The sequence below is a fragment of the Burkholderia sp. BCC1988 genome (assembly GCF_905339895.1).
In the GTDB taxonomy this organism is placed as follows: domain Bacteria; phylum Pseudomonadota; class Gammaproteobacteria; order Burkholderiales; family Burkholderiaceae; genus Burkholderia.
Genome location: NZ_CAJPHA010000014.1, coordinates 115,344 through 171,585 on the forward strand (window position 1 = coordinate 115,344; position 56,242 = coordinate 171,585).

The following is a 56,242-nucleotide window of genomic DNA, read 5'->3' on the forward strand; positions in this document are numbered from 1 at the left end:
ACCGTCATCCGCATCGCACGAGGCTGATCGCGCTGGTCGGCGCACTCGCGGGGCTGGCCGCCGTCGTGCCGCTCGTCACCGGTTTCGATTCGCACTCGGCCGCGATGCAGTTCGCCGAAACCCGCAACTGGCTGGCGGCCTTCAACGCCGGCTGGCGTGTCGGGATCGACGGCGCGTCGCTGTGGCTTGTCGTGCTGACCGCCTTCACGACGCTCGTCGTCGTGATCGCGTCGTGGGAAGCGGTGACGGTGCGGGTCGCGCAGTACTACGCGTCGTTCCTGATCCTGTCGGGGCTGATGGTCGGCGTGTTCGTCGCGCAGGACGGGCTGCTGTTCTTCATCTTCTTCGAGGCGACGCTGATTCCGCTGTACCTGCTGATCGGCACGTGGGGCAGGGAGCATCGCGTCTACGCGGCCGTGAAGTTCTTCTTCATCTCGTTCGCGGGTTCGCTGCTGCTGCTGATGGCGATGCTGTACCTGTATGCGAAGTCGCATACGTTCGACATGAACGCATGGCGCACGCTGCAGCTCGGCTTCGCGCCGCAGCTGCTGGTGTTCCTCGGCTTCTTCGCCGCGTTCGCGGTCAAGGTGCCGATGTGGCCGGTTCATACGTGGCTGCGCGCCGTCTACACCGACGGCCCGACGGGTGCTGCACTGATGCTCGCGATGCTCAAGCTCGGCGGCTACGGTTTCCTGCGCTTCGCGCTGCCGATCACGCCGGACGCGAGCCACTTCTTCGCGCCGGCCGTGATCGCGCTGTCGCTGTTCGCGATCGTCTACGCGAGCCTGATCGCGCTCGCGCAGACCGATCTCGGCAAGTTGCTCGCGTATTCGACGGTCGCGCACATGGGGATCGTCACGCTCGGGCTGTTCCTGTTCAACCAGATCGGCGTCGAAGGCGCGATCGTGCAGCTCGTGTCGTACGGCTTCGTCGCGGGCGCGATGCTGCTGTGCGTGAGCGTGCTGGTCGATCGCACGAAGCAGCGCGAGATCGCCGCGTACGGCGGCGTGGCGGGCGTGATGCCGCGCTTCGCGACGTTCGCGCTGCTGTTCGCGATGGCCAACGTCGGCCTGCCGGGCACGTCGGGCTTCGTCGGCGAGTTCATGGTCATCATGGGCGCGATCCGCGTCAACTTCTGGATCGGCGCGATCGCGGCGCTCACGCTGATCCTCAGCGCGTCGTACACGCTGTGGATGGTCAAGCGCGTCGTGTTCGGCAAGATCGCGGGTCCGCGTATCGCGAAGCTCGCCGACCTGAGTCGTCGCGAGATCGTGATGTTCGCGTCGCTCGCGCTGATCGTGTTGATGGTGGGCGTCGATCCGAAGCCGTTCACCGACGCGATCGATCCGACCGTCGCACGGCTGATCGAGGAAGCGAGCCGTTCGAAGCTGCCGGCCGGGGACGGCGGCGCACCGGCGCAGCCGGCGTACATGGCCGCGGCGCACGGCTGAGCGCGTGACGCCGCGCACGATGTCCGCATCGCGTGCCGATGCGGACATCGTTGCGCGCGCATTCATCGGGGCAGGGCGGACACGAGCCCGCGGCTTCCGCCGATTTCGGCCGTCTCAAGGCCCTCGGCGTGAGGCCCGCGGCCGCCTCCCGGCTGCGTGAAATTGCCCCGCGACAATCTGTCTCACTGCGGATTCTGCAATGATGATTTGTCGCACCCACCGGTTTTTCACCGCGCCCGCGCGACGTATGATTCGGCCACTTTCGTGGATCGAATGCGCATCGGGCAAACGCAACGGATTCAATGACCCTCGGGCTGTGTGATGAAAAGAAGAGCTTCAAAAGGCTGGACGGCGCTGATATCGATCGGCGCGGCGCTGAGCCTGTCAGGCTGTAATTTAGATGTACTAAATCCGAAAGGAAGCGTCGGGGCCGCCGAAAAGGCGCTGATCGCGACCTCGACATGGGCGATGCTGATCGTCGTCGTGCCGGTGATCCTGCTCACGCTGTGGTTCGCGTGGCGTTACCGCGCATCGAACCGCAACGCCGCCTATGCGCCGAACTGGTCGCACTCGACCGCGATCGAGGTCGTGATCTGGACGGTGCCGACGCTGATCATCCTGTTCCTCGGCGTGCTCACGTGGAAAACCACGCACGAGCTCGATCCGTACAAGCCGCTTGAGTCGTCGGTGAAGCCGATCGACGTCGAGGTCGTCGCGCTCGACTGGAAGTGGCTGTTCATCTATCCGGAACTCGGCATCGCGTCGGTGAACCAGCTCGCGATTCCGGTCGGCACGCCGGTGAATTTCCGCATCACGTCGGATTCGGTGATGAACTCGTTCTTCATTCCGCAGCTCGGCGGCCAGGTCTACGCGATGGCCGGCATGCAGACGCGCCTGCACCTGATCGCCGACGAAGCCGGCGACTACGCGGGCACGTCCGCCAACTTCAGCGGCCGCGGCTTCTCCGACATGAAGTTCCGCACGCTCGCCGAGCCGCGCGAACAGTTCGACGCGTGGGTGCAGAAGGTCAAGGCGTCGCCCGACCGGCTCGACGCGACCGTGTACGGCACCGTCGCGCAGCCGAGCGAGAAGGCGCCCGTGCGCTACTTCTCGTCGGTCGATCCGCGGCTCTTCCACAACATCATCGCGAAATACAACGATGGCCACGTCCTCGATCTGAAGGACGCCGCCTGCGGCACGAAGGGGTAACGCATGTTCGGCAAACTCACACTGGCGGCGATCCCGTTCGATCAGCCCATCATCATGGTGGCAGGCGCCTTCATGGGGCTGGTCGTGCTGGGCATTCTCGCCGCACTGACGATCACCGGCCGCTGGAAGTGGCTGTGGACGGAATGGCTGACGACGGTCGACCACAAGAAACTCGGCGTGATGTACATCATCGTCGCGCTGATCATGCTGCTGCGCGGCTTCGCCGACGCGATCATGATGCGCATGCAGCTTGCGCTCGCGTACAACGCGCCCGGCTACCTGCCGCCGCACCACTATGACCAGATCTTCACGGCACACGGCGTGATCATGATCTTCTTCATGGCGATGGTGTTCATGGTCGGCCTGATGAACCTCGTCGTGCCGCTGCAGATCGGCGCGCGCGACGTCGCGTTCCCGTTCATCAACTCGCTGTCGTTCTGGATGACGGCGGTCAGCGCGATCCTGATCAACATCTCGCTCGTGATCGGCGAGTTCGCGCAGACCGGCTGGCTCGCGTATCCGCCGCTGTCGGAGCTGCAGTTCAGCCCGGGGGTAGGGGTCGACTATTACCTGTGGGCGCTGCAGATTTCGGGTGTCGGCACGCTGCTGACCGGCGTGAACTTCTTCGTGACGATCATCAAGATGCGCGCGCCGGGCATGACGCTGATGAAGATGCCGGTGTTCACGTGGACGGCCCTCTGCACGAACGTGCTGATCATGGCGTCGTTCCCGATCCTGACCGCGACGCTCGCGCTGCTCGGCCTCGACCGCTACCTCGGCATGCACTTCTTCACGAACGAAGCCGGCGGCAACGCGATGCTGTACCTGAACCTGATCTGGGCGTGGGGCCATCCGGAGGTGTACATCCTGATCCTGCCGGCGTTCGGCATCTTCTCGGAAGTCATCGCGACGTTCTCGAAGAAGCCGCTGTTCGGCTACAAGACGATGGTGTACGCGACCTGCGCGATCATGGTGCTGTCGTTCCTCGTGTGGCTGCATCACTTCTTCACGATGGGCTCCGGTGCGAACGTGAACGCGTTCTTCGGCATCATGACGATGATCATCGCGATCCCGACCGGCGTGAAGGTGTTCAACTGGCTGTTTACGATGTACCGCGGCCGGATCGAATTCACGACGCCGGTGCTGTGGACGATCGGCTTCATGGTCACGTTCACGCTCGGCGGCATGACCGGCGTGATGATGGCGATCCCGGGCGCGGACTTCGTGCTGCACAACAGCCTGTTCCTGATCGCGCACTTCCACAACGTGATCATCGGCGGCGTGCTGTTCGGCTATCTCGCGGGCTTCAACTACTGGTTCCCGAAGGCGTTCGGCTTCAAGCTGAACGAGAAGCTCGGCAAGGCCGCGTTCTGGTTCTGGCAGGTCGGCTTCTACGTCGCGTTCGTGCCGCTCTACGTGCTCGGCTTCATGGGCATGACGCGGCGCCTGAACCACTACGACAATCCGGCGTGGCATCCGTGGCTGCTGGTCGCCGCGTTCGGCGCCGTGCTGATCGCGATCGGCATCGCGTGCCAGCTGCTGCAGCTGGTGGTCAGCATCCGCAACCGCAACCTGCCGGCATATCGCGACACCACGGGCGACCCGTGGGGCGGCCGCACGCTGGAATGGGCGACCTCGTCGCCGCCGGCCGAGTACAACTTCGCGGTGATCCCGCAGGTCCGCACGCTCGACGCGTACGCCGACATGAAGGCACGCGGCGACGGCCGGCCGAACCCGGCGGCGATCCGCGACATCCACATGCCGTCGAATACGTGCGCGGGTCTCGTGGTCGCGGTCTTCAGCCTGGTGTTGGGCTTCGCGCTGGTGTGGCACATCTGGTGGATGGCGATCGGCGGCCTGGTCGGCATCGTCGCGACGCTCGTGGTCTACAGCTCGCGTGACAACGACGGCTACTACATCCCGGCGTCGAAGGTGCGCAGGATCGAAGAGAAGCAACCGGCGGCGCGCGTGGCCACGCGTGTCGACGACGTGGAACTGGAGACCAACTGATGTTGCAGAAAACCCTGAGCGCAACCCTGCTCGAGCACGACGACCATCCGCCGTCGCACTCGGTGTTCGGCTTCTGGCTGTACCTGATGACCGACTGCGTGATCTTCGCGGCGCTGTTCGCGACGTTTGCGGTGCTCGGCAACCAGTACGCGGGCGGTCCGACCGCGAAGGACCTGTTCGACATTCCGGGCGTCGCGGTGGAAACCGCCGCGCTGCTGCTGTCGAGCATTACCTACGGCTTCGCGATGCTGGCCGCGTACAAGCAGCGGCGCGGCGCGCTGCTCGCGTGGCTCGCGGTGACGTTCGTGCTCGGCGCGGCGTTCCTCGCGATGGAGCTGCGCGAGTTCTCGCACCTGATCGCGGAAGGCGCGGGCCCGCAGCGCAGCGCGTTCCTGTCGGCGTTCTTCACGCTGGTCGGCACGCACGGGCTGCACGTGACGGCCGGCCTCGTGTGGATGATCGTGCTCGCCGGGCAGATCGTGCTGCGCGGCGGCGACCTGACCGATCGCGACCTGCGGCGTCTGACGTGCCTGAGCCTCTTCTGGCACTTCCTCGACATCGTGTGGATCTGCGTGTTTTCCTTTGTCTATCTCGCGAGCGTGATCTAAATGGCCCATTCGCATTCGTCGCAACTCGAAGAAGGGCACGGCAGCGTCGGCGGCTATGTCGCCGGTTTCATCCTGTCGGTGCTGCTCACGGCCGCGTCGTTCGGCCTCGTGATGGGCGGCGTGCTGTCGCCGCACGCATCGCTGATCGCGCTCGCCGTGCTCGCATTCGTGCAGATCGTCGTGCACCTCGTGTACTTCCTGCACATGAACGGTTCGTCCGGCCAACGCTGGAACGTGATGGCGTTCAGCTACACCGTGCTGACGGCGGCGATCCTGATCGTCGGCACGCTGTGGGTGATGCACAACGTCAGCATGAACATGATGTCGCGCTGAGCCCGTGAGCGGCTGAGCGGCATCGCGGCGCAGCGGACGATCTCCATGCGCATTCATGCATCAAAGGCGGCACGCGAGTGCCGCCTTTGTCATTATGGCTGCGCGGTGTGCGTGGGCGTCGCTCGACGCCGGACGCGGGCCAGGATGAAAGATGTTTCAGGAAACGGCGGAACGGACGTCGCGGCAGCGCGTCAATTGTTACAAGACGTTAGCGGACGCTTCCACGTGCGATGCAGCGCATCAGTTCTTACAAACTTGAAATATGCGCAGACTGTGCGTGCCGTTATAGTCGAATCACACATGAAACAACTCGAAGAGGAATCCATGAAGACTTTGCGTATTGCCTCGCTCTTGACCGGTATGACGGCCTTGCTCGTGTCGGGCGCAGCAATGGCGGGAGTCAATGTCGGGATCAACGTCGGCGTGCCGGCGCCGGTCTACGTCGCACCCGCGCCCGTGTATGCGCCGCCGCCTCCGCCGGTCGTCTACCAGCCGGCGCCCGTATATGCGCCGGCGCCCGTCTACGCGCCGGCCCCGGCGATCGTGATCGGCTGGCACGGCGATCGCTACTGGGACGGCCGCCGCTACTGGGGCCGCGACGAGTGGTATCGCCATCATGGCCGCGGCTGGCACGGCGATCGCGGTCACTGGGACAACGGCCGTCACAACGGCTGGCGCTGATCGATCTGCGGTGCACGCGCGATGCGTGCGCGCCTCGAAGGAAAACCGCCCGTGTGAACTGAACACCGGGCGGTTTTTCTTTGCCGGTGCGAGTCGCACGCGGTAGCCGCAACGCGCCGGTGCCGCGCGCGAAAACCCGCAAGTTGGCTCGACGTCGAATTGAATGGGTAGAATCGACCCACGTTCCATCCCTCAATCGACCGACAGGGCCTCTATGACGAAGGGTTCGCCCCGGACCGCCGCCACCCGCATCCGCTTCGGCGCCGCGCATGCGGTACGGGCCGCCGGCCGCACGGCGGCAGCATGGGCACTACAGGCGGTACTGGCTGCAACCGCCGCGCACGCGGCCTATGCGATCGCGCAGTACGGCGAGCCGAAATATCCGCCGGGCTTCAGGCATTTCGACTACGTGAACCCCGACGCGCCGAAGGGCGGCACGCTCGTGCTCGCGAACCCGAGCCGGCTCACGTCGTTCGACAAGTTCAATCCGTTCACGATGCGCGGCAACCCCGCGCCGGGCATCGACCTGCTGTTCGAGAGCCTCGCGACCGGCAGCATGGACGAACCGGCATCCGCCTACGGGCTGCTCGCCGACGACATCGCGATCGCGCCGGACCGCCGCTCGGTCACGTTTCACCTGAACCCGCGCGCGCGCTTTTCGAACGGCGATCCGGTCACGGCCGACGACGTCAGGTTTTCGTTCGACACGCTGAAGAGCAAGCAGGCCGCACCGCAGTTCGGCGCGTATTTCGCCGAGATCGCGAAGGCGGTGGTGGTCGATTCTGCGACCGTGCGTTTCGAGTTCCGCAGCACGAACCGCGAGCTGCCGCTGATCGCCGGCGGCGTGCCGGTGTTCTCGCGCAAGTGGGGGCTGCGCGCGGACGGTTCGCGGATTCCGTTCGACCAGCTCGCGTTCGAGCAGCCGATCGGCAGCGGCCCGTACCTGATCGAGCGCTACGACAACGGCCGCACGATTACCTATCGGCGCAATCCCGCGTACTGGGGCGCCGACCTGCCGGTGCGGGTCGGCACCGACAACTTCGAGCGGATCGTCTACAAGCTCTACGGCGACGGCGTCGCGCGGCTCGAGGCGTTCAAGGCCGGCGAGTACGACGTGCTGGTCGAATACATCGCGCGCAACTGGACGCGGCGCGACGTCGGCAAGCGCTTCGACAGCGGCGAGCTCGTCAAGCGCGAGTTCCGCCAGCACAATGGCGCGGGCATGCAGGGCTTCTTCATGAACCTGCGCCGGCCGCTGTTTCGCGACGTGCGCGTGCGCCAGGCGCTCGATCTCGCGTTCGACTTCGAATGGCTGAACCGCCAGTTGTTCTATAGCGCGTACACGCGCCTCGACAGCTATTTCGCCGATACCGACCTGCAGGCGACCGGTACGCCGGGCCCGGGTGAACTGAAGCTGCTGGAGCCGTTGCGCACGCAACTCGACCCGGCCGTGTTCGGCCCGATGGTCACGCAGCCGAACACGAACCCGCCGGGCTCGCTGCGCGCGAACCTGCTGAAGGCGCGCGCGCTGCTCGCGCAGGCCGGCTGGACCTACCGCGACGGCGCGCTGCGCAACGCGCAGGGCGAGCCGTTCACGTTCGAGATCCTCGACGATTCGGGCGCGGCGATGGAAGGCGTCGTGACCGCCTACCAGCGCAATCTCGCGAAGCTCGGCATCGACGCGCGTTTTCGCACGGCCGATTACGCGCTGCTGCAGAAGCGCCTCGACGCGTTCGACTACGACATGACGACGGTTCGCCTGCCGGGTGTGCAGGTGCCGGGCGCCGAGCAGTTCTCGCGCTACGGCAGCAAGTTCGCGGACGAACCGGGCTCCGACAACATCATCGGCCTGAAGTCGCCGGCCGTCGACGCGCTGCTGCATGCGCTCGGCGCCGCGCAGACGCGCGAGGACCTGCTCGACGCGACGCATGCGCTCGACCGCGTGCTGATGCACGGCTATTACGCCGTTCCGCAGTGGTACAGCACCACGCACCGGATCGCATACAAGCGCACGCTCGGCTATCCGCAAACGCTGCCGCTGTACTATTCGGCCGAGGGCTGGGTCGTATCGACCTGGTGGGCCAAGCCCGATCACTGAAGCCTGCCGGCCCTTCGTTCAACCCAGCCTATCGATCGCGAGTCGACGCCCTATGTGGAGCTACATCCTCAAACGCCTGCTGCTGATGATCCCGACGCTCGTCGGCGTGCTCACGCTCACGTTCGCGGTGATCCAGTTCGTGCCGGGCGGCCCGGTCGAACAGGCCGTGCAGGAACTGCGCAAGGGCGCGACGGAGCAGGGCGCGGCGCCGTTCGGAATGCGCGCGCACACCGGCGTCGACGCGCAGCAGCTCGCGCAGCTCAAGGCGCTGTACGGCTTCGACAAGCCGCCGCTCGAGCGTTACTGGCTGATGCTGAAGCGTTTCGCGCGCTTCGATCTTGGCGACAGCTACTTCCGCCACCAGAGCGTGTGGTCGCTGGTCGTGCAGAAGCTGCCGGTGTCGATCAGCATCGGGCTGTGGACGTTCTTCGTCACCTACCTGATCTCCGTGCCGCTCGGCATCGCGAAGGCCGTGCGCAACGGCTCGCCGTTCGATGTCGCGACGAGCCTCGTCGTGCTGGTCGGCTATGCGATTCCGGGCTTCGTGCTCGGCGTGCTGCTGCTCGTGCTGTTCGGCGGCGGCTCGTTCTGGCAGCTGTTCCCGCTGCGCGGGCTCACGTCGGACAACTTCGCCCAGCTGTCGCTCGCCGGCAAGGTGCTCGATTATCTGTGGCACATCGCGCTGCCGATCACGGCGTCGGTCGTCGGCAGCTTCGCGGTCGTCACGATGCTCACGAAGAACGCGTTCCTCGACGAAATCCGCAAGCAATACGTGCTGACCGCGCGCGCGAAAGGGCTCGCCGAGCGCACCGTGCTGTGGAAGCACGTGTTCCGCAACGCGATGCTGCCGCTGATCGTCGGGTTTCCTGCCGCGTTCATCGGCGCGTTCTTCACGGGCAGCCTGCTGATCGAGACGCTGTTCTCGCTCGACGGCCTCGGGCTGCTGTCGTACGAGTCGGTCGTGCGGCGCGACTATCCGGTCGTGCTCGGCACGCTGTACCTGTTCACGCTGATCGGGCTCGCGACCAAGCTGATCTCGGACCTCTGCTATGTGTGGGTCGACCCGCGCATTCAATTCGACAACCTGGAGCGCTGACATGAAACCGTCCGCCAGCACGCCGCTCGCCGGCGCGCCCGTCCGCCTGCCCGCGCTCGCCGGGCGAGGTGCGCGATGAACCGGGCCGTCGTGTCGTCCCGCATCGACGCGGCCCGTGCGCGCGTGTCGCCGTCGCCCGCGCGCCGCGTCTGGCAGCGCTTTCGCCAGCAGCGCCTCGGCTACTGGAGCTTCGTGATCTTCGTCGTCGCGTTCGCCGCGAGCCTCGCGGCGCCGCTGTGGTCGAACGACAAGCCGCTCGTCGTGCGCTACGACGGCCAGACCTATTTCCCGATGTTCCATGCGTATCCGGAGACGACCTTCGGCGGCGACTTCCCGACGCCGGCCGACTATCTCGATCCGTACGTCCGCAAGCGGCTCGAGGCGCCGGGCAACTTCGTCGTGTATCCGCCGAACCGCTATTACTACGACACGCTGAACTATTTCTCGAGCGTGCCGAATCCGGCGCCGCCGTCGCGTGCGAACTGGCTCGGCACCGACGCGCAGGGGCGCGACCTGCTCGCGCGGCTCGTGTACGGGTTCCGCGTGTCGGTCGAGTTCGGGCTGGTCCTGACCGCGATCGGCACGCTGCTCGGGATCGCAGCGGGCGCCGTGCAGGGCTTTTTCGGCGGGCGCATCGACATCGTCGGGCAGCGGCTGATCGAGATCTGGAGTTCGCTGCCCGAGCTGTACCTGCTGATCATCTTCGCGTCGATCTTCGAGCCGAGCTTCCTGCTGCTGATCGTGCTGCTGTCGCTGTTCGGCTGGATCGGCCTGGCCGACTACGTGCGCGCGGAATTCCTGCGCAACCGCACGCAGGACTACGTGCGCGCGGCCCGCGCGATGGGGCTCACGAACTGGCAGATCATCTGGCGCCACGTGCTGCCGAACAGCATGACGCCCGTGATCACGTTCCTGCCGTTCCGGATGAGCGGCGCGATCCTCGCGCTCACGAGCCTCGACTTCCTCGGGCTCGGCGTGCCGCCGCCGACGCCGAGCCTCGGCGAGCTGCTCGCGCAGGGCAAGGGCAACCTCGATGCGTGGTGGATCTCGCTGTCGACGTTCGGCGTGCTGGTCGCGACGCTGCTGCTGCTGACCTTCATGGGCGACGCGCTGCGCAACGCGCTCGACACGCGGATCGCCGATTCGGTGCGCGCGGCAGGAGGCCAGCGATGAGCGACACGGCCGTATCGAACGCGGGCGAGCCGCTGCTGTCGCTCGAGCATCTGCAGGTGCGCTTCGGCGACACGGTGGCCGTCGACGACGTGACGCTCGCGATCGGCCGCGGCGAGCGCGTCGCGCTCGTCGGGGAGTCGGGATCGGGCAAGAGCGTGACCGCGCTGTCGATCCTGCGACTGCTGCGCGACGCCGACGTGAGCGGCACGATCCGCTTCGCCGGCCATGACCTCGCCGGCAAGAGCGAACGCGAGATGCGCGGGCTGCGCGGCTCGGACATCGCGATGATCTTCCAGGAGCCGATGACGGCGCTCAACCCGCTGTACACGATCGGCACGCAGATCGGCGAGACGATCGTGCTGCACGACGGCGTGACGGCGGTGGAGGCGCGCAAGCGCGCGATCGCGCTGCTTGCGCGTACCGGCATCGCGGAGCCGGAGCGGCGCGTCGACAGCTACCCGCACCAGTTGTCGGGCGGCCAGCGGCAGCGCGCGATGATCGCGATGGCGCTCGCCTGCCGGCCGCGCCTCCTGCTCGCGGACGAACCGACCACGGCGCTCGACGTGACGATCCGCGCGCAGATCGTCGACCTGCTGCTCGAGCTGCAGCGCGAGGAGGCGGAAAAGCGCGGGATGGCGATCCTGCTGATCACGCACGACCTGAACCTCGTACGGCACTTCGCCGAGCGGGTCGCGGTGATGGAGCGCGGCAAGCTGGTCGAAAGCGGGCCGGTCGAGCGGATCTTCGCGGAGCCGGAGCATCCGTATACGCAGCGGCTGCTGAACAGCCGGCCGCAGCGCGCGGTCGCGCCGGTGATGCCGATCGCGCCCGTCGTGCTCGATGCGCGCCACGTCAGCGTGCAGTTCGCGCGCAAGCGGCCGGGCTTCGCAGGCTGGTTCGGCACGACGCCCGTGACGGCGGTCGCGGACGTGTCCGTGTCAGTGCGGCAGGGCGAGACGCTCGGGATCGTCGGCGAATCCGGCTCCGGGAAGTCGACGCTCGCGATGGCGCTGCTCGGGCTGCAAAGGACGGCGCACGGCGAGATCGAATTCCAGGGGCGCGCGCTGTCGACCTATCGCGGCCGTGAACAGACCGCGCTTCGCTCGAACATGCAGGTCGTCTTTCAGGATCCCTTCAGTTCACTGTCGCCGCGTCACACGATCGAGCGGATCGTCGGCGAGGGGCTCGAACTGCATCGCCCGGAACTCACGCCGGACGCGCGCCGCGCGAAGTCGCTGGCCGTGCTGCGCGAAGTCGGCCTCGACCGCACGGTGCTGCATCGCTATCCGCACGAATTCTCGGGCGGGCAGCGCCAGCGGATCGCGATCGCGCGCGCTCTCGTGCTGGAGCCGCGCATCCTGATCCTCGACGAACCGACGTCCGCGCTCGACGTGTCGATCCAGCAGCAGGTGCTGAAGCTGCTCGCGAATTTGCAACAGAAATACAACCTCGGCTATGTATTCATCAGCCACGACCTGGAGGTGATCGGCGCGATGGCGCACCGGGTCGCGGTGATGCAGGACGGGGCGATCGTCGAGTCCGGCGACGTGGCCGATATCTTCACGAAACCGTCACATCCTTACACACAAAAGCTGTTGAAAGCGGTCTGGAAAGCGTGATAGGCGTCCAATGGTCTGACTATCTCGATTGTATTTTTTAATTTGTTTTGACAAACGATTACGCGCTGGCTAGTATCGACCGAAATTTTCCGCCAATCAGCTGATTTTTAAGCACATTCCATCGACCAATGCAGCATCGATCCCTGACCCAGGCATGCGCGCGCACCCTCGCCGGGCTGTTCATCGGCGCCCTGTTCGCAGCAGCTCCCGGCGCGTTCGCCGACGAAGTCAGCAGTTTTAACCAGAATGTCACGAATTCGACTCAAATCGGGTCGAGCTCCTCCCCCCAGCAGACCAATGCCCAGTCGTCGAGCGGCGGCGCGAAGTCGTTTCTTGCCGGCATGGCGGGCAAGGCAGGCGACGTCGTCGTCGGTGCGCTGAACATGATCGGCGTGCGTTACCGCTGGGGCGGCAACTCGCCGGATTCCGGTCTCGACTGCAGCGGCTTCGTGCGCTACGTGTTCCAGGACACGCTCGGCATGTCGCTGCCGCGTCGCGCCGAAGAGATGAGCCGCGTCGGCGAGAAGGTCAGCATGAGCAACCTGAAGCCGGGCGACCTCGTGTTCTTCAACACGATGCGCCGTACGTTCTCGCACGTCGGCATCTATATCGGCGACAACAAGTTCGTGCATTCGCCGTCGACGGGCAGCACGATTCGCGTCGACGATCTCGACAGCGGCTACTGGGAAAAGCGTTTCACCGGTGCGCGCCGGCTCGAGTCGGAGTTCCCGATGAAGGCCGACGACCTGCGCCAGCGCGTGCGTGCCACGATCGGCGACGACGCGGCGAACGGCAGCAACTGACCGACGCTCGCCGGCGAACCGCCGGATCCAAAAAACCCTGTCACCGGAAGGCGGCAGGGTTTTTTGTTTTGGGGCGTGCGCAAGCGGCTGGTGGCGGGGCCATCGTCGGTGGCGCGCTCGCTGTCGCGCGCCGCGCGCCGCGATGCGCCGCTTATGCCGCCGCGACGCCGCGGGCCGCCGCGAGCTTGCGCTGCAGCTCGGGCATGACGCGCGCGACGGCTTCCTCGCCCGCGAGGATCGCCGCGTTGCGCTGGTTGAAGTCGCTGCCGCCCATTGCCGCGAGGTTCGGGCGGATCACGACGTCCGCGTATTTGTCGAGCTCGTAGGTCTTGATCGTCTGGCCCATGATCGTGAAGGTCTGCAGCAGCATCTCGATCGGGTTGTTGGTCGCCGCGCCGTCCGGCCGCGACGAGATGTCGACCGCGATCACGAAGCTCGCGCCCATCTTGCGCGCGAACGACGCGGGCACCGGGCTCACGAGGCCCCCGTCGACGTATTCGCGGTTGCCGATCTTCACGGGCTCGAACACCGACGGCACGCTGCACGACGCGCGCACCGCGAGCCCCGTATTGCCCTGCTGGAACAGGATCGGCTGGCCGTTCTGCAGGTCCGTCGCGACGATGCCGAGCGGCTTCGCCATCTTTTCGATCGGCCGGTTGTTGAGCGTCTTGTTCAGGAAGTTCTGCAGCGCCACGCCCTGCAGCAGCCCGCGCGAGCGGAACGGCAGCGCCCAGTCGCTGATCGCTGCCTGATCCATGTCGAGTGCGATCTTGTTGATCTGCAGCCCGCTCATCCCGGCGGCATAGAGCGCCCCGACCACCGAGCCCGCGCTCGTGCCCGCGACGATCTCGACCGGGATGCCGCGCGCCTCGAGCGCCTTCAGCACGCCGATGTGCGAGAAGCCGCGGGCGGCGCCGCCGCCGAGCGCGATGCCGATCTTCACGGGCTTCTCGCGCGACTGCGCGGGATTCGCGGCGTTGTCGGGGCGGGACTTGTCGCCGAACGACGTGCAGGCGGCGAGGCTGGCGGATGCGCAAGCGATCGTGAAGTGACGGCGCGACAGGCGAGGGGACGACATCGAATGGTTCTCCGGCGGCTTGGCGGCGGGCCGTGCGGCCCGCGGCGGCGATAGGTTCCGAGCGGCCGCGCGGAACAAACCGCGCGGCCGGCGCGGCGCCGGCTGGCGGCCGCGGCGCGCACATCATAAAGCAAGCGGCGCGCTTGGCGCGAAGGGCGGCGCGAGTATAATTCCGGCTTCTTTCCCGTTCCGGGCGCGGCCGGCCCCAGTGCTGTCCGGGCTGTCGCCGTCGATCCCGCGTCGAATCATTCATGCGCCCCAGGCGTTCGAGTTACCGTTTATGACCCGTCCTGTCCGTACCCGCTTCGCGCCGAGTCCCACCGGCTTCATCCACCTCGGCAACATCCGCTCCGCGCTCTATCCGTGGGCGTTCGCGCGCAAGATGAAAGGCACGTTCGTGCTGCGTATCGAGGATACCGACGTCGAGCGTTCGTCGCAGGAAGCCGTCGACGCGATCCTCGAGGGGATGCAGTGGCTCGGCCTGGATTTCGACGAAGGCCCGATCTACCAGATGCAGCGGATGGACCGCTACCGCGCGGTGCTCGCGCAGATGCTCGAGCAGGGCCTCGCGTACCCGTGCTACATGTCGGCCGAGGAGCTCGACGCGCTGCGCGAACGCCAGCGCGAGGCCGGCCTCAAGCCGCGCTACGACGGCACGTGGCGTCCGGAGCCGGGCAAGGTGCTGCCCGAGCCGCCGGCCGGCGTGAAGCCGGTGCTGCGGTTCCGCAACCCGCTGACCGGCACGGTCGTGTGGGACGACGCGGTGAAGGGGCGTGTCGAGATCTCGAACGAGGAGCTCGACGACCTCGTGATCGCGCGCCCGGACGGCACGCCGATCTACAACTTCTGCGTGGTCGTGGACGACATGGACATGAACATCACGCACGTGATCCGTGGCGACGACCACGTGAACAACACGCCGCGCCAGATCAACATCCTGCGCGCGCTCGGCGGCGAGCCGCCCGTCTACGCGCACCTGCCGACCGTGCTGAACGAGCAGGGCGAGAAGATGAGCAAGCGGCATGGCGCGATGAGCGTGATGGCGTACCGCGACGCGGGCTTCCTGCCGGAGGCCGTCGTCAACTACCTCGCGCGCCTCGGCTGGTCGCACGGCGACGCGGAGATCTTCTCGCGCGAGCAGTTCGTCGAATGGTTCGACCTCGAGCATCTCGGCAAGTCGCCCGCGCAGTACGACCACAGCAAGCTGAGCTGGCTGAACGCCCATTACATCAAGGAAGCGGACAACGCGCGCCTCGCCGCGCTGGCGAAGCCGTTCCTCGACGCGCTCGGCATCGACGACGCGGCGATCGCGACGGGCCCCGCGCTCGATGCGGTGGTCGGCCTGATGAAGGACCGCGCGACGACGGTCAAGGAGATCGCCGAAGGCGCCGCGATGTTCTACCGCGTGCCGGCGCCGGATGCCGACGCGCTCGCGCAGCACGTGACCGATACGGTGCGCCCGGCACTGGCCGATCTCGTCGTCGCGCTGAAGGCGGCCGACTGGACGAAGGAAGCGGTGTCCGCCGCGCTGAAGGCGACGCTTGGCGCGCACAAGCTGAAGATGCCGCAGCTCGCGATGCCGGTGCGCCTGCTGGTGGCGGGCACGACGCATACGCCGTCGATCGACGCGGTGCTCGTGCTGTTCGGTCGTGACGTCGTGGTGTCGCGTATCGAGGCCGCGCTGGCCTGAGGTTGGAGCGGATGCGAAGCCGCTCGCGCAGGGTGTCACGGCGGCTTCGCAAAAAATTTCGCTCGAATCGCAAAAAGGGTATTTACAAGTTCAAATTCGGTCCATATAATCTCATTTCTGTTCTGCAAGGGGGTATAGCTCAGCTGGGAGAGCGCTTGCATGGCATGCAAGAGGTCAGCGGTTCGATCCCGCTTACCTCCACCATCAGAGCAGAACGAATTGATTTGCGAAGCAGCGGTAGTAAGTAATAAATGCTTCACAAAATGATTTAAAGCAGTTAGAATTTCGGCCTTCGCTGTTGATGATGAGTGAATAGCGAAAGTCAGACAGATCTGAAAAGATCATGTCCCCTTCGTCTAGAGGCCTAGGACATCACCCTTTCACGGTGAGTACAGGGGTTCGAATCCCCTAGGGGACGCCAGATTCAGCGGCGTTTCGTAGAAGTGTCGCGAGGCTTGCAGGAACGTAACCGACGTCCTGCAGGTAACGGTGCAGAAAGTTGGAGCGGTAGTTCAGTCGGTTAGAATACCGGCCTGTCACGCCGGGGGTCGCGGGTTCGAGTCCCGTCCGCTCCGCCAGAACGAAGCCCGTTCAAGACGTTTTTGAGCGGGCTTTTGTATTAAAGATGTAAGCAGTACGTTGTCCCCTTCGTCTAGAGGCCTAGGACATCACCCTTTCACGGTGAGTACAGGGGTTCGAATCCCCTAGGGGACGCCAGGATTCAGCGGCGTTTCGTAGTAGAAGTGTCGCAACGCTTGCAGGACGTGAACGAGGTCCTGCAGGTGAGAGTAAAGAAAGCTGGAGCGGTAGTTCAGTTGGTTAGAATACCGGCCTGTCACGCCGGGGGTCGCGGGTTCGAGCCCCGTCCGCTCCGCCAGAACAAAGCCCGTTCAAATGAACGTTTTGAGCGGGCTTTTGCGTTAAAGATGTAAGCAGTACGTTGTCCCCTTCGTCTAGAGGCCTAGGACATCACCCTTTCACGGTGAGTACAGGGGTTCGAATCCCCTAGGGGACGCCAGATTTCGGCGTCGTTCGAACAAACGATGCGCCGGCAGGAAGTAACCGACGCCTGCCAGGCAAGAAGCAAGACTGGAGCGGTAGTTCAGTCGGTTAGAATACCGGCCTGTCACGCCGGGGGTCGCGGGTTCGAGTCCCGTCCGCTCCGCCAGAAAATGAAAAAGCCCGCCTCGTGCGGGCTTTTTCATTTGCGTCGTTGATCGTGCCCGCTCGCGGGCGCGTGACTGCGGAGCGGAGGAAGCCGCCTGCGCGGCTTCCGACGGGACGCGAAGGGCTGCGCGTGCACGCGCAGCCGCGGCCTGCAGGATGTAGGCGAGTCCCGTCCGCTCCGCCAGAAAATGAAAAAGCCCGCCTCGTGCGGGCTTTTTCATTTGCGTCGCCGATCCGGCGCCACTACGAGAAATTCGCGATTGCATCCGCCCGCGACTGCGCTATCGTGGCGGAATGCGTTTTTGACCCCTGCGCGATGCTCGATCCGACCGACCTGCGATTGCTGTATCAGCTCCGGCCCGCGGAGCCTGGCGATTTTCCGTTTGCCGAGGCGCTGACGCACGGCAACATGGGCGGCTATTACAAGCGCCATGGGCTCGTCTGGCGCAGCGACCTGTTCTATGCGAGCTGGCGCGAATCCGAAAACTTCATCCTGGAAGCCGACGGCGAACGTATCGGCGTGCTGCGTGTGACCGAGGAGGGCGATTCGCTGCACATCCGCGACGTGCAGATCGCGGCCGGCCATCGCGGACAGGGCGCCGGCACCTACATGCTCGACATGTCGCATCGCTGGGCGCGCGCCCGCGGGCTGCACGAACTGCAGTTGCGTGTGTTCGTCGACAATCCGGCCGCGCGCCTCTACCTGCGTATGGGCTACCGCGTCACCGGGCCGAGGCTGGCCCAGCTCGGCTCGATTCGCCACATGGTGCGTCCGGTTTGAGCGCGTAACGGTTACCCACGCGGGGGCCACGCGGCGACGGTCAGCGGGCGGCGTCGATCGCGTCGTCGTCGGGGGCGTCGTCGATTGCGATGCCGTCTTCCGCGCCGCGATGCTCGTAGCCGCGCAGCATGAACGCGCGCGGGCTTTCGCCGAACGCGCGCCGGAACATCGCCGAAAACGCGCTCTGGCTCTGGTAGCCGAGTTCGCGTGCGATATGCGACAGCGGGCGCCCCTGGTTCAACAGCGGAATCGCGCGCGCAAGCAGCGCCTGCTGCCGCCACTGCGAAAAACTCACGCCCAGTTCCTGCCTGAACAGCCGCGAGATCGTGCGCGTGCTCGCACCGACCTCGCTCGCCCAGTGTTCGAGCGATTCCGCATGCGCCGGTTGCGCGAGCACCGCCTCGCACAGCATGCGCAGCCGCTTCTCGTCGGGCATCGGCACCGCGAGCGGCAGCGGTTCGGCGCGGCTCAGCTCGTCGAGCACGAGCCCGCACAGCAGCCGTTCGCGGGTGCCGCTCAGGTCGCGCGCGTCGAGCGCGACGATCAGTTCGCGCAGCAAGCCCGTCACCTCGACCACCCGGCATGCGTCGAGCCCGTCCGGCACGACCGACTCGTCGATGTACAGCGTGCGCAAGTACGCTTCCTCGACGATCACGACCTCGTGCGTGACGTGCGGCGGCACCCAGATCGCGCGGGAAGGCGGCACCATCCACGTCGTCCCGGTCGTCGCGACGCGCAGCACGCCGCGCGATGCATACGCAAGTTGCGCCCACGCGTGCGTGTGCAGCGGGATCCGGCGGCCGGCGTCGACCTGCCGTGCCCGGACACGCATCGGGTGGACGCGGGTCGGCGCGAACTCGGGCGGGATGTCGATGACGTCGTACGGGTTCGATGCGTCGGCTTGGGCTGGCGGGTTCATGAACGATTCGGTCGGCGCGGCGGCGATGCCGTCATTTTAGAAGGCGCCGCGCAGGCGCATGCGGCGGTTTTTCGGCCGATAATGCACGGTTCAAATGAACTTTGTATGGGGCAGCACGTGTGCCGGCCGGCGCAAGCCCGGGCCAGCGTGATGCGTCGTGCCGACAAGAACCATCGTGCCGCCGGCGCGGTCTATCGATGCGGGCGCGTTTTCGCACAAGCAGCGCCCCAACGACGCCGGCGCCCGCGGCACGGCCGCGACGGCCCGGCACGGCAACACCTGAATCGAAGAGGAGGACCACGATGCGCCATGTATTCGTCTACGGCACGTTGAGAGCGGGAGAAGCCAACGACATCGGCCAGGCGGCCGCGCGGCACGGGATCGCCGCGCCGACGCTGCTCGGGGCGGCCGCACTGCCGGGCGAACTGTACGATTTCGGCACGTATCCGGGCATGGTGCCCGGGCCGGCCGGCCGGTCGCTCGTGTGGGGCGACGTCTACGAGATCGACGAGCGACTGGTGCCCGTGCTCCACGAGATCGAGCGCGTCTATCCGGGCGTCGACACGCTGTTCCGGCAGGAGCCGGTGACCGTCGAACTCGGCGGTCGTGCCTATGCGTGCATCTACTATCCGGTCGCCGCGCATGCGGCAGCCGACCGTCCGCGCATCGCGTCGGGCGACTGGGTCCAGCACCGGCGCGAGCGGGAAGCCGCCGCCGCATCCGCATAGAGAACCCGCTGCCCCGCAAAGGAAAAGCGCCCCGCGGGGCGCTTTTTTCATGCCGCCGTGTTGCGCGACCGGCGGCGGGCAGGACCGGGCGACCCGGCCCGCGTCGTCAGATTTCCTCGTACAGCGGCAGCGTCAGGAATTCGGTGAAGCCTTCCGACGTCGACATCTGTTCGAAGATCGCCGCGGCACGCTCGTACGGCTGCGTGTTGCCGCCGACCGACCGCTTCACGTTGTCGAGCTCGGCCTTCGCGAATTCGCGCACGAGCTCGGCGGTGACCTTGCGGCCGTCGTCGAGCACGCCCTTCGGCGAGCGGATCCACTGCCACACCTGCGAGCGGGAGATCTCGGCGGTCGCCGCGTCTTCCATCAAGTTGTGGATCGGCACGCAGCCGTTGCCGTCGAGCCAGGCGCCGAGATAGTGGATGCCGACGTTGATGTTGTTGCGCAGGCCGGCTTCGGTGATCGGCGCTTCAGGCTGGAAGTCGAGCAGGTTCTTGCCTTCGATCTGCACGTCGTCGCGTTGCTTCGCGATCTGGTTCGGCTGGTCGCCGAGCACCTTGACGAATTCCTCCATCGCGATCGGCACGAGGCCCGGGTGCGCGACCCAGCCGCCGTCGTAGCCGTCGGTCGCGTCGCGGGCCTTGTCCGAACGCACGCCGCCCATCGCCTTGTCGTTCGCTTCCGGATCGTTCTTGATCGGAATCAGCGCAGCCATCCCGCCGATCGCCGGCGCGTTGCGCTTGTGACAGGTCTTCAGCAGCAGCAGCGCGTACGCGCGCATGAACGGCACCGTCATCGTGATCTTCGAGCGATCGGCCAGGCAGAAGTCGCGGTCGTTCTTGAACTTCTTGATCGCCGAGAAGATGTAATCCCAGCGGCCGGCGTTCAGGCCCGAGCTGTGTTCGCGCAGTTCGTACAGGATCTCGTCCATCTCGAACGCGGCGAGGATCGTCTCGATCAGCACCGTCGCGCGGATCGTGCCGCGCGGCACGCCGACTGCCTCCTGTGCCGCGACGAAGATGTCGTTCCACAGGCGCGCTTCGAGATGGCTTTCCATCTTCGGGAGGTAGAAGTACGGGCCCGAGCCGCGCGCGATCAGTTCCTTCGCGTTGTGGAACAGGAACAGCGCGAAATCGAAGATGCCGCCGGACACGCGCTGGCCGTCGACCGTCACGTGCTTCTCGTCGAGATGCCAGCCGCGCGGACGCACGATCAGCGTCGCGACCTTGTCGTTCAGCTGGTACGACTTGCCGTTCTGTTCGAGCGAGATCGTGCGGCGCACCGCGTCCTTCAGGTTGATCTGGCCGTCGATCTGGTTCGTCCAGCTCGGCGCGTTCGAATCCTCGAAGTCCGTCATGTACGAATCGGCGCCCGAGTTTAGCGCGTTGATGATCATCTTGCGCTCGACGGGGCCGGTGATCTCGACGCGGCGGCATTGCAGGTCGGCCGGCAGCGGCGCGACCTTCCAGTCGCCCTCGCGGATCGCCTTCGTGTCGGCCAGGAAATCGGGGCGCTCGCCGGCGTCGAGGCGCTTGGTGCGTTCGACGCGGGCCTGCAGCAGCGCCTGGCGGCGCGGCTCGAACGCGCGGTGCAGCGCCGCGACGAGCGCGAGTGCTTCAGGCGTCAGGATCGCTTCGTAACCCGGCTTGATTTCGCCGGTGATCGCCATGCCTTGCGGCAGCGTGATCGGGGTGCTCATGAGTCTCATCTCCTTGGTCGGTCAGTTGCGGTTTCGGTGAAGGGGGAAGGCGGCAGCGCAGCGAACGTCATGCGCCCGGGCCGGGGCGCGCGCGGATCGCGGGTCTGCCGGACGGAGCCGGGGTGGCGAGGAATGCGAGCAGGTCGGCCATGCCGCTGCCGGTGCCGTCGGGCGGCGCGCCGAGTTCCTCGGCGGGCGCACCCGTGCGGTTGAGCCAGAACGTCGTGTAGCCGAACCAGGCGGCCCCCGCGACGTCCCAGGCGTTCGACGACACGAACACGATGTCGCGCGGGTTCGCGCCGAACGCGGCGGTGCCGAGTGCGTACGCGACGGGGCTCGGCTTGTACGCGCGTACCGCGTCGGCCGACAGCACGCGATCGAACAGGCCGGTCATGCCGGCGCTCTTGATCGCGATGTCGAGCATCTCCGGGTTGCCGTTCGACAGGATCGCGAGCGGCGGGCGCGGGTCGAGCGCGCGCAGCTTGCGCAGCGCGGGCACCGTGTCGGGATAGGTGGACAGGCACGCGTATTCGTCCATCAGCCGCTTCTCGGCCGCGCTGTTCAGCGCGAGCCCGAGCCTGCGCGCGGCGAACCGCAACGCGTCGAGCGTGATGTCGCGGAACGGGCGATAGCGGGCGCCGGACGGATCGGCGAGCGTGCGCAATTGCGAGTATTCGATTTGCTTGCGTCGCCACAGCCGCGACAACCGGTCCCCGTGACCGGGAAACATCTGCTCTGCCGCGGCCACGACCGCATGCACGTCGAACAACGTGCCGAATGCATCGAAGAGGATTGCGTCGGGAGAGGAGAGTGTCGTTGTGGCCGACATAGCCTTGCACTCCAGTTTCAGAGGTCGGAAACGATTTTATTCGTGCTCGTCAGTGCTAAAAAAGACGCTAAACATCACTTGATCTTTTACTTTCATATACCTAATCTTGACCGTTCAAGCTTTTTGAAGGGCGGGAACGCCGCCCTTGCGAGTCATGGACCGGTTCAAACAGATCGAAACGTTCGCCGCGGTCGCGGCGAAGGGCAGCCTGTCGGCGGCCGCGCATGCGGAAGGCGTCGCGCCGGCGATCATCGGCCGCCGCCTCGACGCGCTCGAGGAGCGGCTCGGCGTGAAGCTGCTGGTGCGGACCACGCGCAAGCTCACGCTGACCTTCGAGGGTTCGGCCTTCCTCGAGGATTGCCAGCGGATCATCAACGACATGCAGAACGCGGAGGCGAGCGTGTCCGCCGGCGGCGTGAAGGCGAGCGGCCACCTGCGCATTTCCGCGCCGGCCGGCTTCGGGCGGCGCCACGTCGCGCCGCTCGTGCCCGAGTTCAGCGGCGCGCATCCGGACGTGTCGGTCACGCTCGACCTGTCCGACCGGATGGTCGACCTCGTCAACGAAGGGTTCGATTGCGCGGTGCGGCTCGGCGAGCTGCCCGATTCGTCGCTGGTGTCGCTGAAGCTCGGCGAGAACCGGCGCGTGTGCGTCGCGTCCCCCGCGTATCTCGCGCGGCGCGGCACGCCGGCCACGCTTGCGGAACTCGCGCGCCACAACTGCCTCGCGCTTGCCGCGAATGCGAACCAGCAGCGTGGCTGGGCGTTCCAGGAGGGCGACAAGGTGGTGTCGATCCGCGTGAACGGCACGATGGAATGCTCGGACGGCGCGGTGCTGCACGAATGGTGCCTCGCCGGCTACGGCCTGGCATGGCGATCGTGGTGGGAGGTCGGCGACGATATCGCGGCCGGCCGCCTCGTCACCGTGCTCGACGCGTTCGCGGCGCCCCCGATCGGCATCCATGCGGTGTTTCCGCAGCGCCGTCACCTGCCGCTGCGCGTGCGGCTGTTTCTCGATTACCTGAAACATACGTACGAACGGCCCGGGTATTGGGGCGAGTAGGGCGGGGGCGAGCAGGGCGCACCGGCCCGCGCGTTTCCGATATGAGGGCGAACCCGCTGCCGGCGCCGGTCGCCCGGTTTCGCGCACTACAATCGAAACTGGCATGCGCGACGCGCCGGAGCCGGCCCGCATGGGTTCGCGGTGCGCGCGGTGCGTCTGACGCAGGAGGGCGCGATGTTCCGGCACATCCTCGTTCCAACCGACGGTTCCGAACTGTCGCAGAAGGCGATCGACGGCGCGATCGACCTGGCGCGCGCGGTCGGCGCGCGGGTCACGGCCTATGCGTGCCTGCCGCAGTATCCGTACTCGCCGTTTTCCGAAGTGATCATCGAGCCGCCCGCCGATTTCCGCGCGCGCAGCGAGCGCGAGGCGCGCGCGCACCTGGACGACGTGCAGGCGGCCGCGAAGGCGGCCGGCGTCGATTGCGACAGCTGGACGAGCGTGCATCCGTCGCCGTACCTCGGCATCATCGAGGCGGCCGAACGTGGCGGCTGCGACGTGATCTTCATGGCGTCCCACGGGCGCCGCGGGCTCGGCAGCCTGCTGATCGGCAGCGAAACGCAGCGCGTGCTGACCCATACGAAAATTCCGGTGATCGTCTATCGGTAGACGCGGCGCCGCATGTGCGCCGCGCGGGCGGCCGCATGGCCGGGCCGCTGAAAAAAGGGCGCGCCGGACGAAGCCGGCGCGCGTCGTTGCTGGCGGCCACTGGCCGCGCGCGACCGGTCGCGCGACGTCGATCGCGCGCCAGCCGTCTCCCCCCTGATTGTTGTCCGGTGCCGCCGATGCCGCGCCGTCGCGTGACGGGCCGGCATCGGCGTGACGCTTGCGCGCGTTACGCGACCTTCTTGCCGTCGAAGAACTGTTCGTCTTCGGTCGAGCCGTGCAGCGCGGTCGTCGAGGCTTCCCGCTCGACCGTCTGCGTGACCGCGTCGAAGTAGCCGGTGCCGACTTCGCGCTGGTGCTTGACGGCCGTGAAGCCCTTGTCGGCCGCCGCGAACTCGGCCTGCTGCAGCTCGACGAACGCGCTCATCTGCGTGCGGGCATAGCCGTGCGCGAGGTTGAACATCGAGTAGTTCAGCGCATGGAAGCCGGCCAGCGTGATGAACTGGAACTTGTAGCCCATCGCGCCGAGTTCCTTCTGGAACTTCGCGATCGTCGCGTCGTCGAGGTTCTTCTTCCAGTTGAACGACGGCGAGCAGTTGTACGACAGCATCTTGCCGGGGAACTGCTTGTGGATCGCTTCCGCGAATTTCTTCGCGTACTCGAGATCCGGCTTGCCCGTCTCGCACCAGACGAGATCGGCGTACGGCGCATACGCGAGGCCGCGCGAGATCGCCTGCCCGATGCCCGGCTTCGTGCGGAAGAAGCCTTCGACCGTGCGCTCGCCCGTCAGGAACGGCTTGTCGTTGTCGTCGATGTCGGACGTGATCAGGTCCGCCGCTTCCGCGTCGGTCCGCGCGACCAGCAGGGTCGGTGTGCCCATCACGTCGGCCGCGAGACGCGCGGCCGACAGCTTCGCGACCGCTTCTCGGGTCGGCACCAGCACCTTGCCGCCCATGTGGCCGCACTTCTTTACCGACGCGAGCTGATCCTCGAAGTGCACGCCCGAGGCGCCGGCCTCGATCATCGCTTTCATCAGTTCGAACGCATTCAGCACGCCGCCGAAGCCGGCTTCCGCGTCCGCGACGATCGGCGCGAAGAAATCGACGTAGCCTTCGTCGCCCGGATTCTTGCCTTCCGACCACTGGATCTGGTCGGCGCGCGTCAGCGTGTTGTTGATGCGCTTGACGACGAGCGGCACCGAGTTCGCCGGGTACAGCGACTGGTCCGGGTACATTTCGCCCGCGACGTTCGCGTCGCCGGCCACTTGCCAGCCCGACAGGTAGATCGCCTTCAGGCCGGCCTTCACCTGCTGCATCGCCTGGTTGCCGGTCAGCGCACCGAGTGCGTTGACGAACGGCTCTTCGTTGATGAGGCGCCACAGCTTTTCCGCGCCGCGCTTGGCCAGCGTGTGCTCGACGGCGATCGAGCCGCGCAGGCGCACCACGTCCTCAGCCGTGTAGCTGCGCTTGATGCCCTTCCAGCGCGGATCGCTTTCCCATTGCTTTTGCAGTTCCTGTGCCTGTTGCTGTCGCGACATGATGAGCTCCTTGATGCGGTGTGTTGCCAGATCGGTCGAATCGGACGGTGCTGATGCTGTTCTCGAAGCGGGGCGCGGTGCGTGCCGCTTTGAGAAGTCTTGTATAAGAGTCTAGGCAAACCGATCCGAATGAAACAGGGGCTATACCAGGAAGTTTGAAACTTTTTAATCGTTGTTAATCAACAGCTTGTGTTTTGTGTTTCGCAATGAGAAACGATTTTTCCCATCTCGCAATTGTAAGGTTGTGCCGCGCAGCATGATTTTTTACGACGCAAAAAAATTTTCCGCATCGTGAAATTTGGCGCGGGACGAAAAAAAACCGGCGCGGGTGCGCCGGTTTGCCGGATGGGCGGGCGGCCGCGGGGGCCGCCGGGGCGTGCTTACGACGCCGAATTGCTGCGACGCGGGCCGCCGCTGCGCTGGCCGTCGCGACGCGGGCCGCCGTCACGGCTGCCGCCCGGCTTGCCGCTCCAGCCGCCGCCATTGCCGCCGCCGTAGCTGCGGCCGTTGCCGCCATGACCGCCGCCCGGCTTGCCGCCGAAACGACGACCGCCGTTACCGCCGCCCGGACGGCCGCGGCCGCCGGTGCCGCGATCGTTGCGCGGGGGTGCCTTGCGGGGCTCGAAGCCTTCGATCACGTTGACCGGCAGCGGCGAGCGCACGAAGCGCTCGATGCGCTTGAGCGCGCCTTGCTCGGCGTGGTGCACGAGGCTCACCGCGGTGCCCGAACGGCCGGCACGGCCCGTACGGCCGATACGGTGCACGTAGTCTTCCGCGAACTTCGGCAGGTCGTAGTTGAACACGTGCGTGATGCCCGGGATGTCGATGCCGCGGGCTGCGACGTCGGTCGCGACCAGCACGCGCACACGGCGCTCGCGCAGCGCACGGATCGTGCGGTTGCGCGCGCCCTGCGGCAGGTCACCGTGCAGCGCGGCCGATTCGAAGCCGGCGTCGGCGAGACGGCCGGCGAGCTGGTCGGCATCGATCTTGGTCGCCGTGAAGATGATCGCCTGGTCGAGCGCGTCGTCGCGCAGCAGGTGATCGAGCAGGCGGTCCTTGTGGTCGCGGTCGTCGACGTAATGGACGGTCTGCGCGATGTTCGCGCGCGATTCGAGGCGCTGCTGGATCTCGATGCGTTCCGGATCCTTCAGCAGGCGGCTCGTCAGCGAACCGATCTTGCCGTCGAGCGTGGCCGAGAACAGCATCGTCTGGCGCGACTCGGGCGTCGCGGCGACGATCGTCTCGATGTCTTCGATGAAGCCCATGTCGAGCATGCGGTCGGCTTCGTCGAGCACGAGCATCTTCAGTTCGGACAGGTCGATGCGGCCGCGCTCGAGGTGATCGAGCAGACGGCCCGGCGTGGCGACCAGGATCTCGGGGTTCTTCGCGAGCAGCATCAGCTGCTGGCCGTAGGCGACGCCGCCGAGGATGCTGACCGTGCGCAGGCGCTTCAGGTGCTTGCCATAGGTCGACGCGGCCGTGGTGACCTGCATCGCGAGTTCACGGGTCGGCGTCAGCACGAGCAGGCCCGGGCGGGCGACGGGCTGCGGGCGGCGCGCACGGCGGTCGCCCTGGTTCGGTTCGCGCGGCGCGCGCGGTTGCTGCGCCTGCGCCTTCTGGAGCTGCGCGAAACGTTCGATCGCGGGCAGCATGAATGCGGCCGTCTTGCCCGAACCGGTCGGGCTCGACACCAGCAGGTCCCGACCGGCGATGCCGGCCGGAATCGCGCGCTGCTGGACCGGCGTCGGCTTGGCGTAGCCGGCGGCCTGCAGCGCGGAGACGATCTCCGGCGACAACCCGAGCGACGCGAAAGTCGGCTCGTCCGACGCCGGTTCGACCGCGGCCGGTGCGGCGGCGTTCTCGAGACCGAGCGCCTGGTCGGCGATCGCGTTGAGCGGGCTGGAGTTGATGCTCGAAGTCATAACAATCCTTGAAACACAGTGGGTGAAACGTCGGCGCCAATCGCGCATACCCAAGTCGTCGGATTCAGCGAGCAAATCGGGAAACGGGTGCAATCCGCCGAACCGTCGGCGGATGAGGCATTAGAAGCTGTTTTGGGTGCGGCGCGCTTCTGGAGCGGGGGCCGCCAGCCTAGTTGACGACCGCGAGGGTCGAAGCAGGAGGGGACAGGTTCTAAACCGGATTGGAGCTTAACGCTACGAGGCGTCGGGCCGGAACGGCTTGCGAGCCGAGCGCGGGAGGTGACGCAGCCAGCATTATAGAGATATTTGCTGCGCTGCGCCACTGATTTGATTGCCTATTGATTGCCTGTCTCGGCAGGCGGGACAGATCAGGACGCCGTGCCGTTCTTCAGCGATTCGACGAGTTCGATGTATTGCTGCTTCGCCGCATCCTGGGTCGTGCCTTTCAGCGCTTCCCACGCGTCGTACTTGTACTTGCCGACGATGTCGGTGAAGCCCGGCTTGTCGCCGTGCGCGTCGCCGTCGGTCGCCTGCTTGAAGAGCGCATACAGGCGCAGCAGCGTCAGGTTGCCCGGTCGCTCGGTCAGTTGCTTGACGTCGACCTGGGCCTGGTCGAATTGGGCGGTGAGTTCGCTCATCGTGTGTCTCCGTAAGGGTTTCAGGTCGGGCGATCTTAACAAGCGCCGCGCCGCGCGGGGTCGAGCGATCCTTCCAAACCGCCGGCCACGCGGCGCGCGCATCGCGATCGGGTCCGATCGCCCGTGGGAGCGGGGCGCCGCATTACAATGTCGGCCATGACGCAAACAGTGCTCCTCGCCATCGATACGTCGACCGAATACTGCTCGGTCGCGCTGCTGCGCTCGGCTTTCGCCGATGACGCCGTTTCCACCCCGCAAACCTGGGTCCGCCACGAGCTGACGGGCGCCGTGTCGAGCACGCGCGTGCTGCCGGCCATCCAGGAGCTCTTCGCCGAATCGGGCCTCACGTTCGCCGATTGCGACGCGATCGCGTTCGGCGCGGGCCCCGGCTCGTTCACCGGGCTGCGCACCGCGACCGGCATTACGCAGGGGCTCGCGTTCGGGCGCGGGCTGCCGGTCGTGCCGGTCAGCACGCTGCTCGCGTGCGCCGAGCACGCGCGGCTGCGCGCACCCGGCACGACGCGCGTGCTGGCCGCGCTCGACGCGCGGATGGACGAAGCGTACTGGGCCGACTTCGCATGGGACGAGCAGGCGGGCGACTGGCGCACGCTGCATCCGGCGTCGCTCGATGCACCGGGCGCCGTCGGCGTGCCCGACGCGCCGTTTACGCTCGCGGGCAACGCAGCCGCCGCGTTCGGCGCGCAACTGCCGGCGGCGGCGGCCGCGGCAGTGATCGACGGCGATGCGCTGCCGCATGCGCTGGCGGTCGCGCATGCCGGGCTGCGGGCGTTCCGCGCCGGCCGGACGGTGCCGGCCGACCAGGCCGCACCCGAATACGTGCGCGACAAGGTCGCGCAGACCACCGCCGAACGCATGGCCGCGCGTGCCGCGCAGACGGACGGAGCAAAAGGATGACGGGCGTCCTGTTGAGCGACCGCTATTTGTCGCCGATGACCGACACCGATCTCGACGAGGTCGTCGCGATCGAGCAGGTCGCGTACGAATTCCCGTGGAGCCGCGGCAATTTCCAGGATTCGTTGCGCAACGGCTATTTCGGCGTGTGCCTGCGGCACGTGACGGGCGCGCTCGTCGGCTATTGCGTGCTGATGCCGGTGATCGACGAAATGCACCTGCTGAACCTGTGCGTCGCGCCGGCCGCCCAGCAGTCGGGCGCGGGCCTCGCGCTGCTGCGCGAAGCCGTGCGCATCTCGCGCGCGGAGGGGCTCGACGGCGTGCTGCTCGAGGTGCGGCCGTCCAATCCGCGGGCGATCCATCTGTACGAGCGCTTCGGCTTCGTGACGATCGGCCGGCGCAAGAACTACTATCCGGCGCGGCATCGCAGCCGGGAGGACGCGATCGTGATGCGTCTGACGCTGAACAAGGACGAAGGGGACGCGCATGGCGTGGGCTGAAGCAGCGCTTGAGGAAATGGGGCTCGCGCAGATCTGGGTGCGGCGCGGCTCGCGCGCGGAAGGCGCCGAAGCGGGTGGCGCGGGGGCCGGGCCGGTTGGCGTGCCGGGCGCGGCGGACGATGCGTCCGCCGTTGCGGCCGCAACCGTTGCGCCCGCGTCGCGGCCGACGTCGGAGCAGTCGCGTGACACGCAGGCGCCTGCACGCGTGTTCCCGCGCGGCGATAGGCCGCTGGCGGATACGCCGCCCGCTGGCGGCGCCGCGCGCTCCGCGGCACCGGCTGCGGAAACGGGCAGCGGCGCGCGTGCCGCGATCGACGAAACGGGCGGCGGCGCGCGTGCCGCGATCGACGACGATCGCGCGTCCGCCGGGCCGGCGTCGTCCCCGGCCGCCGCCGCCGCGGACGACCTGCCGCCGCTCACCGAAGACGATTTCGCGTGGTTCGACGCGGCGCCGCCCGGCGATCCGCTGCCGCCGGCCGAAGCGCGTCCTGCTGCAACGCCGGTCGCGATGCTCGACTGGGATGCGCTCGCCGCACGCGTCGCCGGCTGCACGAGCTGCCGCCTGTGCGAGAAGCGCACCAATACCGTGTTCGGTGTCGGCGATCGGGAAGCGGACTGGATGCTGATCGGCGAAGCGCCGGGCGAGAACGAGGACAGGCAGGGCGAGCCCTTCGTCGGCCAGGCCGGCAAGCTGCTCGACAACATGCTGCAGTCGCTCGCGCTCAAGCGCGGCGACAACGTCTACATCGCGAACGTGATCAAGTGCCGCCCGCCCGGCAACCGCAATCCGGAACCGGACGAGGTCGCGCGCTGCGAGCCGTACCTGCAGCGCCAGGTCGCGCTCGTGAAGCCGAAGCTGATCGTCGCGCTCGGCCGCTTCGCCGCGCAGACGCTGCTGAAGACGGACGCGAGCATCGCATCGCTGCGCGGCCGCGTGCACACGTACGAAGGCGTGCCGGTGATCGTCACCTACCACCCGGCGTACCTGCTGCGCAGCCTGCAGGACAAGTCGAAGGCGTGGGCCGACCTGTGCCTGGCGCGCGATACGTTCCAGCGGGCGGAGGGCGCCGCCGCGCACGGGCCGGCCGGACAATGACGCGCGGCGCGGCGGTCGCGTTCATCGATACGCTGCACGATGCCGCGGTCCGCGATCTGGGCTGGCTCCTCGCGAGCCCGAGCCTGCTCACTGCCGCGCCCGGCGCGCCGCTCGCGCATCCGTGGTCGGATGCGGTCGAGCGGGTGGCCGTCGAAGCGTGGCTCGTCGCGCTCGATGCCGCGCCCGAGCCGCTGCACCGCGCGCTCGACGGGCTGCGGCCCGTGCGACTCGGCCGCTATGCCGAATGCCTGCTGGAGTATTTCCTCACACACGGGCCGTCGCTGCGGCTCGTCGCCGCCAACCTGCCGCTGCGCAGCAACGGCAAGACGCTCGGCGAGGTCGATTTCATCGTCGATGCGCCGGGCGGGCTGCGCCTGCACTGGGAACTCGCGGTCAAGTGCTATCTATGCGCGCCGGTCGACGGCGACGCGTCGCTCGCGGATTTCGTCGGGCCGAATCTCGTCGACCGCCTCGACCGCAAGCGCAGCCGGCTGCTCGAGCATCAGCTGCGGCTGAGCGATCGCCACGGGTTCGCGCTGCTGGGCTACGGCGCGCCGTCCGATGCGCAGATGTTCATCAAGGGCTGGCTGTTCTATCCGCACGGCGTGCCGCTGCCGCCGGTGGCCGCGGAAATCGCGGCCGATCATCCGCGCGGGTTCTGGCTCACGCACGCGCAGTGGCCGGCCTGGGCCACCGCGCAGCCCGACGGTGCGGCGTGGAACGTGCTGCCGCGGCTCGCATGGCTCGCGCCGCGGCGGGTGGCGGCCGACGCCGCGCCCGAACCGCTGGCGCGTTCGCTCGAGTTGCCGTCCGCCTTGACGGCGCGCCAGGCGCCCGCGCTGATCGGCGTCCATCGACAGGACGGCAACGGCGTATGGCGGGAGACGGCGCGTGGCTTCATCGTGCCGGACGACTGGCCCGCGCGTGCGCAGGCGTTCGCTGCCCAGGACCACTGACGCCGCATCAGCCGGCGCTTACCACCAGCGATGGAAGTGATGGACGGGGCCGACGCCGTGGCCGACGTCGAGCTGGCCGCTCGCGGCGATCGCGCCGGTCAGGTAGGCCTTCGCTTCGCGCACCGCGCTGTCGAGATCGGGCCGCTGCGGCAGCAGCGCGGCGATCGCCGACGACAGCGTGCAGCCCGTGCCGTGCGTGTTGCTGACCGGCACGCGCGTGCCGTCGAACCGCACCGCATGCGCCGCATCGACGAGCCAGTCGGGGCTCGCGGCCGCGTCGGGCAGGTGGCCGCCCTTCATCAGCACGGCGCGCGCGCCGGTCTTCAGCAGCGCCTGGCCTTGCCGGACCATGTCGTCTTCGGTCATCGCGGGCGTGTCGCCGAGCAGGGCGGCCGCTTCGGGCAGGTTCGGCGTGACGACGGTCGCGAGCGGCAGCAGCGCGTCGCGCAACGCGTCGACCGCATCGGGCGCGAGCAGCGCGTGCGAACTCTTCGAAATCATCACCGTATCGAGCACGACGAAGCGCGGCGCATGGCGCCGCAGCGCGTCGGCGACCGCGTGCACGATCGCCGCGTTCGCGAGCATGCCGATCTTGACCGCGTCGATGCGGATGTCGTCGAACACCGCGTCGAGCTGCGCGGTCACGAACGCGGCGTCCGGCGCGTGCACGCCGGTCACGCCGCGCGTGTTCTGCGCGGTCAGCGCGGTGATCACGCTCGCGCCGTACGCGCCGAGCGCGGAGAAGGTCTTGAGATCGGCCTGGATGCCCGCGCCGCCGCCCGAGTCGGAGCCGGCGATCGTCAGGACGTTGGGTATCGGGTGCGTCATGATGGCAAGGCGCCGGTTCGAAGACCGGCGCCAACGGACGGAAACAGGAAGTGTAGCGTCAGTGCCGCGATTCGCCGATCAGCGCGACCGAGTCGAACTGACGCTGGTTCGCCTGGTGGCGGCGCATCACGAGCCACATCGTCAGGCACACGAACGTGCCGAACAGCACGATCACGACGCCGACCGGCACGTCGAGCCAGACCAGCACCGCGTACAGGCACAGCATCACGAGCACCGACAGGTTCTCGTTGAAGTTCTGCACCGCGATCGAATGGCCGGCCGACAGCAGCACGTGGCCGCGATGCTGCAGCAGCGCGTTCATCGGAACCACGAAGTAGCCGGACAGCGCGCCGACGCAGATCAGGAAGATGTACGCGACGATCAGGTACACGGGCAGGCGCAGGTGGCCGAAATGCACGGCCCAGTGCGCCGGGAACAGGTCGCGCGTGTAGAACGCCATCAGCATGACCGCGATGCCCATGATGATGCCGACCGGCAGCACGCTGAGCGACTTCTTCAGCGGGATCCGCGCGGCGGCGGCGATTGCACCGCCCGCGACGCCGACCGCGACCACCGCCTGCAGGATCGCGCCTTCGGACAGCGACATGTTGAGCGACACTTCGGCCCACTTCAGCACGATGAACTGCAGCGTCGCGCCCGCGCCCCAGAACAGCGTCGTGACCGCGAGCGAGATCTGGCCGAGCTTGTCGCGCCAGAGCACCATGAAGCAGTCGGCGAAGTCGGTGAGGAGCTTGACCGGGCCGCGCTCCTGCTTCGGGTAGCGCGCGCCGGTATCGGGGATCCGCAGATTGAAGATGGCGGCGATCACGTAGATCGCCATGATGATCACCATCGCCGCTTCGGCGGGCGTGGCGATCCAGGCTGGCGTGTGCGCGATCACGTGCGACGCGATGTGCGGGCTGATCAGCGCGCCGCCGAGCACGGTGCCGAGGATGATCGAGCTGACGGTCGTGCCTTCGATCCAGCCGTTCGCGGCGACGAGCCGGTCGGCCGGCAGCAGCTCGGTCAGAATGCCGTACTTCGCGGGCGAGTAGGCCGCGGCGCCGAACCCGACGATGCCGTATGCGATCAGCGGATGGGCGCCGAGCAGCATGATCAGGCAGCCGACCACCTTGATCGAATTGGTGATGAACATCACGCGCCCCTTCGGACGCGAATCGGCGAACGCACCGACATAGGCCGCCAGCACCACATACGACAACACGAAGAACAGCTTGAGCAGCGGTGTCATCCAGTTGGGGGCGTGGAGGTCTTTCAGCAGGGCGATGGCGGCGATGAGAAGCGCATTGTCGGCCAGCGACGAGAAAAACTGCGCGGCCATGATGGTGTAAAAACCTTTTTTCATCTGATGCGATGCTTTCGTCGCTGCGGCAGGGCCGCGTAGGCCGCCTGGTATGCGATCGGCTTATTCCGTTCGAAATGGGTTGTGCGCACGGCTTTATAACACGAAAATACGGCAATTCGGACTAGCAAGATTCCCCGATCGTTCCGCAAATTGTCGGCTTCGGTGCTCAAAAGGCGCGGTAAGCTGATGATTCGCAAGCGTCTTTACGTAAATTTCCCATGCCGCGCCCGATCTCCGCCACCATCCACACCGCCGCCCTCGCGAACAATCTCTCCGTCGTCCGCCGCTTTGCCGGCCCGTCCAAGGTCTGGGCGGTCGTCAAGGCCAACGCGTACGGCCACGGTCTCGCGCGCGTGTTTCCCGGCCTGCGCGGCACCGACGGCTTCGGCCTGCTCGACCTCGACGAGGCCGTGAAGCTGCGCGAGCTCGGCTGGGCCGGCCCCATCCTGCTGCTCGAAGGGTTCTTCCGGTCGACCGACATCGACGTGATCGACCGCTACAGCCTCACGACCACCGTCCACAACGACGAGCAGATGCGGATGCTGGAGACGGCGCGGCTGTCGAAGCCCGTCAACGTGCAGCTCAAGATGAACAGCGGGATGAACCGGCTCGGCTACGTGCCGGAGAAGTACCGCGCCGCGTGGGAGCGCGCCCGTGCGTGCCCCGGCATCGGCCAGATCACGTTGATGACCCATTTTTCGGACGCCGACAACGAGCGCGGCGTCGCCGAGCAGCTCGCGACGTTCGAGCGCGGCGCGGCAAGCATCGCGGGCGCGCGCAGCCTCGCGAATTCGGCAGCCGTGCTGTGGCATCCGGATACGCACTTCGACTGGGTGCGGCCGGGGATCGTGCTGTACGGCGCATCGCCGTCGGGGCTGTCGTCCGATATCGCCGACACGGGCCTGAAGCCCGCGATGACGCTCGCCTCCGAGCTGATCGCCGTGCAGACGATCGCGAAGGGGCAGGCGATCGGCTATGGCTCGACGTTCTCCGCGCAAGCGCAGATGCGCATCGGCGTCGTCGCGTGCGGCTATGCGGACGGCTATCCGCGCGTCGCACCCGAAGGCACGCCCGTGATCGTCGACGGCATCCGCACGCGGATCGTCGGCCGCGTGTCGATGGACATGATTACCGTCGACCTGACGCCGTGCCCGCAGGCCGGCGTCGGCGCGCGGGTCGAGCTGTGGGGCAACGCGCTGCCGATCGACGACGTCGCGCGCCATTGCGGGACCATCGGCTATGAACTGATGTGCGCGGTCGCCGCCCGCGTACCGGTGCGCGCGGAATAAGGGCAGCACGCGTGGCCAAACAGAAAACCGTCTACGTCTGCAGCGAGTGCGGCGGACAAACCCCGAAGTGGCAGGGGCAATGCCCGTCGTGCCAGGCCTGGAACACGCTCGTCGAATCGGTCGCCGAGTCGCCGGCCGCCCATCGCTTCCAGTCGCTCGCGAAACGCGCGCCCGTGCAGCGCCTCGTCGACATCGAGGCGGCCGACGTGCCGCGCTTCTCCACCGGCATTGGCGAATTCGATCGCGTGCTGGGCGGCGGGCTGGTCCCGGGCGGCGTCGTGCTGATCGGCGGCGATCCCGGCATCGGCAAGTCGACGCTGTTGCTGCAGTCGCTCGCGGACATCGCGAGCGAGCGGCGCGCACTCTATATCAGCGGCGAGGAATCGGCCGCGCAGATCGCGTTGCGCGCGCAACGGCTCGCGCTGCTCGACGGCGGCGCGCCGGCGGCCGAGCTGAAGCTGCTCGCCGAGATCCAGCTCGAGAAGATCCAGGCCGCGATCGACGCGGAACGGCCGGACGTCGCCGTCATCGACTCGATCCAGACCGTCTATTCCGAAGCGCTGACATCGGCGCCCGGCTCGGTCGCGCAGGTGCGCGAGTGCGCGGCGCAGCTCACGCGCATCGCGAAGCAGTCCGGCACCGCGATCATCATGGTCGGGCACGTGACGAAGGAGGGCAACCTCGCGGGCCCGCGCGTGCTCGAGCACATCGTCGACACGGTGCTGTACTTCGAGGGCGACACCCATTCGTCGTTCCGGCTCGTGCGCGCGTTCAAGAACCGCTTCGGCGCGGTCAACGAGCTCGGCGTGTTCGCGATGACCGAGCGCGGGCTGCGCGGCGTCGCGAACCCGTCCGCGCTGTTCCTGTCGCAGCACGAGCAGGTCGTGCCGGGTTCCTGCGTGCTCGTCACGCAGGAGGGCACGCGCCCGCTGCTCGTGGAGATCCAGGCGCTCGTCGATACGGCCCACGTGCCGAACCCGCGCCGGCTGGCGGTCGGCCTCGAGCAGAACCGGCTCGCGATGCTGCTCGCGGTGCTGCACCGGCACGCGGGCATCGCGTGTTTCGACCAGGACGTGTTCCTGAACGCGGTGGGCGGCGTGAAGATCACCGAGCCGGCCGCCGACCTCGCAGTGCTGCTCGCGATCCATTCGTCGATGCGCAACAAGGCGCTGCCTAAGGGCCTGATCGTGTTCGGCGAAGTGGGGCTGGCGGGCGAGATCCGGCCGTCCCCACGCGGCCAGGAACGGCTGCGCGAGGCGGCGAAGCTCGGTTTTACCGCCGCGCTGATCCCGAAGGCGAATGCACCGAAACAGCCGATCGAAGGACTGAACGTGATGGCCGTCGAGCGGATCGAGCAGGCGATCGACCGTGTGCGCGATCTCGAATAGCCGTGGCTGGCCAGCGCCGCCGTGCGTTGGCCACGGTGATCTGTCGCGTAATTGAATGTAATGAATATGTAGGCTGATGTAACCCGCCGGACATCGCTTTTCCCTATCCTTTGCCGGATCGTCGAACCGCACAATGCGAAGGGAACCTATGTTTAAACAGTATGGGGAAGCGCCGAGCGGACGCAGTTACAACCTGCGCGGCTGCCGTGTGTCGGAGCCGATCGTTCAGCCGTGGGGCGGCGGATGCCGGATCGTCGAATGGATCGACGACGAAGGGCGCCTGGCGCGCCGGGTCGTGTCCGAGGACGTGACGGAAGCGGAGGTCGCCGCGGCGATCCGCCGGCCGACCGAAGGGCGGCGTCACCTGATGGGCGATGACGAGCAGATGCCGCGCGATACGTTGCCGCGGCGTTGAGCGGTTGGCGCGGCCGGCGGCCGGCGGACGGCCGACGCGATCACGTCGAACGCAACAATGACAAAGAGGCCGGGCCCGGGCGCCCGGCCTTGTCGTTTCCGCACCCGGTGCGGCCGGGCGGGTTCGCCGGTCGTGGATCGTGCCTAGGCGTGCGGCCGCCGCTGAAAACGACCGGCTGACGGCGCGCCGGGCGCGTTCAGCCGATCTGCTCGAGTTCTTCCTGCACGGCGAGCCAGTCCGCCTCGACCGTTTCGAGTCGGGCATTGACCTCGCCCAGCTTGCGGATCGCTTCGGTCAGTTCCGTCTTGCGCGCGGCTTCGTAGCTCGCCGGATCGGCGACGAACGCGTCGAGGCGCGCCTTTTCCGCGTGCAGCGTTTCCATTTCCCTTTCGAGCTTCGTGATGCGGTTCTGCAGCGGTTTCTTCAGTTGCGACAACCGCTGGCGCTCCTCGGCCGCCTGACGCTTCTGGTCCTTGCGGTTGACGCCCGGATCCGTGCCCGCTGCCGCCGCGCTGTCGGCCTTCGCGGCCGCGCGTTGCTCGGCCGCATGCTGCAGCAGCCAGTCGCGGTAATCGTCGAGGTCGCCGTCGAACGGCTGCAGCCGGTGCTTCGCGACGAGCATGAACTGGTCGGTGGTCGCGCGCAGCAGGTGGCGGTCGTGCGAGACGAGGATCAGCGTGCCTTCGAACTGCGCGAGCGCCATCGTCAGCGCGTGACGCGTCTCGAGGTCGAGGTGGTTGGTCGGCTCGTCGAGCAGCAGCAGGTTCGGTTTCTGCCAGATGATCAGCGCAAGCGCGAGCCGCGCCTTCTCGCCGCCCGAGAACGGGCCGACCGGGCTCGTCGCCATGTCGCCGGAGAAATTGAAGCCGCCGAGGAAGTCGCGCAGTTCCTGCTCGCGCGTATCGGGGGCGAGCCGTGCGAGATGCGCGAGCGGCGAATCGTCCTCGCGCAGGGTTTCGAGCTGGTGCTGCGCGAAATAGCCGATCGTCAGCCCCTTGCCGTCGCGCACGTGGCCCGACAGCGGCGCGAGCGTGCCGGCCAGCGTCTTGATTAGCGTCGACTTGCCCTGGCCGTTCGCGCCGAGCAGGCCGATGCGCTGGCCGTTCTGGATCGACAGCGCCACGCGTTCGACGATCGGGATGTCCGTGCCGTCCTCCGCGTGGTAGCCGCAGCGGACGTCTTCCATCACCATCATCGGGTTCGGCGCGGCGTCGGGCGTGCGGAACTCGAACGTGAACGGCGACGCGATGTGCGCGGGCGCGATCAGCTCCATCTTCTCGAGCGCCTTCATCCGGCTTTGCGCCTGCTTGGCCTTGGTCGCCTTGGCCTTGAAGCGGTCGACGAAGCTCTGCAGGTGCTCGATCGTCTTCTGCTGCTTTTCGTACGCGCTTTGCTGCAGCGCCAGCTGCTGCGCACGCAGCACTTCGAACTGCGAGTAATTGCCGCCGTAGCGCTTCACCTGGCGATTTTCCAGATGCAGCGTGACGTTGCAGATCGAGTCGAGGAATTCGCGGTCGTGCGAGATCACGACGAGCGTGCCGGCGTAGCGGTGCAGCCAGTCTTCGAGCCAGACGATCGCGTCGAGGTCGAGGTGGTTGGTCGGTTCGTCGAGCAGCAGCAGGTCGGAGCGGCACATCAGCGCCTGCGCGAGGTTCAGGCGCATGCGCCAGCCGCCGGAGAAGCTGGCGACCGATTCGCGCGTCTGCGCGAGCGTGAAGCCGAGGCCGAGCAGCAGCGCTTCGGCGCGCGCGGGGGCCGTATAGCCGTCGGCGTCGGCGAACGCCGCGTGCGCGTCGGCTTCGGCCGTGCCGTCGTGCGCGGCCGAAGCGGCGGCGATACGCGCCTCGATCTCGCGCAGCGCGGTGTCGCCGTCGAGCGTGTAGTCGAGCGCGGAGCGGTCGACGGCGGGCGTTTCCTGCGACACGTGGGCGATCCGCCACGACGGCGGCATCGCGAAATCGCCGCCGTCGGAATGCAGCTCGCCGCGCAGGACCGAGAAGAGCGTCGATTTGCCGGCGCCGTTCGCGCCGATCAGGCCGGCTTTCTCGCCGGGATTGAGCACGAACGAGGCCGACTCGAACAGCGGCTTGGTGCCGCGCGCAAGGCTGAACTGATTGAAACGGATCACGGCGGGAATGACTGACCAAAACCGCTATTCTAGACTGCGCGCGCGTCGCCCCGGATATCGGCCGTTCGGCAGGTGCCGCAACGACGCGATTTCGCCTAGACTCCACGTCGATACGGTTTCGTAAAAGGAGTGCCTGATGTCCACCCTGTATTCGTTCAGCGCAGAGACGCTCGCGGGCGCACCCGCGTCGCTCGACGCGTATCGCGGCAAGGTGCTGCTGATCGTCAATACCGCGAGCGAGTGTGGTTTCACGCCGCAGTATGCGGGCCTGCAGAAGCTGTATGAGCAGTACGCGGCCCGCGGTTTCTTCGTGCTCGGCTTCCCGTGCAACCAGTTCGGCAAGCAGGAGCCGGGCGACGCCACGCAGATCGGCGCGTTCTGCGAGCGCAACTACGGCGTCACGTTCCCGATGTTCGCGAAGATCGACGTGAAGGGCGACCACGCGCATCCGCTGTACCGCTACCTGACCGACGAGGCGCCCGGCATCCTCGGCCTCAAGGCGATCAAGTGGAATTTCACGAAATTCCTGATCGACCGCGACGGGCGGATCGTCAAGCGCTACGCGCCGTCGACGAAGCCCGAGGAAATCGCCGCGGATATCGACAAGCTGCTTTGACCGTTCGATGCGGCGAGCGGGCGGTTCGGATCGAGCCTGCCTGGGTCGCGCCGTGCGAAAGCATGCGCCGCCGGGCGGCGGCGCGGGGCCGGCGCTCGCGCAACCGCTACAGGATCGGCGCGAACAGGCGCGCGACGTGCATGGCGATACGCCGCCACGCGGGCGAGTGCCGATACTCGTTCGCATCGACTTCGTAGGCCAGCGCGAAATCGGCGTCGAGCATCGCTTCGACTTCGGCGGCGAACGCGCGGTCGACGGTCAGCACCATGATTTCGAAGTTCAGCCGGAACGAGCGGTTGTCGAGATTCGCGCTGCCGATGGCGGCCGCGACGCGGTCGATCAGCAGCACTTTCTGATGCAGGAAGCCGGGCCGGTAGCGAAACACCTTGACGCCAGCGTCGACGAGATCGCGCGCATAGAGCTTCGACGCTTCGAACACCACGTAGTGATCGCGCCGGCTCGGAATCAGGATGCGCACGTCGACGCCGCGCATCACCGCGAGCTTCAGCGCGGCGATCACCGCTTCGTCGGGCACGAGATACGGCGTCGTGATCCAGACCCGTTCGCGCGCGGCGTTGATCGCCTCGACGAAGAACAGCGAGCCGGTTTCCTGCTTGTCGGCCGGCCCCATCGGCACGGCGAGGCAATGCATCGCGTCGTCGGGCAGCGCCTCCGGCGGCGCTGCGAGCGGCGGCAGCGTCTGCGTGGCCCAGTGCCAGTCTTCGGCGAACACGTACTGGATGCTGGCCACCACCGGGCCGCGAATCTCGATATGGGTGTCGCGCCACGGCGACAGGCGCCGGTTCGCACCGAGATATTCGACGCCGACGTTGAGACCGCCGACGAACGCGCGATTGCCGTCGACGACGACGATCTTGCGATGGTTGCGGAAGTTGAGCTGGAAGCGGTTGACGAACTTGCGGTGGGTCGCGAACGGATGGACCTCGACGCCGCCGCGGCGCAGCGTGTCGACGTAACCGCGCGGCAGGTCGAAGCTGCCGATGCTGTCGTACAGCAGGTAGCAGCGCACGCCGGCCGCCGTGCGGGCGAGCAGCGCGTCGCGCAGCATCTGGCCGAGCGCGTCGTCGCGCACGATGAAGAACTGGACGATCACGTAGTCGCGCGCGGCGTCGATCGCCGACAGGATCGCCGAGAAGGTTGCGTCGCCGTTCACGAGCGTGCGCACCGCATTGCCGCCGACGAACGGCATTCCACCCAGCCGCGTGAGCGCGAGCACGGCGGCCCGGCCGATCGCGTCGGCGGCCTGCCCGTCGGTTGCGTCCGCAGCGGGCCATGGCGCGCGCGGTGCGTGCGTGCGCAGCGCTTCCATCTCGTGGCGCCGTGCATCGACGTAGCCGGAGAACTTGCTGCGGCCGAGGAACAGGTAGGGGATGAGCGTCAGGTACGGCATCGCGGCGAGCGACACGGCCCATGCGATCGCGCCTTGCGACGTGCGGGTATTCATGAGCGCATGACACGCCGCGATGATCCCGAGCACATGGATGGCCAGGACCAGGGTGCCGAGATGTAGCCAGTCGAGGGTCATGGGCGCGTGACGGACTCCTGAAGTCGTGCGGCGCGACGGCCGCTTACGCGCATCTTACCCAACCGTGCGGGACAGCGGTGTGCCGTACCGCACGGTTCGGTCGCGGCGCGCCGTCAGGCCTTGCGCGGCAGGTCCGACGCCTGGATCAGGAACACGGCGTCGTCGCCCGCGCTGGTGGGCAGCCACGTGAGCTCGAGGCCGCCGAACGCGGCTTCGACGTGCTCGCGCTCGTTGCCGATCTCGACGACGAGCACGCCGTCGTCGTGCAGCCAGTTGTGCGCTTGCCCGATGATGCGCCGCACGATGTCCATCCCGTCGTCGCCGCCCGCGAGCGCCATTTCCGGCTCGTGCCGGTACTCGGGCGGGAGGGCCGCCATCGACGTCGCGTTCACGTACGGCGGGTTCGTCAGGATCACGTCGTAGCGCGTGTCGGGTTCGGCGCGGAACGCGGGCAGCGGCGTGTAGAGGTCGCCGCGATGCAGCGTGATGCGATCGTCGAGGCCGTAGTCGCGCACGTTGATCTCGGCGACTTCGAGTGCCTTCTCGGACAGGTCGACCGCGTCGATTTCGGCATTCGGGAACGCGCTGGCTGCGAGGATCGCGAGGCAGCCGGAGCCGGTGCACAGCTCGAGCACAGCGCCGACCTGCTCGGGATCGGCGACATACGGCTGCAGCCCGTCGTCGAGCAGTTCGCCGATGAACGAGCGCGGCACGATCACGCGCTCGTCGACGTAGAAGCGGTGGCCGTGCATCCACGCTTCATGCGTGAGATACGCGGCCGGCACGCGGTCGGTCGCGCGCCGTTCGATCACCGCGAGCACGGCCGCGATTTCGTCGGGCAGCAGGCGGGCATCGAGGAACGGCTCGAGCGTGTCGAGCGGCAGGTCGAGCGTGTGGAGCACGAGGTAGGCGGCTTCGTCGTACGCGTTGTCCGAGCCGTGGCCGAACGCGAGCTTCGCCTTCGAGAAGCGCGTGACCGCATAGCGCAGCAGGTCGCGAACAGTTGCAAAAGGTGTCGTCATGCGAGGCTCCGTCAGGCGATCAGTTGTTCGAGCACGCGGCGGTACACGTTCTTCAGCGGGTCGACGAAGCGCACGTCGATGTGCTCGTCGATCTTGTGGATGCTGCCGTTCGGCGGACCGAACTCGATCACCTGCGGGCAGATGCGCGCGATGAAGCGCCCGTCGGACGTGCCGCCCGTCGTCGACAGCTCGGTCGTGAGGCCGGTCTCGGCGCGGATCGCGTTCTCCAGCGCGTTCGACAGGTCGCCGCGCGGCGTGAGGAACGGCAGGCCGCTCACCGACCACTTCAGCGAATATTCGAGGCCGTGCTTGTCGAGGATCGCATGCACGCGCGCCTGCAGGCCCTCGACGGTGCTCGCCGTCGAAAAGCGGAAGTTGAACATCAGGTCCGCGTGGCCGGGGATCACGTTGGTCGCACCGGTGCCGGCATGCAGGTTCGACACCTGCCAGGTGGTCGGCGGGAAGTATTCGTTGCCTTCGTCCCACTGTTCGGCGGCGAGCTCGGCGAGCGCCGGCGCGAGCAGGTGGATCGGGTTCTTCGCGAGGTGCGGGTAGGCGATGTGGCCCTGCACGCCCTTGACGATCAGCTCGCCCGACATCGAGCCGCGGCGGCCGTTCTTCACGACGTCGCCGAGTTCGGCGGTCGACGTCGGCTCGCCGACGATGCAGTAGTCGAGACGTTCGCCGCGCGCTTCGAGCAGTTCGACGACTTTCACGGTGCCGTCGGTGGCCGGGCCTTCCTCGTCGCTCGTGATCAGGAACGCGATCGCGCCGCGGTGGCCGGGGTGGGCCGCCACGAATTCCTCGGACGCGACGACGAACGCGGCGAGCGACGTCTTCATGTCGGCTGCGCCGCGGCCGTACAGCTTGCCGTCGCGATGCGCGGGAATGAACGGCGGCGAGGTCCACTGCTCGAGCGGGCCGGTCGGCACGACGTCGGTGTGGCCCGCGAACGCGAGCAGCTTGCCGTCGCGGCCGTCGGCGCCGCGCTTGACGGCCCACAGGTTGGTCACGCCATGCGACGCGATGGTTTCGCATTCGAAGCCGAGCGCGGCGAGGCGCTCGGTCATGATCTGCTGGCAATGCTGGTCGTCGGGCGTGACGGACGCGCGGGCGATCAGCTGTTCGGTAAGGGCTAGGGTGGCGGACATGGTTCGGACCACTTTCGATAAAAAATGCCGGCGCGGTGGCCGGCAGCGATGAGGCGTCGTGTGCAGCGCGGGCGCCGCGCGGGCCGCCTAGGCGGCAAACAGCGCCGCGTACTGATCGGCCACGAAGCCGAGCGATTTCACGCGGCCGTTGACGACGAGCACGGGGCGCTTGATGACCGACGGCTTGTGGATCATCAGCGCAACCGCGCCGGACTTCGTTTCCGCGGCCGCCTTCATGGCGTCGTCCAGGCCGCGCCACGTCGTGCCGCGCTTGTTCACGAGCGCGTCGAGCGATACGTCCTTCAGCCAGTCTTCGACCAGCGGTGCGCTGACGCCGAGCTTCTTGAAGTCGTGGAACTCGAACTCGACGCCGTGATCGTCGAGCCACACGCGGGCCTTCTTCACGGTGTCGCAGTTCGGAATGCCGTAGACGACCACGGTGTGCGGCTTCGCCATCAGTCGCCTCGCAGCAGCTCGTTCAGGCCGACCTTCGCGCGGGTCTTCGCGTCGACCTTCTTCACGATCACCGCGCAGTACAGGCTGTGCGAGCCGTCCTTCGACGGCAGGTTGCCGGCGACGACGACCGAGCCGGCCGGAATGCGGCCGTAGCTGACTTCGCCCGTTTCGCGATCGTAGATCTTGGTGCTCTGGCCGAGGTACACGCCCATCGAGATCACCGAGTTCTCCTCGACGATCACGCCTTCGACGACTTCCGAGCGCGCGCCGATGAAGCAGTTGTCTTCGATGATGACCGGGTTGGCCTGCAGCGGCTCGAGCACGCCGCCGATGCCGACGCCGCCCGACAGGTGCACGTTCTTGCCGATCTGAGCGCACGAGCCGACCGTCGCCCACGTATCGACCATCGTGCCTTCGTCGACGTACGCGCCGATGTTGGTGTACGACGGCATCAGCACGACGTTCTTCGCGATGAACGAGCCGCGGCGCGCGATGGCCGGCGGCACGACGCGGAAGCCGCCCGCGGCGAAGTCTTCGGCCGTGTAGTTCACGAACTTCGACGGCACCTTGTCGTAGAACTGCGAGTAGCCGCCCGCCGGCATCGGTGCGTTGTCCTCCAGGCGGAACGACAGCAGCACGGCCTTCTTCAGCCACTGATGGACGGTCCAGTTGCCGTCGATCTTCTCGGCGACGCGCAGTGCACCCTTGTCGAGCTGCTCGATCGCGTGAGCGACGGCTTCGCGGACGTCGGCGGGCGCGGCCTTCGGCGACAGCTCGGCGCGGTTTTCCCAGGCGGTATCGATGATTTGCTGAAGTTGTTGCGACATGTTCGTTTTCGCAGGAGATGAATGGAATTGATCGGGATGGACGTCTTACCGCGCGAGAGCCCGGCAGAAATCGACGATGCGTTGCGCGCCCTCGACGCATTCGGGGGTGCCCGCGACGAGCGCGATCCGGATGAAATCGCGGCCCGGATTCGCGCCGTGCGCATCGCGCGCGAGGTACGAGCCGGGCAGAACCGTCACATTATAGTCGGCGTACAGGCGGCGGGCGAACTCGGTGTCCGACAGGCCGGTGCGCGCGACGTTGGCCCACAGGTAGAACGCGGCGTCGGGCAGCTTCACGTCGATCACGTCGGCCAGCATCGGCGTGACCGTGCTGAACTTCTGCAGGTACAGCGCGCGGTTCTCGCGCACGTGCGCCTCGTCGTTCCACGCGGCGATGCTCGCGTGCTGCCAGACCGGCGACAGCGCGGCGCCGTGGTACGTGCGGTACAGCAGGAATTTTTTCAGGAGCGCGGCGTCGCCGGCGACGAAGCCCGAGCGCATGCCCGGCACGTTCGAGCGCTTCGACAGGCTCGACAGCATCACGAGCCGCTCGAAGCCGCGGCCGAGGCGGTGCGCGGCCTCGAGGCCGCCGAGCGGCGGCGCCGCTTCGTCGAAATAGATCTCCGAATAGCATTCGTCGGACGCGATCACGAAACCGTGGCGGTCGGACAGCGCGAACAGCTCGCGCCAGTCGTCGAGCGTCAGCACGGCGCCCGTCGGGTTGCCCGGCGAGCACACGTACAGCAGCTGGGTGCGCGCCCACACTTCATCGGGCACGGCCGCGTAGTCGCACGCGAAGTTGCGGACCGGGTCGCTGTTCGCGAAATAGGGTTCGGCACCGGCCAGCAGCGCCGCGCCTTCGTAAATTTGATAGAACGGATTCGGACAGAGTACGATCGCCTTCTTGCCATCCGCGCGCGGGCGCGCGTCGATCACAGTCTGCGCGAGCGAGAACAGCGCCTCGCGGGAGCCCGATACGGGCAGCACCTGCGTCGCCGGGTCGATTGCCGGCAGCCCGTAGCGGCGCTCGAGCCAGTGTGCGATCGACGTGCGCAGCGCGTCCGAGCCGGCCGTGGCCGGGTACGACGCGAGACCGTCGAGCGCGGCCACCACGGCGTCGCGGATCAGCGCCGGCGTCGGGTGCTTGGGCTCGCCGATGCCGAAGCTGATCGGTTTCAGGTCGCCGGAAGGCGTCACGTCCTTGAACAGGGCGCGCAGCTTTTCGAAGGGATAGGGCTGGAGCGAGTCGAGTCGAGGGTTCACGGGCGAAGCGGCCATCGCGGCCGGTTGGAGCGAAAGGGCGAAAGGGGCGGCGCGGGTGCCGCACGGCTGCGGGCGGGCGCCGACGGCGCGCGGCTCGCAGCGGACGATTATAACGTGACGCAATGCGGTCGCGGCCCGCCGGAACGGCGGCCGGGCCGCTCGAATAAAGGGTAGCGAATCAAATGAATAACGCGGTACGCGGCAGCCTGCCGACGCTGGCCATCCTGATCGGCGCGTCGGTATGGGGCCTGATCTGGTATCCGCTGCGGATTCTCGCGTCGCTCGGGCTCACCGGCACGCTGGCGAGCGCGCTGACGAGCGTGGTCGCGTTCCTGTTCGTGGTCGTCGTGCGGCACCGCACGATCGCCACGCTGCGCTGGCACTGGGTGCTGCCGGGCATCGCGATCACGGCGGGCGTGACCAATCTCGGTTTCGTGTGGGGCACGATCCACGGCGAAGTGCTGCGCGTGATGCTGCTGTTCTACCTGACCCCGGCATGGACCGCGATCTACGCGCATTTCCTGCTGCGCGAGCGGCTGACCTGGGCCGGCGCGGCGCTCGCGGCGCTGTCGATCGGCGGCGCGATGCTGATGCTGTGGTCGCCGCAGCTCGGCGTGCCGCTGCCGGCCAACCCGGCCGAATGGGCGGGGCTTGCGGCCGGCCTGAGTTTCGCGATGAGCAACGTGCTCGTGATCAAGGCGAGCCGCGAGCTGCCGGAGATGCGCGCCGAGATGCGCACGGCGACGCTGTTCGGCGGCGCGGCGGTGTTCGGCGCGGTCGCGTCGCTGTTCGAGGGGCTGCCGGCCGCGCCGGCGGGAAGCCAGCTCGGCGTCGCGGCAGCGATCATCGCCGCGATCGGCGTGACGATGGCCGCCAACAACCTGCTCGTGCAATACGGGCTCGCGCGCGTGCCGGCGAACCGCGCGTCGATCATCATGCTGTTCGAGATCGTGATCACCGCGCTGTCGGCGTGGGTGTTCGCGAGCGAGCTGCCGAGCGCGCGAGAGTGGGCGGGCGGCGCGTGCATCGTGCTGGCGACGCTGCTGTCGAGCCGGGTCCATCGTGCCGCGCCGGCATCGGGCAAACCCGGCGACGGGCGGGACGGCGCACGCGCGATGGTATGATGGAAGCCGTTTGCGGGGCCCAACGCTTGAGATGCGCGCGGCCCCGCTTTTGAATTCCGGGGCGCATCGCGCACACGGGCCGTCCGGCCCCGCGCGTCGCGGCCCCGTCCGTTTCACCTCTTCTTCACATCCGATACCGCCGTGCGTCTGAGCTCGATCAAACTCGCTGGCTTCAAATCCTTTGTCGATCCCACGCATTTCCAGGTTCCGGGCCAGCTTGTCGGCGTGGTGGGCCCGAACGGGTGCGGCAAGTCCAACATCATCGATGCCGTGCGCTGGGTGCTCGGCGAGTCGCGCGCGTCCGAGCTGCGCGGCGAGTCGATGCAGGACGTGATCTTCAACGGCTCGACCGCCCGCAAGCCCGGCAGCCGGGCCAGCGTCGAACTGATCTTCGACAACTCCGACGGCCGTGCGGCCGGGCAGTGGGGCCAGTACGGCGAGATCGCCGTGAAGCGCGTGCTGACGCGCGACGGCACGTCGAGCTACTACATCAACAACCTGCCGGCGCGTCGCCGCGACATCCAGGACATCTTCCTCGGCACGGGCCTCGGGCCCCGCGCGTACGCGATCATCGGGCAGGGCATGATCGCGCGGATCATCGAGGCGAAGCCGGAAGAGCTGCGCGTGTTCCTCGAGGAAGCCGCGGGCGTGTCGAAGTACAAGGAGCGCCGCCGCGAGACCGAGAACCGCCTGCACGACACGCGCGAGAACCTGACGCGCGTCGAGGACATCGTCCGCGAGCTCGGCGCGAACCTCGAGAAGCTCGAGGCGCAGGCCGTCGTCGCGACCAAGTACAAGGAACTCGTCACCGACGGCGAGGAGAAGCAGCGCCTGTTGTGGCTGCTGCGCAAGAACGAGGCCGCCGGCGAGCAGCAGAAGCAGCAGCGCGCGATCGAACAGGCGCAGATCGACCTCGAGGCGCAGACGGCGAAACTGCGCGAGGTCGAATCGCAGCTCGAGACGCTGCGGGTCGCGCATTACTCGGCGAGCGACGCGATGCAGGGCGCGCAGGGCGCGCTCTACGAGGCCAACGCCGAAGTGAGCCGCCTCGAGGCCGAGATCAAGTTCATCGTCGAATCGCGCAACCGCGTGCAGGCGCAGATCGCCGCGCTGAACGCGCAGCGCGAGCAATGGCGCGCGCAGGCCGAGAAGGCGCAGGACGAGCTCGAGGAAGCCGAGGAAGCGCGCGCGATGGCCGACGAGAAGGCCGCACTCGCCGAGGACAACGCAGCCGCGAAGCATGACGCGCTGCCGGCGCTCGAAGCGAAGTGGCGCGATGCGCAGGCACAGCTCAACGACGAGCGCGCGCGGATCGCGCAGACCGAACAGTCGCTGAAGCTCGAAGCTGCGCACCAGCGCAATGCCGACCAGCAGCTCCAGCAGCTTCAGCAGCGCCATGAGCGGCTGAAGTCGGAGGCGGGCGGGCTCGACGCGCCGGACGAAGCGCAGCTCGAAGAGTTGCGCATGCAGCTCGCCGAGCAGGAAGAGATCCTCGCCGAAGCGCAGGCACGCCTCGCCGATGCACAGGAAACGGTGCCGCGCCTCGACGGCGAACGCCGTGCGGCGCAGGAGCGGGTGCAGGCCGAAAGCACGCAGATCCACCAGCTCGAGGCGCGGCTCGCCGCGCTCAAGCAGCTGCAGGAGAACGTACAGACCGAAGGCAAGATCCAGCCGTGGCTCGACAAGCACGAGCTCGGCGCGCTGCCGCGCCTGTGGAAGAAGCTGCACGTCGAAGCGGGCTGGGAAGCGGCGCTCGAAGCGGTGTTGCGCGAGCGACTCGCTGCGCTCGAAGTGTCGAATCTCGACTGGGTGAAGGCGTTCGCGACCGATGCGCCGCCCGCGAAGCTCGCGTTCTACGCGCCGCCCGTGGCCGGCGAGCCGCCGGCCGCCGCGGCCGGGCTGCGCCCGGTGCTGTCGCTCGTGCGCATCGACGATGCGGGCATCCGCGCGGTGCTGAACGACTGGCTCGGCAACGTGTACGTCGCCGACGACGTCGCGCAGGCACTCGCGACGCGCGCGCAACTGCCGGCCGGCGGCGCGTTCGTCGTGAAGGCCGGCCACATCGTCACGCGTGTCGGCGTGCAGTTGTACGCGGCCGATTCGGAGCAGGCCGGGATGCTGGCCCGCCAGCAGGAGATCGAGAACCTGACGCGCCAGGTGCGCGCGCAGGCGCTGCTCGCCGACGAGGCCCGCACGGCGGCGGTGCGCGCGGAAGCCGCACACACGCAGGCCACGCAGGCGCTCGGCGACGTGCGCGCGCAGGCCGAACGCGCGACCCAGCGCGTGCATGCATTGCAGATGGACGTGCTGAAGCTCGCCCAGGCGCATGAACGCTACACGCAGCGCAGCACGCAGATCCGCGAAGAACTCGAGGAGATCGGCGCGCAGATCGACGAGCAGCGCGCATTGCGCGCGGAATCGGAAGCGAACTTCGAGCGCTTCGACGGCGAACTCGCGGAGCTGCAGGCGCGCTTCGAGGACAACCAGCTCGCGTTCGAGGCGCTCGACGAATCGCTGACGCAGGCGCGCCAGGAAGCGCGCGACCTCGAGCGCGGCGCGAACGACGCGCGTTTCGCCGCGCGCAACGCGGTCACGCGCATCGACGAACTGAAGCGCAGCATCCAGGTCGCGCACGAGCAGAGCGAGCGCGTCGCCGCGTCGCTGGAAGACGCGCGCGCCGAACTCGAAACGATCAACGAGCAGACCGCGCACACGGGCCTGCAGGACGCGCTCGAAATTCGCGCGGTGAAGGAAGAGGCGCTGCAGGCCGCGCGGATCGAACTCGACGACCTGACCGCGAAGCTGCGCGCGTCGGACGAGCAGCGTCTCGTCGCCGAGCGTTCGCTGCAGCCGCTGCGCGACCGCATCACCGAGCTGCAGCTGAAGGAGCAGGCCGCGCGCCTGTCCGTCGAGCAGTTTGCCGAGCAGCTCGCGGCGGCCGAGGTCGACGAGGAAGCGCTGCGCGAGAAGCTGACGCCGGACCTGAAACCGTCGTACCTGCAGGGCGAGGTCACGCGCCTGAACAACGCGATCAACGCGCTGGGTCCGGTCAACATGGCCGCGCTCGACGAGCTGAAGGCCGCGAGCGAGCGCAAGGTGTTCCTCGATGCGCAGTCGGCCGACCTGACCGACGCGATCACGACGCTCGAGGATGCGATCCACAAGATCGACCAGGAAACCCGCACGCTGCTGCAGGGTACCTTCGACGAGGTCAACCGTCACTTCAGCGACCTGTTCCCGCGCCTGTTCGGCGGCGGCCAGGCGAAGCTGATCATGACGGGCGACGAAATCCTCGATGCGGGCGTGCAGGTGATGGCGCAGCCGCCGGGCAAGAAGAACGCGACCATCCACCTGCTGTCGGGCGGCGAAAAGGCGCTGACCGCCACCGCACTGGTGTTCGCGATGTTCCAGTTGAACCCGGCGCCGTTCTGTCTGCTCGACGAGGTCGACGCGCCGCTCGACGACGCGAACACCGAGCGTTTCGCGAATCTCGTGCGCGCGATGTCCGACAAGACGCAGTTCCTCTTCATCTCGCACAACAAGATCGCGATGGAGATGGCGCAGCAACTGATCGGCGTGACGATGCAGGAGCAGGGCGTGTCGCGGATCGTCGCGGTGGACATGGAAACCGCCGCGGGTTTTGCCCAGAATTGACGTTTGAAGAAACCGGACCGCGTTCGCGCGGCGCATGGGCGCCCGTTCGCGGTTCCGACGAACAAGAATTGCTGATGGAGCGTGCATGGACGAGTTGACACTCGGTTTGATCGGCGCGGGCGCCGTCGTGGTGGGCGGCGTCGTGGTCTACAACGCGTGGCAGGGTGCGAAGGTGCGGCGCAGGATGCCGCGCCCGATGCCGGAAGAGGCGGTCGAGGCGATGAATCGCCCCGAGCGCGACGAAGAGCTGCCGTTCATCGAGCCGGTGCGCCAGCCCGCACGCCGCGAGCCCGCGGCGCCGGCACCGGCCGCCGCCGCCGCGAGCGCGCCGGTCGAAGCCGCGCGCGTCGAGCCGACCTTCGGCGGCGTGGCGCCTGCCGACACGCCGGCCGACCTGCAGGCCGAAGCCACCGGGGGCGACGCGCCGTCGGGGTCGACCGAGTCGGCCGAGCAGGCCGTCGACGATGCCGCCGCCGCCGCGCAGGAAGCGCCGGCCGCCGCCGCATCGCACGAACCGGCCGAACCCGTGCTGCCGGCCGCCACGACGATTTCGTCGGCGCCGCCCGCGATCGTCGACCGCCGGATCGACTGCATCGTGCCGATTCGCCTCGGCGCGCCGCTGCCGGGCGACAAGATCCTGCCGGCCGCGCAGCGGCTGCGCCGCGCGGGCAGCAAGCCCGTGCATATCGAAGGCAAGCCGGAAGGCGGCCAATGGGAGCTGCTGCAGAACGGCGTGCGCTATGAAGAGCTGCGCGCGGCCGCGCAGCTCGCGAACCGCAGCGGCGCGCTGAACGAGCTCGAATTCTCCGAGTTCGTGACGGGCGTCCAGCAGTTCGCCGACACGATCGACGGCGCACCGGAATTCCCCGACATGATGGAGACGGTCGCGATGGCGCGCGAACTCGACGGCTTTGCCGCGCAGTGCGACGCTCAGTTGTCGATCAACGTGATGTCGGACGGCGCGCCGTGGTCGGCGAACTACGTGCAGGCCGTCGCGTCCCAGGACGGGTTGCTGCTGTCGCGCGACGGCACGCGGTTCGTGAAGCTCGACGCGAAGCAGAACCCCGTGTTCATGCTGCAGTTCGGCGACACGAACTTCCTGCGCGACGACCTGACCTACAAGGGCGGCAACATGATCACGCTGGTGCTCGACGTGCCGGTCGCCGAAGAGGACATCCTGCCGTTCCGGCTGATGTGCGATTACGCGAAGTCGCTGTCCGAGCGGATCGGCGCGCGGGTCGTCGACGATTCGCGCCGGCCGCTGCCGGAATCGACGCTCGTCGCGATCGACCAGCAACTGATGAAGCTGTACGCGAAGCTCGAGGAAGCGGGCATCCCGGCCGGTTCGCCGGTCACGCGCCGTCTCTTCAGCCAGTAACGCGTTGCACGGGCGGCGACCTGACGTGCCGTCGCCCGTCGGTCGCTGCTGCAGTGCACACACCCCGCCTGGGTGTGCTGCAGCGGGCCTGCGCGGCACGCATCGCGCGCCCCCGTCGCGGCGTCAAACTGAGATAATCGGACATCCGATTTTTCAGAACGAATCTGCCGCCAGCATGGCCCGAACCCAAGCCGAACCGCCAGCCAGCCAGCCCGACGCGCGTGCCGCGTGGCTGCGCGACCAACTCGAGCGGGCGAATTACGCCTATTACGTGCTCGACCAGCCGGACCTGCCCGACGCCGAATACGATCGGCTGTTCGGCGAGCTGCAGCAACTCGAAACCGATCATCCCGAACTCGTGACGCCCGATTCGCCGACGCAGCGCGTCGGCGGCGAAGTGGCGGGCGGTTTCACGCCGGTCGTCCACGACGCGCCGATGCTGTCGCTGAACAACGGTTTCGCCGACGAGGACATCGTCGCATTCGACAAGCGCGTCGCCGATGCGCTCGACAAGACGACCGATCTCGCCGGCTCGGTGACGGACCCGGTCGAATACGCGTGCGAGCTGAAGTTCGACGGGCTCGCGATCTCGCTGCGCTACGAGCAGGGCGTGTTCGTGCAGGCGTCGACGCGCGGCGACGGCACGACCGGCGAGGACGTGACCGAGAACGTCCGCACGATCCGCTCGATCCCGCTGAAGCTGAAGGGCAAGCATGTGCCGGCCGTGCTCGACGTGCGCGGCGAGGTGCTGATGTTCAAGCGTGATTTCGCACGCCTGAACGAACGCCAGCGCGCGGCCGAGCAGCGCGAATTCGCGAACCCGCGCAATGCGGCGGCCGGCAGCCTGCGCCAGCTCGACCCGAAGATCACCGCGCAGCGTCCGCTGTCGTTCTTCGCGTACGGGGTCGGCAGGCTCGACGGGATGCCGATGCCGGACACGCACAGCGCGCTGCTCGACTGGTACGAAACGCTCGGCCTGCCGGTGAACCGCGAACGCGCGGTCGTGCAGGGCGCCGATGGCCTGCTCGGCTTCTTCCGCAAGGTCGGCGAGAAGCGCGAGTCGCTGCCGTACGACATCGACGGCGTCGTCTACAAGGTGAACCGGCGCGACGAGCAGGACCGCCTCGGCTTCGTGTCGCGCGCGCCGCGCTTCGCGCTCGCGCACAAGTTTCCGGCGCAGGAAGCGCTGACGAAGCTGGTCGCGATCGACGTGCAGGTCGGCCGCACGGGCGCGATCACGCCGGTTGCGCGGCTCGAACCCGTGTTCGTCGGCGGCGCGACGGTGACCAACGCGACGCTGCACAACGAGGACGAAGTGCGCCGCAAGGACATCCGGATCGGCGATACCGTGATCGTGCGGCGCGCCGGCGACGTGATCCCCGAGGTCGTCGGTGCATTGCTCGAGCGCCGGCCGGATGACGCGGCCGAGTTCGTGATGCCGACCGAGTGCCCGGTGTGCGGCTCGAAGATCGAGCGCCTGCCGGACGAGGCGATCGCACGCTGCACGGGCGGGCTGTTCTGCCCGGCGCAGCGCAAGCAGGCGCTGTGGCACTTCGCGCAGCGCCGCGCGCTCGACATCGACGGGCTCGGCGAGAAGATCATCGATCAGCTCGTCGAACTGAATCTCGTGCGCACGCCGGCCGACCTGTTCAATCTCGGTTTCGCGACGCTCGCTGAACTCGACCGGTTCGCCGAGAAGTCCGCGCAGAATCTGCTCGACTCGCTGGAGAAGGCGAAGCACACGACGCTCGCGCGCTTCATCTACGGGCTCGGGATCCGCCATGTCGGCGAATCGACCGCGAAGGATCTCGCGAAGCATTTCGGGTCGCTGACGCCGATCATGGACGCGTCGATCGAGGAACTGCTCGAAGTGAACGACGTCGGGCCGATCGTGGCCGAGTCGATTCACCAGTTCTTCGCGGAAGAACACAACCGCACGGTGATCGAGCAATTGCGCGCGCCCGGCAAGGTCACGTGGCCCGAAGGCCCGCCCGCGCCGAAGGCGCCGCAGGGCGTGCTCGCCGGCAAGACGGTCGTGCTGACGGGCACGCTGCCGAACCTCACGCGCGACGCGGCGAAGGAGATGCTCGAAGCGGCCGGCGCGAAAGTCGCGGGCTCGGTATCGAAGAAGACGGATTATGTGGTCGCGGGCGCCGACGCCGGCAGCAAGCTCGCGAAGGCCGAGGAACTCGGCATCCCCGTGCTGGACGAAGACGGACTGCACCAACTCCTGGAGGGCAACACGCCATGATTCGCGAGATCCTGAAGATGGGCGATCCGCGCCTGCTCGAAGTCGCCAAGCCGGTCGAGCGGTTCGACACCCCCGAACTGCACGAGATCGTCGCGGACATGTTCGAGACGATGCATCACGCGAACGGCGCGGGGCTCGCCGCGCCGCAGATCGGCGTCGGGCTGCAGATCATCATCTTCGGCTTCGGCAGCAACAACCGTTATCCGGACGCACCGCCGGTGCCCGAGACCGTGCTGATCAACCCGAAGCTCGAGTACATGCCGCCGGACATGGAAGAGGGCTGGGAAGGCTGTCTGTCGGTGCCGGGCATGCGCGGCGTCGTCAGCCGCTACGCGAAGGTGCGTTACAGCGGCTTCGACCAGTTCGGCGCGAAGCTCGACCGTGTCGCGGAAGGCTTCCATGCGCGGGTCGTCCAGCACGAATACGATCACCTGATCGGCAAGCTGTATCCGATGCGGATCACCGACTTCACGCGCTTCGGCTTCACCGAGGTGCTGTTCCCGGGGCTCGATCCGGCCGCCGACGACTGACCTTGATGCGGCTGCGCGCGCCGCGTTGCGTGTGGTTTCGTACCGGATATGAAAAAGCCCGCTTGCGCGGGCTTGTTTCATGGTGCGGCACGCAGCGCGTGCCCGCTGTCAGAACGACTCGTCGGCCGACAGGTAGCGCCATTGCCCCTGCGGCAGCGCGCCGAGCATCACGCGGCCCATCCGCACGCGCTTCAGGCCGATCACTTCGAGACCGACCAGTTCGCACATGCGGCGGATCTGGCGCTTCTTGCCTTCACGCAGCACGAAACGCAGCTGTTCGCCGTTCTGCCAGCTGACCATCGCCGGCTTCAGCGGGACGCCGTCGAGTTCGAGGCCGTGGCGCAGCTTCGCGAGCGATTCCGCGGGGAAGTGCTGGTCGATGTCGATCAGCCGTTCGCCGAAGCGCACGCGCACCAGATACTCCTTGTCGATGTCCGACTGCTCGCCGATCAGCTGCTTGGCGATCACGCCATTCTGCGTCAGTACGAGCAGGCCGGTGGAGTCGATGTCGAGCCGGCCGGCCGGCGCGAGCGCGTGCAGGTGCTGCGGCGAGAAGCGCAGCGGCGAGCGGTCGCCGCTCCACTGGTTGGCGCGCGTGATCAGCACCGATGCCGCCTCATAGCCGTCTTCCGCCTGACCCGACACGTAGCCGACCGGCTTGTGCAGCAGGATCGTCACCTGCGCGGCCTGCGCGGCGCTCGCGCGCTCGTCGATCTCGATCTTCTGGTCCGGGCGGACCTTGGTGCCGAGCGTGTCGATGCGTTCGCCGTCGACGAGCACCCAGCCCTTTTCGATCCATTCGTCGGCTTCGCGGCGCGAGCACAGGCCGAGTTCGGACATGCGCTTCGACAGGCGCATCAGGCCGGTTTCGTCGCCGTGGTCGACTTCGGCCGCCGCGCGCTTGACCGGTTGCGCGGTCTTGACCGCACCGAACGAGCGGCGTTCGCCGTCGCGTGCGGGGCGCGCCGGGCGGTCGCCGAAGCTGCGCTTCGCGCCTTCGCCGGATGCCTTGTCGCGATAGGACGGGCGTTTGCCTTCATCGGCGCCTGCGCGGCGCGGGCGGGCGTCGTCATCACGACGCGGCGGGCGATCGGACGACGTGCGACGGTCGCCGAAGCTGCGTTTTGCGCCTTCGCCGGATGCGTTGTCGCGATAGGGCGCACGTGCGCCGCCTTCGCCACCCGCGCGACGCGGACGTGCATCGTCGTCGCGACGCGGCGGGCGATCCGACGACGTGCGACGGTCGCCGAAACTGCGTTTTGCGCTTTCGCCGGATGCGTTGTCGCGATAGGGCGCACGCGGGCCGCCTTCGCCACCCGCACGACGCGGACGTGCATCGTCGTCACGACGGGGCGGACGATCCGACGACGTGCGGCGGTCGCCGAAGCTGCGTTTTGCGCCTTCGCCGGACGCGTTGTCGCGATACGGCGCACGCGGGCCGCCTTCGCCGCCCGCGCGACGCGGGCGTGCGTCGTCATCGCGACGCGGCGGGCGATCCGACGACGTGCGACGGTCGCCGAAGCTGCGTTTTGCGCCTTCGCCGGATGCGTTCTCGCGATACGGCGCACGTGCGCCACCTTCGCCACCCGCGCGACGCGGACGTGCATCGTCATCACGGCGCGGCGGACGATCCGACGACGTGCGACGGTCGCCGAAGCTGCGCTTCGCCCCTTCGCCGGCTGCGTTGTCGCGATACGGCGCGCGCGTGCCGCGTTCGGCACCGCCCTCACGCGGCGCACGCTTGGCCGGTGCGCGATCCGCGCCCGGGCGCTCGGCGCCTGCCGCGCCGCGCGGCTTGAACGAGCGTTCGC

General features: G+C 67.6%; 46 protein-coding genes and 7 tRNA genes (2 of these 53 only partly in view). 36 read left to right on the plus strand and 17 right to left on the minus strand.

Translation table 11 applies throughout. From position 1 onward, the window contains the following. The 11 genes from U4012_RS20865 to U4012_RS20915 all read left to right on the plus strand — a co-directional run. Positions 1-1,451, plus strand: partial view of an NADH-quinone oxidoreductase subunit M gene (locus tag U4012_RS20865; protein WP_321801173.1) — the 3' portion only. It extends 79 nt beyond the left edge of the window; the window shows 1,451 of its 1,530 coding nt (coding positions 80-1,530); its start codon lies beyond the left edge, outside the window; the stop codon is at positions 1,449-1,451. 321 nt (positions 1,452-1,772) lie between these two features. Then, on the plus strand, positions 1,773-2,660 hold the full coding sequence (cyoA, locus tag U4012_RS20870) for a ubiquinol oxidase subunit II (RefSeq protein ID WP_044847970.1): 888 nt from the start codon (positions 1,773-1,775) through the stop codon (positions 2,658-2,660). Positions 2,661-2,663: 3 nt separating this feature from the next. Further along, positions 2,664-4,670 (plus strand): cytochrome o ubiquinol oxidase subunit I, encoded by a 2,007-nt coding sequence (gene cyoB / locus U4012_RS20875; protein ID WP_321801176.1) that lies wholly within the window; start codon positions 2,664-2,666, stop codon positions 4,668-4,670. Beyond that, positions 4,670-5,278, plus strand: a complete 609-nt coding sequence (gene cyoC / locus U4012_RS20880; RefSeq protein ID WP_044847968.1) for a cytochrome o ubiquinol oxidase subunit III — start codon at positions 4,670-4,672, stop codon at positions 5,276-5,278. Before cyoB ends, cyoC begins: the two co-directional genes overlap by 1 nt. After that, positions 5,279-5,611 carry a cytochrome o ubiquinol oxidase subunit IV gene (cyoD, locus tag U4012_RS20885; RefSeq protein ID WP_011352504.1) on the plus strand — a complete coding sequence of 111 codons (333 nt, stop codon included), beginning with the start codon at positions 5,279-5,281 and terminating at the stop codon, positions 5,609-5,611. 324 nt (positions 5,612-5,935) lie between these two features. Next, positions 5,936-6,292 carry a hypothetical protein gene (locus U4012_RS20890; protein WP_044848002.1) on the plus strand — a complete coding sequence of 119 codons (357 nt, stop codon included), beginning with the start codon at positions 5,936-5,938 and terminating at the stop codon, positions 6,290-6,292. Positions 6,293-6,506: 214 nt separating this feature from the next. Beyond that, entirely contained in the window at positions 6,507-8,390 is a 1,884-nt protein-coding gene (locus tag U4012_RS20895; RefSeq protein ID WP_321801178.1) for an extracellular solute-binding protein, read from the plus strand. Positions 8,391-8,442: 52 nt separating this feature from the next. Next, entirely contained in the window at positions 8,443-9,486 is a 1,044-nt protein-coding gene (locus U4012_RS20900) for a microcin C ABC transporter permease YejB (protein WP_044847966.1), read from the plus strand. A gap of 75 nt (positions 9,487-9,561) precedes the next feature. Beyond that, on the plus strand, positions 9,562-10,659 hold the full coding sequence (locus U4012_RS20905; RefSeq protein WP_124488274.1) for an ABC transporter permease: 1,098 nt from the start codon (positions 9,562-9,564) through the stop codon (positions 10,657-10,659). Then, the gene (locus tag U4012_RS20910) at positions 10,656-12,278 is read left to right on the plus strand and encodes a dipeptide ABC transporter ATP-binding protein (RefSeq protein ID WP_321801182.1); all 1,623 of its coding nucleotides are present in this window, start codon (positions 10,656-10,658) and stop codon (positions 12,276-12,278) included. The genes U4012_RS20905 and U4012_RS20910 overlap by 4 nt, the downstream gene beginning before the upstream one ends. Positions 12,279-12,406: 128 nt before the next feature. Beyond that, a complete protein-coding gene (locus tag U4012_RS20915) occupies positions 12,407-13,081 on the plus strand; it encodes a C40 family peptidase (protein WP_044847963.1) in 675 nt (224 codons plus the stop codon). Positions 13,082-13,232: 151 nt separating this feature from the next. Here the strand turns inward: U4012_RS20915 and U4012_RS20920 are convergent, their stop codons facing one another. Beyond that, the gene (locus U4012_RS20920) at positions 13,233-14,159 is read right to left on the minus strand and encodes a patatin-like phospholipase family protein (RefSeq protein ID WP_044847962.1); all 927 of its coding nucleotides are present in this window, start codon (positions 14,157-14,159) and stop codon (positions 13,233-13,235) included. A 280-nt stretch (positions 14,160-14,439) separates the two neighbouring features. On the opposite strand from U4012_RS20920, the gene gltX reads away from it, so the two are divergent. From gltX to U4012_RS20965, 9 genes are all read left to right on the plus strand, one after another. After that, positions 14,440-15,849: a glutamate--tRNA ligase gene (gene gltX, locus U4012_RS20925; RefSeq protein WP_321801185.1), complete on the plus strand. Its 1,410-nt coding sequence runs from the start codon at positions 14,440-14,442 to the stop codon at positions 15,847-15,849. Positions 15,850-15,977: 128 nt separating this feature from the next. Continuing rightward, positions 15,978-16,053 (plus strand) — tRNA-Ala (locus tag U4012_RS20930). Positions 16,054-16,194: 141 nt separating this feature from the next. After that, positions 16,195-16,270 (plus strand) — tRNA-Glu (locus U4012_RS20935). 80 nt (positions 16,271-16,350) lie between these two features. Further along, a tRNA-Asp gene (locus U4012_RS20940) sits at positions 16,351-16,427 on the plus strand. 63 nt (positions 16,428-16,490) lie between these two features. Further along, positions 16,491-16,566 (plus strand) — tRNA-Glu (locus U4012_RS20945). An 83-nt stretch (positions 16,567-16,649) separates the two neighbouring features. Beyond that, positions 16,650-16,726: transfer RNA gene (locus tag U4012_RS20950), tRNA-Asp, on the plus strand. Positions 16,727-16,791: 65 nt separating this feature from the next. Then, a tRNA-Glu gene (locus U4012_RS20955) sits at positions 16,792-16,867 on the plus strand. A gap of 73 nt (positions 16,868-16,940) precedes the next feature. Next, positions 16,941-17,017: transfer RNA gene (locus U4012_RS20960), tRNA-Asp, on the plus strand. 315 nt (positions 17,018-17,332) lie between these two features. Beyond that, positions 17,333-17,797: a GNAT family N-acetyltransferase gene (locus U4012_RS20965; RefSeq protein ID WP_014896698.1), complete on the plus strand. Its 465-nt coding sequence runs from the start codon at positions 17,333-17,335 to the stop codon at positions 17,795-17,797. Positions 17,798-17,837: 40 nt separating this feature from the next. On the opposite strand, the gene U4012_RS20970 is transcribed toward U4012_RS20965, so the two are convergent. Next, complete coding sequence (locus U4012_RS20970) at positions 17,838-18,716, minus strand: AraC family transcriptional regulator (protein ID WP_044847960.1); 879 nt, start codon at positions 18,714-18,716, stop codon at positions 17,838-17,840. A gap of 302 nt (positions 18,717-19,018) precedes the next feature. Here U4012_RS20970 and U4012_RS20975 point away from each other — a divergent pair, with 302 nt between their 5' ends. Further along, a complete protein-coding gene (locus U4012_RS20975) occupies positions 19,019-19,444 on the plus strand; it encodes a gamma-glutamylcyclotransferase family protein (protein WP_321801188.1) in 426 nt (141 codons plus the stop codon). Positions 19,445-19,550: 106 nt separating this feature from the next. Here the strand turns inward: U4012_RS20975 and aceB are convergent, their stop codons facing one another. Together aceB and U4012_RS20985 are read right to left on the minus strand one after the other, a co-directional pair. Beyond that, positions 19,551-21,143 (minus strand): malate synthase A, encoded by a 1,593-nt coding sequence (aceB, locus tag U4012_RS20980; RefSeq protein ID WP_321801190.1) that lies wholly within the window; start codon positions 21,141-21,143, stop codon positions 19,551-19,553. Positions 21,144-21,210: 67 nt separating this feature from the next. Further along, on the minus strand, positions 21,211-21,972 hold the full coding sequence (locus tag U4012_RS20985; protein ID WP_321801192.1) for a haloacid dehalogenase type II: 762 nt from the start codon (positions 21,970-21,972) through the stop codon (positions 21,211-21,213). Between the two features lie 154 nt (positions 21,973-22,126). Here U4012_RS20985 and U4012_RS20990 point away from each other — a divergent pair, with 154 nt between their 5' ends. Together U4012_RS20990 and U4012_RS20995 are read left to right on the plus strand one after the other, a co-directional pair. Then, positions 22,127-23,032, plus strand: coding sequence for a LysR family transcriptional regulator (locus tag U4012_RS20990; protein ID WP_044847957.1), 906 nt, complete (start codon positions 22,127-22,129; stop codon positions 23,030-23,032). 174 nt (positions 23,033-23,206) lie between these two features. Further along, positions 23,207-23,641 carry a universal stress protein gene (locus U4012_RS20995; RefSeq protein WP_044848000.1) on the plus strand — a complete coding sequence of 145 codons (435 nt, stop codon included), beginning with the start codon at positions 23,207-23,209 and terminating at the stop codon, positions 23,639-23,641. A 226-nt stretch (positions 23,642-23,867) separates the two neighbouring features. On the opposite strand, the gene aceA is transcribed toward U4012_RS20995, so the two are convergent. From aceA to U4012_RS21010, 3 genes are all read right to left on the minus strand, one after another. Beyond that, positions 23,868-25,175, minus strand: coding sequence for an isocitrate lyase (gene aceA, locus U4012_RS21000; protein ID WP_321801195.1), 1,308 nt, complete (start codon positions 25,173-25,175; stop codon positions 23,868-23,870). Positions 25,176-25,555: 380 nt separating this feature from the next. Beyond that, a complete protein-coding gene (locus U4012_RS21005; RefSeq protein ID WP_044847955.1) occupies positions 25,556-27,097 on the minus strand; it encodes a DEAD/DEAH box helicase in 1,542 nt (513 codons plus the stop codon). A gap of 368 nt (positions 27,098-27,465) precedes the next feature. Continuing rightward, positions 27,466-27,735, minus strand: coding sequence for an acyl-CoA-binding protein (locus U4012_RS21010; RefSeq protein ID WP_044847954.1), 270 nt, complete (start codon positions 27,733-27,735; stop codon positions 27,466-27,468). A gap of 147 nt (positions 27,736-27,882) precedes the next feature. On the opposite strand from U4012_RS21010, the gene tsaB reads away from it, so the two are divergent. From tsaB to U4012_RS21030, 4 genes are read left to right on the plus strand one after another with little or no spacing between them, the layout of a single operon-like run. Next, the gene (tsaB, locus tag U4012_RS21015) at positions 27,883-28,650 is read left to right on the plus strand and encodes a tRNA (adenosine(37)-N6)-threonylcarbamoyltransferase complex dimerization subunit type 1 TsaB (protein ID WP_044847953.1); all 768 of its coding nucleotides are present in this window, start codon (positions 27,883-27,885) and stop codon (positions 28,648-28,650) included. Further along, positions 28,647-29,147: a ribosomal protein S18-alanine N-acetyltransferase gene (gene rimI / locus U4012_RS21020; RefSeq protein ID WP_044847952.1), complete on the plus strand. Its 501-nt coding sequence runs from the start codon at positions 28,647-28,649 to the stop codon at positions 29,145-29,147. Before tsaB ends, rimI begins: the two co-directional genes overlap by 4 nt. Next, positions 29,134-30,243 carry a uracil-DNA glycosylase gene (locus tag U4012_RS21025; protein WP_321801200.1) on the plus strand — a complete coding sequence of 370 codons (1,110 nt, stop codon included), beginning with the start codon at positions 29,134-29,136 and terminating at the stop codon, positions 30,241-30,243. Before rimI ends, U4012_RS21025 begins: the two co-directional genes overlap by 14 nt. Next, complete coding sequence (locus tag U4012_RS21030) at positions 30,240-31,199, plus strand: DUF1853 family protein (protein ID WP_321801202.1); 960 nt, start codon at positions 30,240-30,242, stop codon at positions 31,197-31,199. The genes U4012_RS21025 and U4012_RS21030 overlap by 4 nt, the downstream gene beginning before the upstream one ends. Positions 31,200-31,217: 18 nt before the next feature. Here U4012_RS21030 and thiD read toward each other — a convergent pair whose 3' ends face one another. Both thiD and lplT read right to left on the minus strand, forming a co-directional pair. Beyond that, positions 31,218-32,027, minus strand: a complete 810-nt coding sequence (gene thiD / locus U4012_RS21035; protein WP_124486176.1) for a bifunctional hydroxymethylpyrimidine kinase/phosphomethylpyrimidine kinase — start codon at positions 32,025-32,027, stop codon at positions 31,218-31,220. Positions 32,028-32,085: 58 nt separating this feature from the next. Continuing rightward, entirely contained in the window at positions 32,086-33,393 is a 1,308-nt protein-coding gene (gene lplT, locus U4012_RS21040) for a lysophospholipid transporter LplT (RefSeq protein ID WP_044847948.1), read from the minus strand. Between the two features lie 218 nt (positions 33,394-33,611). On the opposite strand from lplT, the gene alr reads away from it, so the two are divergent. The 3 genes from alr (at position 33,612) to U4012_RS21055 (ending at position 36,485) form a co-directional block, all read left to right on the plus strand. Continuing rightward, complete coding sequence (gene alr / locus U4012_RS21045; RefSeq protein ID WP_044847947.1) at positions 33,612-34,682, plus strand: alanine racemase; 1,071 nt, start codon at positions 33,612-33,614, stop codon at positions 34,680-34,682. Positions 34,683-34,693: 11 nt separating this feature from the next. After that, on the plus strand, positions 34,694-36,070 hold the full coding sequence (gene radA / locus U4012_RS21050) for a DNA repair protein RadA (RefSeq protein ID WP_044847946.1): 1,377 nt from the start codon (positions 34,694-34,696) through the stop codon (positions 36,068-36,070). A gap of 148 nt (positions 36,071-36,218) precedes the next feature. After that, entirely contained in the window at positions 36,219-36,485 is a 267-nt protein-coding gene (locus U4012_RS21055; protein ID WP_044847945.1) for a DUF2866 domain-containing protein, read from the plus strand. 196 nt (positions 36,486-36,681) lie between these two features. On the opposite strand, the gene U4012_RS21060 is transcribed toward U4012_RS21055, so the two are convergent. Beyond that, the gene (locus tag U4012_RS21060) at positions 36,682-38,613 is read right to left on the minus strand and encodes an ATP-binding cassette domain-containing protein (protein WP_321801209.1); all 1,932 of its coding nucleotides are present in this window, start codon (positions 38,611-38,613) and stop codon (positions 36,682-36,684) included. Positions 38,614-38,749: 136 nt separating this feature from the next. Here U4012_RS21060 and U4012_RS21065 point away from each other — a divergent pair, with 136 nt between their 5' ends. Next, a complete protein-coding gene (locus tag U4012_RS21065; protein WP_321801211.1) occupies positions 38,750-39,229 on the plus strand; it encodes a glutathione peroxidase in 480 nt (159 codons plus the stop codon). 106 nt (positions 39,230-39,335) lie between these two features. Here U4012_RS21065 and cls read toward each other — a convergent pair whose 3' ends face one another. From cls to dapC, 6 genes are all read right to left on the minus strand, one after another. Then, the gene (gene cls / locus U4012_RS21070; RefSeq protein ID WP_321801213.1) at positions 39,336-40,775 is read right to left on the minus strand and encodes a cardiolipin synthase; all 1,440 of its coding nucleotides are present in this window, start codon (positions 40,773-40,775) and stop codon (positions 39,336-39,338) included. A gap of 113 nt (positions 40,776-40,888) precedes the next feature. Next, entirely contained in the window at positions 40,889-41,797 is a 909-nt protein-coding gene (prmB, locus tag U4012_RS21075) for a 50S ribosomal protein L3 N(5)-glutamine methyltransferase (RefSeq protein ID WP_124519992.1), read from the minus strand. A gap of 11 nt (positions 41,798-41,808) precedes the next feature. After that, positions 41,809-42,948, minus strand: coding sequence for a succinyl-diaminopimelate desuccinylase (gene dapE / locus U4012_RS21080; RefSeq protein ID WP_124570241.1), 1,140 nt, complete (start codon positions 42,946-42,948; stop codon positions 41,809-41,811). Positions 42,949-43,035: 87 nt separating this feature from the next. Next, complete coding sequence (locus tag U4012_RS21085) at positions 43,036-43,404, minus strand: ArsC family reductase (RefSeq protein ID WP_121859337.1); 369 nt, start codon at positions 43,402-43,404, stop codon at positions 43,036-43,038. Beyond that, positions 43,404-44,231 carry a 2,3,4,5-tetrahydropyridine-2,6-dicarboxylate N-succinyltransferase gene (gene dapD / locus U4012_RS21090; protein WP_321801219.1) on the minus strand — a complete coding sequence of 276 codons (828 nt, stop codon included), beginning with the start codon at positions 44,229-44,231 and terminating at the stop codon, positions 43,404-43,406. Before dapD ends, U4012_RS21085 begins: the two co-directional genes overlap by 1 nt. 45 nt (positions 44,232-44,276) lie before the next feature. Beyond that, complete coding sequence (gene dapC / locus U4012_RS21095) at positions 44,277-45,509, minus strand: succinyldiaminopimelate transaminase (RefSeq protein ID WP_321801221.1); 1,233 nt, start codon at positions 45,507-45,509, stop codon at positions 44,277-44,279. 167 nt (positions 45,510-45,676) lie between these two features. Here dapC and U4012_RS21100 point away from each other — a divergent pair, with 167 nt between their 5' ends. The 5 genes from U4012_RS21100 (at position 45,677) to def (ending at position 54,431) form a co-directional block, all read left to right on the plus strand. Continuing rightward, entirely contained in the window at positions 45,677-46,618 is a 942-nt protein-coding gene (locus U4012_RS21100) for a DMT family transporter (protein ID WP_044847937.1), read from the plus strand. A gap of 141 nt (positions 46,619-46,759) precedes the next feature. After that, positions 46,760-50,272, plus strand: a complete 3,513-nt coding sequence (smc, locus tag U4012_RS21105; RefSeq protein ID WP_321801224.1) for a chromosome segregation protein SMC — start codon at positions 46,760-46,762, stop codon at positions 50,270-50,272. Between the two features lie 85 nt (positions 50,273-50,357). Beyond that, the gene (locus U4012_RS21110) at positions 50,358-51,650 is read left to right on the plus strand and encodes a cell division protein ZipA C-terminal FtsZ-binding domain-containing protein (protein ID WP_124486184.1); all 1,293 of its coding nucleotides are present in this window, start codon (positions 50,358-50,360) and stop codon (positions 51,648-51,650) included. A 175-nt stretch (positions 51,651-51,825) separates the two neighbouring features. Continuing rightward, a complete protein-coding gene (gene ligA / locus U4012_RS21115) occupies positions 51,826-53,901 on the plus strand; it encodes an NAD-dependent DNA ligase LigA (RefSeq protein ID WP_124570237.1) in 2,076 nt (691 codons plus the stop codon). After that, positions 53,898-54,431: a peptide deformylase gene (gene def / locus U4012_RS21120; protein WP_044847933.1), complete on the plus strand. Its 534-nt coding sequence runs from the start codon at positions 53,898-53,900 to the stop codon at positions 54,429-54,431. Before ligA ends, def begins: the two co-directional genes overlap by 4 nt. A 108-nt stretch (positions 54,432-54,539) precedes the next feature. Here def and U4012_RS21125 read toward each other — a convergent pair whose 3' ends face one another. Beyond that, positions 54,540-56,242 carry the 3' portion of a pseudouridine synthase gene (locus U4012_RS21125; RefSeq protein WP_321801227.1) on the minus strand. It continues 160 nt past the right edge of the window, so only the last 1,703 of its 1,863 coding nucleotides appear in the window; its start codon lies off the right edge, out of view — the gene reads right to left on this strand; its stop codon occupies positions 54,540-54,542.

What these genes read in the sequence shown, in the direction of transcription:
- cyoA (WP_044847970.1), top strand. Translation starts at nt 1,773, where the DNA reads ATGAAAAGAAGAGCTTCAAAAGGCTGGACGGCGCTGATATCGATCGGC.
- cyoB (WP_321801176.1), top strand. Translation starts at nt 2,664, where the DNA reads ATGTTCGGCAAACTCACACTGGCGGCGATCCCGTTCGATCAGCCCATC.
- cyoC (WP_044847968.1), top strand. Translation starts at nt 4,670, where the DNA reads ATGTTGCAGAAAACCCTGAGCGCAACCCTGCTCGAGCACGACGACCAT.
- cyoD (WP_011352504.1), top strand. Translation starts at nt 5,279, where the DNA reads ATGGCCCATTCGCATTCGTCGCAACTCGAAGAAGGGCACGGCAGCGTC.
- U4012_RS20890 (WP_044848002.1), top strand. Translation starts at nt 5,936, where the DNA reads ATGAAGACTTTGCGTATTGCCTCGCTCTTGACCGGTATGACGGCCTTG.
- U4012_RS20895 (WP_321801178.1), top strand. Translation starts at nt 6,507, where the DNA reads ATGACGAAGGGTTCGCCCCGGACCGCCGCCACCCGCATCCGCTTCGGC.
- U4012_RS20900 (WP_044847966.1), top strand. Translation starts at nt 8,443, where the DNA reads ATGTGGAGCTACATCCTCAAACGCCTGCTGCTGATGATCCCGACGCTC.
- U4012_RS20905 (WP_124488274.1), top strand. Translation starts at nt 9,562, where the DNA reads ATGAACCGGGCCGTCGTGTCGTCCCGCATCGACGCGGCCCGTGCGCGC.
- U4012_RS20910 (WP_321801182.1), top strand. Translation starts at nt 10,656, where the DNA reads ATGAGCGACACGGCCGTATCGAACGCGGGCGAGCCGCTGCTGTCGCTC.
- U4012_RS20915 (WP_044847963.1), top strand. Translation starts at nt 12,407, where the DNA reads ATGCAGCATCGATCCCTGACCCAGGCATGCGCGCGCACCCTCGCCGGG.
- U4012_RS20920 (WP_044847962.1), bottom strand. Translation starts at nt 14,159, where the DNA reads ATGTCGTCCCCTCGCCTGTCGCGCCGTCACTTCACGATCGCTTGCGCA.
- gltX (WP_321801185.1), top strand. Translation starts at nt 14,440, where the DNA reads ATGACCCGTCCTGTCCGTACCCGCTTCGCGCCGAGTCCCACCGGCTTC.
- U4012_RS20965 (WP_014896698.1), top strand. Translation starts at nt 17,333, where the DNA reads ATGCTCGATCCGACCGACCTGCGATTGCTGTATCAGCTCCGGCCCGCG.
- U4012_RS20970 (WP_044847960.1), bottom strand. Translation starts at nt 18,716, where the DNA reads ATGAACCCGCCAGCCCAAGCCGACGCATCGAACCCGTACGACGTCATC.
- U4012_RS20975 (WP_321801188.1), top strand. Translation starts at nt 19,019, where the DNA reads ATGCGCCATGTATTCGTCTACGGCACGTTGAGAGCGGGAGAAGCCAAC.
- aceB (WP_321801190.1), bottom strand. Translation starts at nt 21,143, where the DNA reads ATGAGCACCCCGATCACGCTGCCGCAAGGCATGGCGATCACCGGCGAA.
- U4012_RS20985 (WP_321801192.1), bottom strand. Translation starts at nt 21,972, where the DNA reads ATGTCGGCCACAACGACACTCTCCTCTCCCGACGCAATCCTCTTCGAT.
- U4012_RS20990 (WP_044847957.1), top strand. Translation starts at nt 22,127, where the DNA reads ATGGACCGGTTCAAACAGATCGAAACGTTCGCCGCGGTCGCGGCGAAG.
- U4012_RS20995 (WP_044848000.1), top strand. Translation starts at nt 23,207, where the DNA reads ATGTTCCGGCACATCCTCGTTCCAACCGACGGTTCCGAACTGTCGCAG.
- aceA (WP_321801195.1), bottom strand. Translation starts at nt 25,175, where the DNA reads ATGTCGCGACAGCAACAGGCACAGGAACTGCAAAAGCAATGGGAAAGC.
- U4012_RS21005 (WP_044847955.1), bottom strand. Translation starts at nt 27,097, where the DNA reads ATGACTTCGAGCATCAACTCCAGCCCGCTCAACGCGATCGCCGACCAG.
- U4012_RS21010 (WP_044847954.1), bottom strand. Translation starts at nt 27,735, where the DNA reads ATGAGCGAACTCACCGCCCAATTCGACCAGGCCCAGGTCGACGTCAAG.
- tsaB (WP_044847953.1), top strand. Translation starts at nt 27,883, where the DNA reads ATGTCGGCCATGACGCAAACAGTGCTCCTCGCCATCGATACGTCGACC.
- rimI (WP_044847952.1), top strand. Translation starts at nt 28,647, where the DNA reads ATGACGGGCGTCCTGTTGAGCGACCGCTATTTGTCGCCGATGACCGAC.
- U4012_RS21025 (WP_321801200.1), top strand. Translation starts at nt 29,134, where the DNA reads ATGGCGTGGGCTGAAGCAGCGCTTGAGGAAATGGGGCTCGCGCAGATC.
- U4012_RS21030 (WP_321801202.1), top strand. Translation starts at nt 30,240, where the DNA reads ATGACGCGCGGCGCGGCGGTCGCGTTCATCGATACGCTGCACGATGCC.
- thiD (WP_124486176.1), bottom strand. Translation starts at nt 32,027, where the DNA reads ATGACGCACCCGATACCCAACGTCCTGACGATCGCCGGCTCCGACTCG.
- lplT (WP_044847948.1), bottom strand. Translation starts at nt 33,393, where the DNA reads ATGAAAAAAGGTTTTTACACCATCATGGCCGCGCAGTTTTTCTCGTCG.
- alr (WP_044847947.1), top strand. Translation starts at nt 33,612, where the DNA reads ATGCCGCGCCCGATCTCCGCCACCATCCACACCGCCGCCCTCGCGAAC.
- U4012_RS21055 (WP_044847945.1), top strand. Translation starts at nt 36,219, where the DNA reads ATGTTTAAACAGTATGGGGAAGCGCCGAGCGGACGCAGTTACAACCTG.
- U4012_RS21065 (WP_321801211.1), top strand. Translation starts at nt 38,750, where the DNA reads ATGTCCACCCTGTATTCGTTCAGCGCAGAGACGCTCGCGGGCGCACCC.
- cls (WP_321801213.1), bottom strand. Translation starts at nt 40,775, where the DNA reads ATGACCCTCGACTGGCTACATCTCGGCACCCTGGTCCTGGCCATCCAT.
- prmB (WP_124519992.1), bottom strand. Translation starts at nt 41,797, where the DNA reads ATGACGACACCTTTTGCAACTGTTCGCGACCTGCTGCGCTATGCGGTC.
- dapE (WP_124570241.1), bottom strand. Translation starts at nt 42,948, where the DNA reads ATGTCCGCCACCCTAGCCCTTACCGAACAGCTGATCGCCCGCGCGTCC.
- U4012_RS21085 (WP_121859337.1), bottom strand. Translation starts at nt 43,404, where the DNA reads ATGGCGAAGCCGCACACCGTGGTCGTCTACGGCATTCCGAACTGCGAC.
- dapD (WP_321801219.1), bottom strand. Translation starts at nt 44,231, where the DNA reads ATGTCGCAACAACTTCAGCAAATCATCGATACCGCCTGGGAAAACCGC.
- dapC (WP_321801221.1), bottom strand. Translation starts at nt 45,509, where the DNA reads ATGGCCGCTTCGCCCGTGAACCCTCGACTCGACTCGCTCCAGCCCTAT.
- U4012_RS21100 (WP_044847937.1), top strand. Translation starts at nt 45,677, where the DNA reads ATGAATAACGCGGTACGCGGCAGCCTGCCGACGCTGGCCATCCTGATC.
- U4012_RS21110 (WP_124486184.1), top strand. Translation starts at nt 50,358, where the DNA reads ATGGACGAGTTGACACTCGGTTTGATCGGCGCGGGCGCCGTCGTGGTG.
- ligA (WP_124570237.1), top strand. Translation starts at nt 51,826, where the DNA reads ATGGCCCGAACCCAAGCCGAACCGCCAGCCAGCCAGCCCGACGCGCGT.
- def (WP_044847933.1), top strand. Translation starts at nt 53,898, where the DNA reads ATGATTCGCGAGATCCTGAAGATGGGCGATCCGCGCCTGCTCGAAGTC.